Origin of the sequence: Rhodococcus pseudokoreensis (assembly GCF_017068395.1) — a bacterium.
Taxonomy (GTDB): Bacteria; Actinomycetota; Actinomycetes; order Mycobacteriales; family Mycobacteriaceae; genus Rhodococcus_F; species Rhodococcus_F pseudokoreensis.
In genome coordinates this window covers 3,096,908-3,154,578 of sequence record NZ_CP070619.1, presented here as the reverse complement: position 1 = coordinate 3,154,578, position 57,671 = coordinate 3,096,908, and the positions used below count along the sequence as shown (strand labels likewise).

The 57,671-nt window shown below is 66.2% G+C and carries 51 protein-coding genes and 2 pseudogenes (2 of these 53 running past the window's edge); 15 read left to right on the top strand and 38 right to left on the bottom strand.

Going from position 1 to position 57,671, the window contains the following annotated elements; genetic code table 11:
* The 9 genes from JWS13_RS19535 to JWS13_RS19495 form a co-directional block, all read right to left on the bottom strand.
* Positions 1-590: the 5' end (the start) of an acetoacetate--CoA ligase gene (locus tag JWS13_RS19535; RefSeq protein WP_206007084.1), read on the bottom strand. 1,417 nt of this gene lie to the left of the window's left edge; 590 of the gene's 2,007 nt are visible here — the first part of the coding sequence; the start codon lies at positions 588-590; its stop codon lies beyond the left edge, outside the window.
* Positions 591-617: 27 nt separating this feature from the next.
* Complete coding sequence (locus tag JWS13_RS19530) at positions 618-1,778, bottom strand: flavin reductase (RefSeq protein ID WP_206007083.1); 1,161 nt, start codon at positions 1,776-1,778, stop codon at positions 618-620.
* Between the two features lie 34 nt (positions 1,779-1,812).
* Positions 1,813-2,952: an LLM class flavin-dependent oxidoreductase gene (locus JWS13_RS19525; protein ID WP_206007082.1), complete on the bottom strand. Its 1,140-nt coding sequence runs from the start codon at positions 2,950-2,952 to the stop codon at positions 1,813-1,815.
* A 111-nt stretch (positions 2,953-3,063) separates the two neighbouring features.
* Positions 3,064-4,026 (bottom strand): alpha/beta hydrolase, encoded by a 963-nt coding sequence (locus JWS13_RS19520; protein WP_206007081.1) that lies wholly within the window; start codon positions 4,024-4,026, stop codon positions 3,064-3,066.
* Between the two features lie 43 nt (positions 4,027-4,069).
* The gene (locus JWS13_RS19515) at positions 4,070-4,513 is read right to left on the bottom strand and encodes a nuclear transport factor 2 family protein (protein ID WP_206007080.1); all 444 of its coding nucleotides are present in this window, start codon (positions 4,511-4,513) and stop codon (positions 4,070-4,072) included.
* Positions 4,510-4,728: a ferredoxin gene (locus JWS13_RS19510; protein WP_206007079.1), complete on the bottom strand. Its 219-nt coding sequence runs from the start codon at positions 4,726-4,728 to the stop codon at positions 4,510-4,512. The genes JWS13_RS19515 and JWS13_RS19510 overlap by 4 nt, the downstream gene beginning before the upstream one ends.
* Before the next feature lie 20 nt (positions 4,729-4,748).
* Positions 4,749-5,981, bottom strand: coding sequence for a cytochrome P450 (locus tag JWS13_RS19505; protein ID WP_206007078.1), 1,233 nt, complete (start codon positions 5,979-5,981; stop codon positions 4,749-4,751).
* 37 nt (positions 5,982-6,018) lie between these two features.
* On the bottom strand, positions 6,019-6,762 hold the full coding sequence (locus JWS13_RS19500) for an ABC transporter permease (RefSeq protein ID WP_206007077.1): 744 nt from the start codon (positions 6,760-6,762) through the stop codon (positions 6,019-6,021).
* A gap of 113 nt (positions 6,763-6,875) precedes the next feature.
* Positions 6,876-7,859, bottom strand: a complete 984-nt coding sequence (locus tag JWS13_RS19495) for an ABC transporter ATP-binding protein (protein WP_420855051.1) — start codon at positions 7,857-7,859, stop codon at positions 6,876-6,878.
* A gap of 510 nt (positions 7,860-8,369) precedes the next feature.
* Between JWS13_RS19495 and JWS13_RS19490 the strand changes: the two genes are divergently transcribed.
* The 4 genes from JWS13_RS19490 (at position 8,370) to JWS13_RS19475 (ending at position 12,274) form a co-directional block, all read left to right on the top strand.
* Entirely contained in the window at positions 8,370-9,422 is a 1,053-nt protein-coding gene (locus tag JWS13_RS19490) for an ABC transporter substrate-binding protein (protein ID WP_206007075.1), read from the top strand.
* Complete coding sequence (locus tag JWS13_RS19485) at positions 9,419-10,516, top strand: alpha-hydroxy acid oxidase (RefSeq protein WP_338050666.1); 1,098 nt, start codon at positions 9,419-9,421, stop codon at positions 10,514-10,516. The genes JWS13_RS19490 and JWS13_RS19485 overlap by 4 nt, the downstream gene beginning before the upstream one ends.
* A gap of 137 nt (positions 10,517-10,653) precedes the next feature.
* Entirely contained in the window at positions 10,654-11,313 is a 660-nt protein-coding gene (locus tag JWS13_RS19480) for a TetR/AcrR family transcriptional regulator (RefSeq protein WP_206007073.1), read from the top strand.
* The gene (locus JWS13_RS19475) at positions 11,306-12,274 is read left to right on the top strand and encodes an AraC-like ligand-binding domain-containing protein (RefSeq protein WP_206007072.1); all 969 of its coding nucleotides are present in this window, start codon (positions 11,306-11,308) and stop codon (positions 12,272-12,274) included. Before JWS13_RS19480 ends, JWS13_RS19475 begins: the two co-directional genes overlap by 8 nt.
* 5 nt (positions 12,275-12,279) lie before the next feature.
* Here JWS13_RS19475 and JWS13_RS19470 read toward each other — a convergent pair whose 3' ends face one another.
* From JWS13_RS19470 to JWS13_RS19450, 5 genes are all read right to left on the bottom strand, one after another.
* Positions 12,280-13,500 (bottom strand): MFS transporter, encoded by a 1,221-nt coding sequence (locus JWS13_RS19470; RefSeq protein WP_206007071.1) that lies wholly within the window; start codon positions 13,498-13,500, stop codon positions 12,280-12,282.
* Positions 13,501-13,534: 34 nt separating this feature from the next.
* Complete coding sequence (locus JWS13_RS19465; protein ID WP_206007070.1) at positions 13,535-13,957, bottom strand: ester cyclase; 423 nt, start codon at positions 13,955-13,957, stop codon at positions 13,535-13,537.
* A gap of 47 nt (positions 13,958-14,004) precedes the next feature.
* Positions 14,005-15,603 (bottom strand): amidohydrolase, encoded by a 1,599-nt coding sequence (locus JWS13_RS19460; protein WP_241032245.1) that lies wholly within the window; start codon positions 15,601-15,603, stop codon positions 14,005-14,007.
* A 121-nt stretch (positions 15,604-15,724) separates the two neighbouring features.
* On the bottom strand, positions 15,725-16,501 hold the full coding sequence (locus tag JWS13_RS19455) for an SDR family NAD(P)-dependent oxidoreductase (RefSeq protein WP_241032244.1): 777 nt from the start codon (positions 16,499-16,501) through the stop codon (positions 15,725-15,727).
* Positions 16,502-16,534: 33 nt separating this feature from the next.
* Positions 16,535-17,392 (bottom strand): SDR family NAD(P)-dependent oxidoreductase, encoded by an 858-nt coding sequence (locus JWS13_RS19450; RefSeq protein WP_206007069.1) that lies wholly within the window; start codon positions 17,390-17,392, stop codon positions 16,535-16,537.
* Positions 17,393-17,596: 204 nt separating this feature from the next.
* Here JWS13_RS19450 and JWS13_RS19445 point away from each other — a divergent pair, with 204 nt between their 5' ends.
* From JWS13_RS19445 to JWS13_RS19425, 5 genes are all read left to right on the top strand, one after another.
* Positions 17,597-18,139 (top strand): TetR/AcrR family transcriptional regulator, encoded by a 543-nt coding sequence (locus JWS13_RS19445; protein ID WP_241032243.1) that lies wholly within the window; start codon positions 17,597-17,599, stop codon positions 18,137-18,139.
* A 227-nt stretch (positions 18,140-18,366) separates the two neighbouring features.
* The gene (locus JWS13_RS19440) at positions 18,367-19,815 is read left to right on the top strand and encodes an aldehyde dehydrogenase family protein (RefSeq protein ID WP_206007067.1); all 1,449 of its coding nucleotides are present in this window, start codon (positions 18,367-18,369) and stop codon (positions 19,813-19,815) included.
* A gap of 56 nt (positions 19,816-19,871) precedes the next feature.
* A complete protein-coding gene (locus JWS13_RS19435; protein WP_206007066.1) occupies positions 19,872-20,699 on the top strand; it encodes a MoaF C-terminal domain-containing protein in 828 nt (275 codons plus the stop codon).
* 86 nt (positions 20,700-20,785) lie between these two features.
* Positions 20,786-22,246, top strand: a complete 1,461-nt coding sequence (locus tag JWS13_RS19430) for an APC family permease (RefSeq protein WP_206007065.1) — start codon at positions 20,786-20,788, stop codon at positions 22,244-22,246.
* Between the two features lie 80 nt (positions 22,247-22,326).
* Entirely contained in the window at positions 22,327-23,016 is a 690-nt protein-coding gene (locus tag JWS13_RS19425) for a winged helix-turn-helix transcriptional regulator (RefSeq protein ID WP_206007064.1), read from the top strand.
* Between the two features lies 1 nt (position 23,017).
* Here JWS13_RS19425 and JWS13_RS19420 read toward each other — a convergent pair whose 3' ends face one another.
* The 13 genes from JWS13_RS19420 to JWS13_RS19360 form a co-directional block, all read right to left on the bottom strand.
* Positions 23,018-24,268, bottom strand: a complete 1,251-nt coding sequence (locus JWS13_RS19420; protein WP_206007063.1) for an MFS transporter — start codon at positions 24,266-24,268, stop codon at positions 23,018-23,020.
* Positions 24,269-24,409: 141 nt separating this feature from the next.
* Positions 24,410-25,987 carry a class I adenylate-forming enzyme family protein gene (locus tag JWS13_RS19415; protein WP_206007062.1) on the bottom strand — a complete coding sequence of 526 codons (1,578 nt, stop codon included), beginning with the start codon at positions 25,985-25,987 and terminating at the stop codon, positions 24,410-24,412.
* A complete protein-coding gene (locus JWS13_RS19410) occupies positions 25,984-27,108 on the bottom strand; it encodes an NAD(P)-dependent alcohol dehydrogenase (RefSeq protein WP_206007061.1) in 1,125 nt (374 codons plus the stop codon). Before JWS13_RS19410 ends, JWS13_RS19415 begins: the two co-directional genes overlap by 4 nt.
* A 55-nt stretch (positions 27,109-27,163) precedes the next feature.
* Positions 27,164-28,624 (bottom strand): aldehyde dehydrogenase family protein, encoded by a 1,461-nt coding sequence (locus tag JWS13_RS19405; protein WP_206007060.1) that lies wholly within the window; start codon positions 28,622-28,624, stop codon positions 27,164-27,166.
* 62 nt (positions 28,625-28,686) lie between these two features.
* Positions 28,687-30,321: a sigma-54-dependent Fis family transcriptional regulator gene (locus JWS13_RS19400; RefSeq protein WP_206007059.1), complete on the bottom strand. Its 1,635-nt coding sequence runs from the start codon at positions 30,319-30,321 to the stop codon at positions 28,687-28,689.
* 138 nt (positions 30,322-30,459) lie between these two features.
* The gene (locus JWS13_RS19395; protein WP_206007058.1) at positions 30,460-30,984 is read right to left on the bottom strand and encodes a DUF5134 domain-containing protein; all 525 of its coding nucleotides are present in this window, start codon (positions 30,982-30,984) and stop codon (positions 30,460-30,462) included.
* Complete coding sequence (locus JWS13_RS19390) at positions 30,981-31,496, bottom strand: SCO family protein (protein WP_206007057.1); 516 nt, start codon at positions 31,494-31,496, stop codon at positions 30,981-30,983. The genes JWS13_RS19395 and JWS13_RS19390 overlap by 4 nt, the downstream gene beginning before the upstream one ends.
* Complete coding sequence (locus JWS13_RS19385; RefSeq protein WP_241032588.1) at positions 31,489-33,090, bottom strand: linalool dehydratase/isomerase domain-containing protein; 1,602 nt, start codon at positions 33,088-33,090, stop codon at positions 31,489-31,491. The genes JWS13_RS19390 and JWS13_RS19385 overlap by 8 nt, the downstream gene beginning before the upstream one ends.
* A gap of 158 nt (positions 33,091-33,248) precedes the next feature.
* The gene (locus JWS13_RS19380; RefSeq protein WP_206007055.1) at positions 33,249-34,229 is read right to left on the bottom strand and encodes an AraC-like ligand-binding domain-containing protein; all 981 of its coding nucleotides are present in this window, start codon (positions 34,227-34,229) and stop codon (positions 33,249-33,251) included.
* A 128-nt stretch (positions 34,230-34,357) separates the two neighbouring features.
* Positions 34,358-35,422 carry a carbon-nitrogen hydrolase family protein gene (locus tag JWS13_RS19375; protein WP_206007054.1) on the bottom strand — a complete coding sequence of 355 codons (1,065 nt, stop codon included), beginning with the start codon at positions 35,420-35,422 and terminating at the stop codon, positions 34,358-34,360.
* 377 nt (positions 35,423-35,799) lie between these two features.
* Positions 35,800-36,399 (bottom strand): alpha/beta hydrolase, encoded by a 600-nt coding sequence (locus tag JWS13_RS19370; protein WP_241032242.1) that lies wholly within the window; start codon positions 36,397-36,399, stop codon positions 35,800-35,802.
* 195 nt (positions 36,400-36,594) lie between these two features.
* Complete coding sequence (locus JWS13_RS46180) at positions 36,595-36,924, bottom strand: nucleotidyl transferase AbiEii/AbiGii toxin family protein (protein ID WP_338050665.1); 330 nt, start codon at positions 36,922-36,924, stop codon at positions 36,595-36,597.
* A 273-nt stretch (positions 36,925-37,197) separates the two neighbouring features.
* The gene (locus JWS13_RS19360) at positions 37,198-37,848 is read right to left on the bottom strand and encodes a type IV toxin-antitoxin system AbiEi family antitoxin domain-containing protein (RefSeq protein WP_206007053.1); all 651 of its coding nucleotides are present in this window, start codon (positions 37,846-37,848) and stop codon (positions 37,198-37,200) included.
* Between the two features lie 105 nt (positions 37,849-37,953).
* On the opposite strand from JWS13_RS19360, the gene JWS13_RS19355 reads away from it, so the two are divergent.
* The 3 genes from JWS13_RS19355 (at position 37,954) to JWS13_RS19340 (ending at position 42,268) form a co-directional block, all read left to right on the top strand.
* Entirely contained in the window at positions 37,954-38,739 is a 786-nt protein-coding gene (locus JWS13_RS19355; protein ID WP_206007052.1) for an alpha/beta fold hydrolase, read from the top strand.
* Between the two features lie 89 nt (positions 38,740-38,828).
* Positions 38,829-39,236 (top strand): YciI family protein, encoded by a 408-nt coding sequence (locus tag JWS13_RS19350; protein ID WP_206011658.1) that lies wholly within the window; start codon positions 38,829-38,831, stop codon positions 39,234-39,236.
* A 704-nt stretch (positions 39,237-39,940) separates the two neighbouring features.
* Entirely contained in the window at positions 39,941-42,268 is a 2,328-nt protein-coding gene (locus tag JWS13_RS19340; protein ID WP_206007051.1) for an ATP-binding protein, read from the top strand.
* A 9-nt stretch (positions 42,269-42,277) separates the two neighbouring features.
* On the opposite strand, the gene JWS13_RS19335 is transcribed toward JWS13_RS19340, so the two are convergent.
* Both JWS13_RS19335 and pruA read right to left on the bottom strand, forming a co-directional pair.
* Positions 42,278-43,243, bottom strand: coding sequence for a proline dehydrogenase family protein (locus JWS13_RS19335; protein WP_206007050.1), 966 nt, complete (start codon positions 43,241-43,243; stop codon positions 42,278-42,280).
* Positions 43,243-44,897, bottom strand: a pseudogene (gene pruA / locus JWS13_RS19330) (L-glutamate gamma-semialdehyde dehydrogenase). Before pruA ends, JWS13_RS19335 begins: the two are co-directional and overlap by 1 nt.
* Before the next feature lie 161 nt (positions 44,898-45,058).
* Here pruA and JWS13_RS19325 point away from each other — a divergent pair.
* Both JWS13_RS19325 and JWS13_RS19320 read left to right on the top strand, forming a co-directional pair.
* Positions 45,059-46,774, top strand: coding sequence for a PucR family transcriptional regulator (locus tag JWS13_RS19325; RefSeq protein ID WP_206007049.1), 1,716 nt, complete (start codon positions 45,059-45,061; stop codon positions 46,772-46,774).
* A 51-nt stretch (positions 46,775-46,825) separates the two neighbouring features.
* Positions 46,826-47,446, top strand: coding sequence for a superoxide dismutase family protein (locus JWS13_RS19320; protein ID WP_206007048.1), 621 nt, complete (start codon positions 46,826-46,828; stop codon positions 47,444-47,446).
* 12 nt (positions 47,447-47,458) lie between these two features.
* On the opposite strand, the gene JWS13_RS19315 is transcribed toward JWS13_RS19320, so the two are convergent.
* From JWS13_RS19315 to JWS13_RS19280, 8 genes are all read right to left on the bottom strand, one after another.
* Complete coding sequence (locus tag JWS13_RS19315; RefSeq protein WP_206007047.1) at positions 47,459-47,971, bottom strand: helicase associated domain-containing protein; 513 nt, start codon at positions 47,969-47,971, stop codon at positions 47,459-47,461.
* A 140-nt stretch (positions 47,972-48,111) separates the two neighbouring features.
* Complete coding sequence (locus JWS13_RS19310) at positions 48,112-48,930, bottom strand: ACT domain-containing protein (RefSeq protein ID WP_206007046.1); 819 nt, start codon at positions 48,928-48,930, stop codon at positions 48,112-48,114.
* 213 nt (positions 48,931-49,143) lie between these two features.
* Positions 49,144-50,484, bottom strand: coding sequence for an MFS transporter (locus JWS13_RS19305; protein WP_206007045.1), 1,341 nt, complete (start codon positions 50,482-50,484; stop codon positions 49,144-49,146).
* Between the two features lie 126 nt (positions 50,485-50,610).
* Complete coding sequence (locus JWS13_RS19300; RefSeq protein ID WP_206007044.1) at positions 50,611-51,000, bottom strand: RidA family protein; 390 nt, start codon at positions 50,998-51,000, stop codon at positions 50,611-50,613.
* A complete protein-coding gene (locus JWS13_RS19295) occupies positions 50,997-51,728 on the bottom strand; it encodes a hypothetical protein (protein ID WP_206007043.1) in 732 nt (243 codons plus the stop codon). Before JWS13_RS19295 ends, JWS13_RS19300 begins: the two co-directional genes overlap by 4 nt.
* Positions 51,725-52,729: a membrane dipeptidase gene (locus tag JWS13_RS19290; protein WP_206007042.1), complete on the bottom strand. Its 1,005-nt coding sequence runs from the start codon at positions 52,727-52,729 to the stop codon at positions 51,725-51,727. The genes JWS13_RS19295 and JWS13_RS19290 overlap by 4 nt, the downstream gene beginning before the upstream one ends.
* Positions 52,729-54,447 carry a hypothetical protein gene (locus JWS13_RS19285; RefSeq protein ID WP_206007041.1) on the bottom strand — a complete coding sequence of 573 codons (1,719 nt, stop codon included), beginning with the start codon at positions 54,445-54,447 and terminating at the stop codon, positions 52,729-52,731. The genes JWS13_RS19290 and JWS13_RS19285 overlap by 1 nt, the downstream gene beginning before the upstream one ends.
* Positions 54,444-55,925, bottom strand: a complete 1,482-nt coding sequence (locus JWS13_RS19280) for an aldehyde dehydrogenase family protein (RefSeq protein ID WP_206007040.1) — start codon at positions 55,923-55,925, stop codon at positions 54,444-54,446. Before JWS13_RS19280 ends, JWS13_RS19285 begins: the two co-directional genes overlap by 4 nt.
* 110 nt (positions 55,926-56,035) lie before the next feature.
* Here JWS13_RS19280 and JWS13_RS19275 point away from each other — a divergent pair, with 110 nt between their 5' ends.
* Entirely contained in the window at positions 56,036-56,935 is a 900-nt protein-coding gene (locus JWS13_RS19275; RefSeq protein ID WP_206007039.1) for a LysR family transcriptional regulator, read from the top strand.
* A 26-nt stretch (positions 56,936-56,961) separates the two neighbouring features.
* Here the strand turns inward: JWS13_RS19275 and JWS13_RS19270 are convergent.
* Positions 56,962-57,671, bottom strand: a pseudogene (locus JWS13_RS19270) (neutral/alkaline ceramidase) (it continues 1,318 nt past the right edge of the window).

Sequence of the window (57,671 nt, the reverse complement as noted above, 5' to 3'; positions counted from 1 at the left end):
TGGCCCAGTCGATCTGCCGCCCCGTTCGCCGCGAAATCCTGACCACAGACAGCCCACGTGGCACCCACCGCAGCAGCAGCAAGGAAGGCGACGGCCGCCTGCGGAATGTTCGGCAGGTACCCGACAACCCGATCACCCTCGCGGACACCGACATCCCGGAGCGACCGTGCCAGTGCGGCGACCTGACGATGCAGCTCACTCCACGACATCTCGCTGCGGTCGCCTGATTCTGCGACGTGGACGATTGCCGATCCCTCCGAGGCGCGATGCCGGAGAACTTGGTCGGCGTAGTTCAGACGGCCACCCGGAAACCACTGAGCGCCGGGCATCGTCTCGGTGGCGAGCACACACGTGTAGTCGGACGAGAACTGAATGTCGTAGAACTCGGCGAGAGTCGACCAGTATCCGGCAAGGTCTTCGACCGACCAACGCCACAACGCCTGGTAGTCGTCCAAGGCGAGGGTGTGACGGTTGTTCACGTAATTCCGGAACCGCTCGATCTGCGAATTGCGCGCAGTGTCGGGGTTGGGCGACCAGATCACGTCCGCCGTCGCTGCGGGACCCGGGCGGTCGGCAGTGCCCTCGGTCATGTGGTGTCTCCTTCTGCTCGTGGTGCCCTACGGGCGATTGGTCAGCTGCTGCTCGTCGGACTGGGATTCGGTCAGCTGCCGCGCCCGTGCCTTGGCGAGGTCGGTGTATTCCCGCACAGCTTCGGACGCGCCGCCGACGTCCCGGCGCTGCAGTGCCTCCAGAAGGCGGCGTTGCACCTCGATGAAGGCGCGCGACGACTGCGTGGTCACGCCCTGGAGGCGTGCCATGATCTGAGTGAGATGCAGCCGTTCGAAGCCGGCGGTGAGAGCGGAGTTCTGGGCCAGTGCCACGATCGCCCGGTGGAAGGCGAAGTTGGCCTCCATGAACGCTTTCGCGTCCGTGAAGGTGTCGTTGACCATGAATGCGGCCATGGCGTCGAATGGTTCGGCCAGCCGGTCGATCTCGCGCTGGTCCGCATGCTCGAGACAGGTGTGGATGATGCCGAGTTCGGTGGTCGACCTGGCATCGAATGCCTCCTCGGCCATACGGACGTCGCATTCGGTGATGCAATAGCCTTCACCCGGCCTCCATTCGACGATGCCCTCGATGCCGAGTCTGGTCAGGGCATAGAACGTGGCGGACCCGTCGATACCCATTTCGCCCGCGAGTTCATCACCCTGGAAGCATCTCCGCACCCACCCGCCGCTCAGAATGCGAGAGCGAATTGCGTCATACGCCCTTTCGTCGTCGACGTGTTGGAAACGCCCGAAGCCACCGCGATAGTAGGCCAGAGGCTGCCCCTCGCTTGCCCGCGCGCGCACAACCCGTCCGATGATGATTCGGTGGGTCGCCACATCGATGGTGTCGGCTACCTCGCATTCGATCTGTGCGTGGGCGTCGGCGAGGAGAGGTATTCCCTCGGGCGCGGTGGCGAGTGCGACGCCGCGAAACTTGTCCTCGCTGGGTACCGCGAACTGACTTGCCAGACCCTCCTGCCCCGATCCGAGAATGTTGATCCCGAATTTGCCGGCACTCTGTACGGCGTCAGCTGTCGGCGCCCGACGATTCAAGCAGGCCAGCATGGTTGGAGGGTCGAGCGATAGCGAGGTGACGGAACTCGCCGTCATCCCATGGGCTTGGCCCCCGACACTGGTGGTGATCACGGTGACCCCACTGGCCAGATGCCCGGCGATGTTCCGGAAGGTGACGCTGTCTTTCCCGTCGCAGTCCACTGTTGTTCTCGACATGCGTGATGGTCCCATCCTCGATTCGGCCCGGTTCTCAGCTGACGGCTTCGCTCACGTCGGCGGCCAGTTCCGGTACCTGCTTCGCCAGTTCCGCGTTGACGATGGGAAGTACCTCGTTCGCAATCAACTCCATCGATCGGCGGCCGAGACGATCGTCGACCCAATCCATACCGGCATACACGATCTCGCCGAACCCGCCGACCTGTCGGTTGAGGTCGAGGATCTGCTCTGCCACTGATTGAGGCGTTCCGGCGATGACGAGGGAGTCGAGGGTGCTGTCGAGGGTGACGTCGCTGTCCGGTTGGTCCTGGCGGGACTTGAACAGGTTGAGGCGTCCACCCATCGCCATCTTCCGCAGCATCTTCTCGTAGTAGTGCCGGTAGGGGCTTGCGGGATCTTCGCGCCCGTATGAACGGGCAGTCGCCTCGTCGTCGGCGACGAAAATCGTACGTGCCACCCGCCAGTCGGCCCGGTCGGCCGTTCTACCCACCGATTCCGTTCCCTCGGCGTAGTTGGGCCAATGCGTGGCGACCCATTGCGGGAGCAGGAAGTTCGCGGAGAGGGGGTGGAAGTCTCTGGCGCCCATGGCGAGGACACCCTTCGAGTAGGGCGCGACCACAGTGCCGACGATCTCGGGGCGGGGTTGCTGGAGTGGCTTGTGTACAGCGCCGAGCCCGAGTTCCGGCGCGTGGGTGCGCTGGGTGGTGACGTGGAATCGATCACCTGGTGCGCCGATGTCGTACGGAGCGTCGCGTTGCCACAGTTCGGTGATCACGTCGATCGAGTCGGCGAACATGGCATTGCGGTCTGCGTCCAGGATGCCGAGCAGTTCGGCGTCGGACGGAAGGGCGCCGGGGCTGACTCCCAGGATGAACCGGCCGTTGGAGAGATGGTCGAACATTGCGGCATTGACGGCGATCAAAGCTGGATGGGTGTGGGAAAGATTGCTGGTGCCGGTGCCGAGCCGAATCTGGGTCGTGTCGTGAATGAGGGTGGCCAGGAACAGCATCGAGTTCGTAACGCTTTCCGAACGATCGGTGAGATGCTCGCCGATGAAAGCGTCGTAGAACCCGAGGTGATCGGCCAGGATGATGGCCTGGCGATCTTCCTCGAGCGTCTCGCGCCAATCTCGATGCTCAGGGTGAAAGGGCATGGCGAAATAACCCAGTCTCATTTCATATCTCCTCGCGTTGGCGCTTGGTGGTGTGGCTGTCGGCTGGACGTCGATGGACTGCCTGGGCGGGGCGGTTTCGCGTCTCGGACAGGTTCGAAAGTCGATCGAGGATCAGAATCCAGGGGACAGGATCGGTAATCCGGGTGAGTCGAAGAGCAGCGTGCCTTCCCCGATGAGATGTCCCGAGGCACTCCGGGTTCGAGACCACATCTCTTCGGGGAGAGTCCTGCGCACGGCGGCCTGTCGCTCTTCCCTTTCCAGCAACATTCGCCGGATGAACTGATCGGCGGCGATCTGAAGTTCCACGCCGTAGGACTCGGTCAGGTCGAAGGCGTGGGGACCTTCTCCGATGATGTGGAGGTCGACCGGAACCTGCGCGTCGCGCAACGTCCGGTACATCGCGAAACTTCCCTCGGCCGGTGTGTATCCGTCGTCGCCGCCGAGCCAGAACATCGTCGGCGGGTAGTCCGGACCAGCGTATGCCAGCGGGCTGATCTGCCGGACCGCTGCTTCGTCGGGTTGACCGTCGAGCAGGAAGTAGGCCGGCATGCTGCCATCGACGGCAGGCAGCGGATAGGTCATCCGAGGCTGGCTGGGGTCCTGCAGGTAGAACTGACAGATCGGGTAGACCGCGACGACCGCGGCGACTGCGGTAGACACGTCGGGGTTTCCGCTGTCTCCTTCCCACTCGCTTTCGTCCTGTGTGCCCGCGCACATGAGAGCGAGTTGGCCGCCCGCACTGTGCCCCTGGATCACGATGCGATCGTGGTCGACGCCGAAGTTCGCCGCGTTGCTGCGTGTCCACCGGATGGCAGCCTTGACGTCGTGCAAGCTGGCCGGCCATGGAGCCTCGTCGAGGAACCGGTACTCAGGTGCGACAACTGTGTAACCGAGCGAACTCATGTGTTCACACATGTGCCGCAGCATCTTCCGGCTTCCCCGTCGCCAGGCACCGCCGTGAACCTGCACCACGGCTATGCCGAGATCGCGGCTGGGATCTGGCCGGTAGACATCGGCCAGCAGGTCGCGTCCGGCGTAGCCGTAGGGCACATCTTCCATCACAGTTGTCTGCATGTTCATCCTTCTGCTTCGTGTGGCCGGCTCGTGAGCGGTGGCATCAGGTCGGTTGGTCGATCGGTGTGAGCATGTGCCGGAATCGGCGCCGATGGATGCGCCATCCCTCGTCGGTGAGTCGGTACTCGTCGGTGAACGTCGCGAATCGAATGGGCGCTCTTTCGGTGCCGAAGATCTCGGCGATCAGGACGCGTCCGCGCCCGGTAACCGTTGTCTCGTCGAGAACATCCAGGATCAAATCCGAGGACATGTGAACCATGCCCCTGTCCGTTCGGCCGGCAGCGAGGACAGCGCGTAGCTGCGCCCTCCCGTCGACCACTTTGCCTGCCAGGTCGTACCGGCAGTCTTCGGTGAACAAGGCCAGCAGGCCTTCGTTGTCCTGTTCGTCCGCCCGGTGGTTGAACTCGTGCACCAGACGCAGGCAGGACCGTTCGATTGTGGCGATGGTCGACTCCGGCAAGGTGGTTGCCCGTGCGTTCCCGCTCATGCCGTCTCCTCCTGGTCGATCTCGATCTCGATCGCTGCGGTCGGGCAGCACGCGACCGCCTGTTCGACGGCGGCGCGGTTCTCCGGCGTCAGGGTCGGATCGAGCAACTTCACCACCCCCGCATCGTCATCGAGGTCGAAGACTTCGGGCGCAAGGGCGAAGCACATCCCGTTGCCACAACACACGTCTCGGTCTACTCGGATGGTTGCCAACATGGTTCCTCCAGTGTCTTGTCTCATGCCGGATCCAGCGCGATCACGCAACGCTGAACCCGCGTGGCGATGGGGCCGAATGACACGGTGGCGGGCTCGGCGAGCTCGGCGTTGGGGAACGCCACGGGGAAGCGGCTGATCAGCTCCTGTAGTTCTGTGCGGGCGAGGTGCTGACCGAGGCAGGTGTGTGCGCCCGCGCCGAATGTCAGCGGGCCGCGGCCCTTGGGACGGTCCGGAACGAATGCGTCGGGGTTCTCGAACACCCTCGGATCACGGTTGGCCGAGCGAAGGTGAAGGAAGATCGGCTGACCGGCAGGGAACACCATGCCCTTGTATTCGAAGGATTCCTTCGGGAACCGCAGGATTGCGCCCGCGATTGCGGCGAGTCGAAGCACTTCGTCGGCGGCCAGCGCCGGTGTGGATGCGCCCGACGTGACAGCAGCGAGCAGCTTCCGCTCGTCCAGCAGCTGGGCCAGACCGAAGGTCAGCTGGTGCGCAGTGTTGTCGATGCTGGCGTCGAGGAGCATGCCGGCCTGGTCGTACAGGTCTTGCTCGGTCAGCTGGCCGGTGCGTTGCATTTCGATGAGGTCAGAGAGGACGTCGTCGCCCGGTGCACGTCGACGCTCGGCGATGAGCTCCGCCAGAAGGTCGTGCAGCTCGTGGAACGCCGCCACATGTTCCGCGGCACGATCGGAGCCGCGATCGATGATCGGCCCGATCATGCTGTCGGAGATTCGTGCCACCTGCCCGGCGAGCTCCGGCGGAGCCGCGATGAGATGACAGAACATCTCCGCGGGTATGGGTTCGCAGAGTTCGGGAAGGGCGTCGATGGTGGGACGTCCGGCCACCCGGGCGAGCGCGCGATCCACGATGGATGCTGTCGCCTGGCGCAGGGACTCGACCCGACGGGGCGCGAAGAATGCAGAGAGCGGTAGGCGGAGTCGTGCATGCGGGTCGCCGTCCTGGGTCAGGATGGAACGTGCGTGGTACTCGCGTACCGGTCCCTCCGTGATACCCATTTCATCCATACGATTCATGACCCGTTGCGGCTGCTTCTGCAGGTTGCGGTCGCGGAGCATCTTGGAGACGTCCTCGTACCGCAGTACCTCGAGTCCGCGATCGCTGCTCGCGATCCATGTCTGTTCCCGAAGCTCGTTGAGAACGGGGTTCGGATCCTCGAACGCGTTGGCCACCCAGTCCCACTCGAGTCGGGGCAGCGCGTCCGGGTTCAGTTCGGTGGCGGTGGTTGAATCCACGATTTCTCCTTGGTTCGGTTCGATGTCGGTCGGGTGGTCATTCCCAGCGGATGACAGCGCTGCGCAGCTTGAGGGCCAGCCAGTACAGGACCAACCCCACGACCGCGAGGATGACGACGACGGCGAACATCAAGTCTGCGTTGACGTTGACTGTCGCGTTCTGGAGCAACGTGCCGATGCCGGGAATGCCGGTGAGGAGTTCAGTGAAGACGGCGGAAAGGAGGCCGAAGCTGATGGCATTGGGTACGACTGCGAAGGTCCAGATCGCGACCATGGGTAGCCGGATGGTTCGCATGACTTCCGTCTTGCCGGCCCCGAGCAGTTTTGCGTTGTCGATCATGGCCTGCTGGATGGTCAAACCACCCTCGTAGGCGTTGAAGAAGCCCAGGAAGAACACCGTCATCGCGACCGAGATCACCGCGGCACCCAACGAGGGCCCGACGACGATGACGATGATGGGGATGAGGGCGACTCGCGGTACCGAATTGAGCAGAACGATGAACGGTTGCAGGACGTCGTTGACCTTGGGGCTGTTGCTCAGCACCAGACCCGCAGCCGCGCCGAGCACCAATCCGATGGTCGCGCCGACGACGGTGCTGAACAATGTCGAGTACAGGTACGACCACAGTGAAGCGCCGGGAATGTTGCCGGCGCCGAGATCCCACACCGTCTGCGCTACGGCCGTCGGTGAGCTGATGAAAAAGGGATCCAGCCACTTCGCGGTTCCGGAGATTCCATCGATCTGCGGGATGAACTCCCAGGCGAGCAAGAAGGCGATCACACACGCCACTTGAATGAGGTGCTGGGTCACCGACCACGGAATGCCCGTTCGTCGCGGAGACTGAGGTGCGGGTTCTGTGAGGATCGCGTTCTCTGCGAGTTGCGTCGACATCGTCACACCCCTGCCTTCGTGGACTGCCGGCGAAAGTCGTTCCAGATGTCGCCGTACATCTCGAGGAAGCGCGGATCGGACCGAACTTCGAGGAGGTCCCGTTCGGCGCCGAAGGGTGTGTGGAACTCCTTGACGATGGTCGAGGGGCTCGAGCTGAGCAGGAGAATCCGATCGGACAAGCTGACCGCCTCACCCAGATCGTGCGTGACGAGTACCGCGGTGATGTTGAATGTGCGGATGAGCTGGTAAACGTCCTGGTGAACGGCAATTCGGGAGGGTTCGTCCAGCGCGGAGAACGGCTCGTCCAGCAGCAACAGCGACGGTAGCGGAGCGACAGCGGTGAGGACCGCAACGCGCCGGCGCATTCCCCCGGACAACTGGGAGGGATAGGAGTCGGCGAACTTCTCCAGGCCGACCATGGACAGCAACTCCATGATTCTGTCGCGCCTCTTCGAGGCTCGCTCACCCTGGAAGCGGTAGAACAGTCTGACGTTCTCGGCGACCTTCAGCCAGGGCAGCAAGGTGTCTTCCTGGAACACCATCGAGCACGTGTGGCGGCCGGCTTCGGGTTCACGTCGTTCCAGTACGCCACCGGTCGGCTCGCGCAAGCCCGCGAGAATGCGAAGCAGAGTCGATTTTCCGCAACCGCTGGGGCCGACGATGCTCACGATCTCGCCGGGCTTGATCCCGGTGGTGAAGTTGCCGACGGCCTGCAGACCTGTGGGGTAGCGGTAGCTCAATCCCTCAGCTTTCAGTACATCGCCCGGCGATATTTCCCGCCGGTCCGGCTGTGTCGAGCCCGCGGGCGGGCTGCCTTTGAGTTTGGCCAACAAAGTGGTTCTCCTTTCGGAACAGACGCGACGACGCCCGCGCCTGTGCTGCTGTGGTGCTGTGGATCGGCAGTCAGAGGTGACTTGTCCGCCGCAGCCGGGTCGTGAACCTCGGATCGCCAGGGAAGTCTTCGGTCGGTTCCCTGTTTGGAACATCGACGAGGGTGCGACCTGGCAGGCGAGGTCGGTCATCGCGCCGGCCGTCCATTTGAACGACGTGCATGTTCATGCGACCTGGGCTGGGTGAGCCGAACATGTCGTGTCGTCCTCCGTCGGTATGCGTTCCTCGCGCTGCTATACGACTGTGACATGTGCCACTAGCGGGGGCTATCACATAAGACGGCAACTTTCCGGCCCCCAACTCGCGGTAACCGTGAGGGTCGGCGGTTGAGGGGTTTGCCGGGGGAAGGCTCGACCTTTCGGCGACAACATGCGTCGAACTGCGGCACTCGACCGCTTCACGGTTGGTGTGAGGCCGGCCTCTCGAAGATGTCGCATCCCGTGATACCAAGTGACCGGCATCACATGCAAGGTTGGCCGGAGTGGGGGATCACATCATTCGAGGAAGGCCTACGCAACATGCTCCGAAGTAACGCTGAACGAGGTACCGATCCAGGGGTCACCTCGGCTGAAGTTTCCACCAGCAGCCGGGGCCGGAGGTCCGGCTTGCGGATAGGCCTGACCTCGGTCGCAGCAGGCCTTGCCGTTGCCCTTTTTGCCGCCGGATGCAGCTCGTCCGCGGAGTCGGACGAGGCCGGTTCGTCCTCGCAGCCGACCTTGAAGGTGGTTACGGGGTCGCCCGCTGTGGGGCACGGCCTGTATTACGTCGCGAAGAACGAGGGCCTGTTCGAGAAGAACGGGCTCAACGTCGAGCAGGTTTCGGGCGGCGCCAGCAACGCCTCGGCTCTGCTGGTGTCGGGCCGGGCGGATGTGTGGGTAGGCGCGACACCTGTTGCCCTGCCGCTGGCGGCGCAGGGAAAGCACGTCTCCGTGGTCTTCGGCAGCAGCACGGCCGGCCTGACCGGAAGTACCTTGATCGGGGCGAATGGGATGACGCTCGACGCGTTGAAAGACAAAGGCTCGGATTGTCGGATTGCAACGACTTCGCCGGGAACGACTCTCTACGGTTGGCTCGTCGAAGTGACCAAATCTGTTGGCCTCAAATGTGATTACGCCGTCATGGACAATCTGCCGGCACTCACGGCTTCGGTCACCAACGGCTCGGCGGATGCCGCTGTTACTCTCGCCGACCAGGCATGGATGGTGACCGAGAAGGGTCAGGCCGTCATGCTGATCAACCCTCTCGCCATGACAGCCGAGGAGCGCGACGATCTTGTTCCGATGAAGCCTTTCCCGCTGGGCGCCATGCTGGGAATAAGGGAAGATCTCAGTGGGAAGTCCGAGGCGGTTGCCCGCTATACGAAAGCTCTGCGCGACGCAGCCGAAATCGTGCACAACTCAACCCCTGAGCAACTGGCCGAGATCCTCAAGCGTGATCCGGACTTCGCGAGCGGCGATGCCGAGAGCATGGCTGTCGCATGGGCGGATCTGAAGACCCGTACGCCGTCGGGCCCGGCGGCCGGTCAGATCACGGAAGCAGACTGGCAGGAGGCTGTCGAAGGCATCAAGGGCTGGGGTCTGACGGGGTTCTCATCCGACGATCCGAAGCTTGCCTACTCCGAAGTGGTCGACATGACATATCTCAACGGTGCTTCATGAGTTCGCGCTCGACCACGTTTGAAATGGATTATGTGCCATACGAATCTGGACGGGTAGCGGAATTCACGGACCTCGAGGACATGCGCACGGCCGCCCTGTCTGCTTGGTCCGACGATGTGAGTGCCGTAATCGAAGACGGTGCGGGCGCCGGTCGGGCCATAGCGGCAAATCGGGCAGCCCATGAGCGGTGGGCACTGCGCTCTCGGGTGCTCGTCGACGTCAGCGAAATCGATACCACAACAGAAATTCTCGGTAGATCGGTGTCGTCGCCTGTGCTCGTAGCCCCCTCGGGTGGGCACACCCTGGTCCACCCGGGCGGCGAGGTGGCTACTGCTCGAGGGGTTCGTGACGCCGACAGCATCATGGTGCTGAGTTCGGCCACTGGGAGGACTCTGCCCGATGTTCGGGCAGTCGGAGGAAGGACCTGGTTTCAGCTGTATTTCGGCACGGATCGTGACCTTGTACAGCGGGTCGTATCCCTTGCCGCCGAACAGGGTTGCGAGGCACTGTGCCTGACCGCGGACATGCCGGTGCCTCCACTGCACCACGATGGTATGCGGCGCGGTATGGCGAGTATCGCCGGTCGTGATCGCCTCTACCTTCCGCAACCGGGCGGGTCCGACCTTCCGCACGACCCGCGGCTCACCTGGTCCGATCTGGACTGGCTCCGCGAGGTGAGCGACCTGCCGCTCGTGCTCAAGGGGATCATGCATCCCGACGACGCGATCCGTGCGGCCGAGTGTGGTGTCGACGCCATCGTGGTGTCCAACCACGGTGGTCGGGCTCTGGACACCGCGTGGGGCACGCTCGACGCTCTGCCGGAGATCGTCGACGCGCTGTCCGGATATCCCACCGAGGTCTACGTGGACGGGGGATTCCGGCACGGCCGCGAGGTGGCGGTGGCGCTCTCCCTCGGTGCCCGGGCAGTGTTTGTGGGTCGCCCCGCGCTCTGGGCGCTCACGCTCGACGGCGCGCACGGGGTCACCGATCTCCTCGAATTGCTCCGTCGTCAATTGGCTCGAACCATGGCGATGATCGGCGCAACTTCGATCGCCGATCTGGACACCAGTCGAATTCGCCGTATAGCGGACTGAGTCTTTGCTGGGTCGGAACCCCATGGTCACGCCATGGGGTTCCGGTTCGAATCGGTAACTGTCCATCTGGACAGTGAGCCGACCGGCGTCTACACTTCTGGAGAAACTGGCCAAGTGGACAGCGAGGAGTTACCGCGATGACCATCTCCGAAGAGGGCTCGGCCCGGCAGGCGCCCCGCTACGGGGAGGGGCGCACCGCCCTCCTGGCTGCGGCGGTGCGTGTGGTTGCCGAGCAGGGCCTGCGGAAATTGACGTATCGGGCGGTGGCGCGTGAGGCCGGTGTCGCGCACGGGCTGGTGGCGCATCACTTCGGGTCCCGCGATGCGTTGCTCGAGGCGGCGCTGCAGTTCTCCGTAAACAACAGTGTGACCTCGATCAGCACCCGTCCGGGAAGTGGTGACCTCGACGCCGTCTTCGCCGGATTGGCGACGATGGTGGAAAGTAATCCCGAAGACCTCGCCTTCCAATATGAGCTGATCCTCGAATCTCGGCGCCGGCCGGAGTTGCGCCCCTACGTCGAGGCGATCTACCGGGCGTACGTCGACCGGCTGCAGTTCGAACTCGAGTGCGCCGGGATGGACCCCGACCCGGCGTTGAGTCACCTCATCTACGTGGCCGCAGACGGTCTGGTGTTCCATCAGATCACCCTCGGTCCCCCCGAGCTGACCGAGAGCGCCCTCGCCCATCTGCGGGAATTGCTCCGGCAGAACAGTTCCGGACGAAACGTGTCGCCCTCCTCGTCGGAACCGGCGACGCAGTTGTGCGCCGGCATCGAGGACCGAGTCAGCTATGGGTGAGATTGTCGAACGCCGGGATCAATCACTCGATCTCGACACGTTCCGGGAGTCGGTGACCGACAGTTTCGTCCCCTTGGAGACGTCGATCGCTCCCGATACCGATTTCGAGGGCTATATCCATGGCACCTCCCTCGGTCAGGTCCAGGTTGCCGAGGTTGTCGCCTCGGCGCACACGGTGCGCCGCACCCCGAGGACGATCCGCGCGAGCGATCCGGGTTTCTACAAGGTGGGTTTGCAGGTCCGCGGCTACTGCGTGCTGACGCAGGACGACCGCGAGGCGGCGTTGACCCCGGGTGACTTCGCGATCTACGACACAACGAGGCCCTACCAACTCTCGTTCGATGATCGGTTCCGGATGCTGGTCATGATGTTCCCGCGCGAGCTGCTGCGGATTCCCCCTGCCGGGATAGCGGAGCTCACGGCGCGGCGGATCTCCGGCCGTCAGGGCATTGGTGCCCTGGTCGCGCCGTTCGTCAAGGACCTGGGGGAGCGGGTCTTCGATACCGAGCCCGCGGTGGCGGTGCATCTCAACAACGCGGTCCTCGACGTGCTGGCCGCGGCGTTCGCCGAGCAACTGCAGATCACGGACAGTCTGTCGCTCGAATCGCGGCAAACGGCCCTCCGCGTCCGGGTCGGCACGTTCATCGAGGAGCATCTGACGGATCCGGGTCTCGATACGGCGATGGTCGCTGCCGCGCATCATATTTCGGTGCGGCATCTGCAGAAGATCTTCGAGGCGGACGGCACTCCTGTCGGCGGGTGGATCCGGGAGCGACGGCTCGAACAGTGCCGGCGCGACCTCGTCGATCCGCGAAACTGCCATGTCCCGGTGGCCGCCGTCGGAGCGCGCTGGGGGTTCTCCGACCCGGCGCACTTCTCGCGGTTGTTCAAGACCCGCTTCGGAGTAACCGCCGGCCGCTATCGGACTGCCGGCGGTACTCTCGATCGACCTGTCGACTGAAAGCTCTACTCGGCCATCTGCGGAACCGGGGTGGTGACGACGGGGGCGACGTTCCGCCGGGGTTGGGCAGCCATGATCAGTGCCAGCGACAGGACCAGTCCCGCGGCGCTGACCGCGATCAACGTTCCGTATCCGCCTGCGCTCTCGACGAGGCGTCCTCCCATGAACGGGCCGATCGCGAAGCCGCCGCCGATTGCGATGTTGGCCAGGTTCACCAGCCGTCCCGACCGGTCCAGTCCGGACAGGGTGGACATGATGTACGGGAGAATGAACGTCCAGGTTAACTTGAAAAGTAGTGCTGCAATGGTGAATCGGAGCAGTCCCGGCATTCCGGCGAGCAGACCGACCGACAGGGTCATCGCCACATACCCGACGAGGAGGTTGGTTCTCGTGCTCGGCCGGGCGCCCAGGACGGTGGCCAGTGCAGAACCGGCGATACCCAGGACGGTGGCGATCGACAGGATCGCACTCGAGGTTTCGGTGCCGATGGTGGATGCAGCGGCGACACCGCCGACGAACGTCCAGATTCCGCTGAGGCTCACGTAGAAGGCGAGCACCGCGACGAGCCCGAATGCGGCGCGCAACACGTAGTTGCGTGTCGGCCCGGTCTCTTGTCCGCCGGCATGGCCGGCCGTGACGTTACGCTCCGGCAGGAATCGTGTGAGCGGCAGAACGAGGATCATCAGCACGGCGAGGGTCCAGTACACGATGCCGATTCCGAAGTTGTCGAAGAAGTGCGGAAGCACCGCCAATCCGATCGCCCCGAAGGACAATTGCCCCATCACCCATAGTCCGTACACGCGGTTGCGATCTCGGGTCTGGGCGGCGAGCGACATGCACAGGACCATCAGTGACCCGCCCGCGAGGGAGGTCAGAAAGCGCACGGCGAGCAGGGTGCCGTAGTCGTCGATGTACGCGGAGCTGATGTTGCCGGCGATGAAGATCACGCCGAAAATCGTGGACATCGTCCTGATGTTGAATTTCTTCATCCACCACAGTGCGGGGATCGAGGCGAAGCTCATCGCACCGAGTTCGGCCGAGAACAAGTCACCCGTCTGTGAGGGATTCAGTCCCAGCTGAAGTTGGAGCTGACTGGCCACGGCGGGGGCCATCAGCAGGAGCATGCCGACAACGGAGGAGAAGAGAACGATCAGTGCCACGCGTCCTGTGGAGTTGGGATCGGTGCTGTCGAATGGAGTGCGTCGACCGTCGAGAGTGTGGGGCATCGGGTGGTCCTTCGTGAGTGGGGAAAGTCCAGGCTTAGTGCAGTCCGAGCTGGGTGAGGACGGTGAGCTGGTCCCAGTACCGCCGGGTCGACGAGATCCGGCCGTTCTCGACCCGGTGGATGTCGCAGAAGGGAACCGACAGTGTGCGACCGGTGGGGCGGATGTCCTCTCCGTCCGGGGTCGTGAGGGGGCCGGTGTGGGTGCCGACCGCAACGAACTCGGTGACGACCAGCCCGTCACCCCCGGCGAAGGTGAGCTTCTCGCACGTTCCGTCGCGGAACGGCCCGTCCCAGTGCCGGTAGTTGTCCGCCATCCCGTCGTGACCGGCGTGGACCTCTCCGGTGGGCAGATTCGTCCAGGTCGCATCGGGGGTGAACGAATCGACCCAGGCTGCGATGTCTCGGGTGTTCCACGCCTCGTACAAGGCTGCGACGGTGTCGAAATCAGGGTTGGACACGGTGAGTCCTCCAGGGTTGGTCAACAGTCGGAAGGGGTGTACTGCGCTCAGGGCCGATGCAGATCGGCGGCGGTCGATGCGTCCGCGTCGAAGACGGTGCGCCCCTCGAAGAGGGTCCGCAGCACCTGCGTGGATCCGACCTGCTCGGGCGGGACCTCGAAGATGTTGCGGTCGAGCACGATCAGGTCGGCGGACTTCCCGGCGGTGATCGTGCCCTGCACGTGATCACGGCCGACGACCTTTGCACCGCCGAGGGTCATCAGATGCACGGCGGTGGTGAGACCGACGGTCTCGTCACCGCGTTGCAGCATGCCCTGCAGGGCCGGGAACAGATTCGGATTCGGGGTGATGATCCAGTCCGAGCCGACGGTCATCGTGGCACCCGAGTCGAGGATGGTGCGGAACTTGAACGCATCGTCGTGCCCGGGAATATCGAGATGCCAGATTGCGGGCGACATCTCGGCGATCACGTCGAGTTGACCGAATCGCTTGTAGTCGTCGTCGTGGATGAACGGGCAGTGCGCGATCTCGTGGGCCGGGCCGCGTGTGCCGTTGGTCCGGCGAACGTTCTCGAAGGCGTCGAGTGCGGCGCGCACGGAACCCGCACCGGCGCAGTGGATTTTCACCGACAACCCGGCCGCGTCGAATCCGCGCAGCACCTCGGTGAGTTGATCTTCGTCGACGAGAATGTTGGTGGGGTCGACGCTGCCGTGCGCGTCGAGGTCCGCCTGGGTCATGTGCGGCGGTAAGGGTGACCCGTCGAGCCAGATCTTGATGCGTCCGGTGTCCAGGTGTTCACTGGCGAATGCCGCTCGTTCGGCGATGGTGCGGTCGAGTTCGGCGGTATCGGCCATCCCGAAACCCTCCTCCTTCCAGACCAGGTGCGCGGCGACGTGCAGGTTCAGTGCGCCGTCCCGGTCGAGGTCCCGGTAGGCCGCGAGCGCCTGCGGGGACGCGGAGGCCTCCTGCACGGACGTGATGCCGTACTGATGGCACACCGACGCTGCCCAGCCGACGGCGTCACGGTAGATGCCGGCACGGTAATCGGACATGGCGCGCATCACGGGCCAGCGGGCCTGCTCGACGAGTTCCCCGGTCAGCTCGTTCGTCCCTTCCCGGCGGACCAGCCGGCCACCGGGTGGGTCCACCGAGTCGGCGGAGAGCCCGGCGAGGTCAAGTGCGGTGGTGTTGGCCAGGGCGTGGTGAATGGTGTAGTCGTACAGGAAGACCGGCTGATCGGGGAACGCCTCATCGAGGAATTTGCGGTCCAGTTCTCCCGCGGCGAAGTCGGCGGGCACGAACTCGCCGCCGACGATCCAGGGCTGCACGTCCTCGTCGACGAGTTCAGCGCATCTGCAGTGACTGAGGTCGTGCACGATCTCCTGCGGGGAGCCGCCCGGTGTCAGACGGGCCTCGTAGCGAAACTTCAACCCGCTGAACAGCAGATGGGTGTGGGCATCGTGCAGTCCGGGCATCGCCATGCGACCGTCGAGGTCGACGAACTCGGTACCCTCCGGGGCCGCGGCACGGACGTCGTCGTCGGACCCGACGACCGTGAAGATGCCGTCGTCGATCAGAACGGCCTGCACCCAGGGTGCGGCCGGGTCGACGGTGTAGATGCGGCCATTGAGCAACGCGGTTGGCATCGGTTCTTCCTTCCGTTCTGGAGTGGTGTCGTGGGCGATGAGGCGGGACACTTGCACCACGCGGCGTCACGTAAGCGATTCCGGCTGAGCGTGGGTGCGAGCGACCATTCGGTTCTTGCCGTCACGGGGCGGCGCTGGTGAAGTCGAGCGTTCCGACCGCCGAACGGGCGAGATAGCCGAAGTCCGAGACCAGAGTGGTCCCGTTGATCGGGGCGCTGACCGGGGACGCGAGGAACATTGCGTGTAGAGCGATCTGATGCGCCGACACGACTGGCAGGTTCGTTCCAGCGAAGCCTTCCGAGTGGCCAAGGTCGGCCCGGGACATCGGGGTGTCGACGATGCCCGGGCACAAGGCGTTGACTCGCACCGACGGATGGTCGACAGATAGTGATCTGGTCAGCATCAGCACGGCTCCCTTGGAGGTGCTGTATGGCGTCATGCCCTCAAAGGCGGCTAACGCGGCATCGGAGGCCAGGAACACAACGGTGCCGATGTCGCTGTTCTGCAAGTGCGGGATCGCGTGTTTTGCGATGAGAAAATTTCCGCGGACATTGACGGCCATCACCCGATCCCACTCCTCGATGCTCACTTCGGTGGCTCGCGTTCCGACGGGACCGGATATGCCGGCGCAGCCGAGGACCGCATCGAGGCGCCCGAATTTGTCGAGTACGTAGTCGACCGCTCGTTCGACGTCGGATTCGTTGGTGATGTCAGCATGGCCGAAGTCGGCCGTGGCGCCGTGGTTTCGATGCGTGTCGGCGACCACTTGTCCGTCCGGGGATCGGTCGACGATGAGCACGTGGGCACCCTCGGCTGTCAGCGCGTCCACACAGGCTCGGCCGATGCCGGATGCGCCTCCGGTCACCAACACCACTCGTTCGCGCAGTTGCAAGTTCATCGGGATGTTCCTTCTCCGGGGGTGTACGGACCGTCAGATCGTGGTCATGGCGAGGGAGAATCGTGGGTCGAGGGCGACGGTGCCTACGTCGACCGCGCTGTGCCCGCCGTCCACGGGCAGCACCGCGGCGTTGACGTAGGAGGCGGCGGGGGAGAGCAGCCAGGCGATGGTGGCGGCGACTTCGGCAGCGTGCGCGGGCCGCGGCAGCGGGACGAGTGCGGAGGCGAGGCGATAGGCCTGCTCCGCGTCGAGGCCGCGTTCGCCGCCGAGTTCGGCCATTTCCTCGTCGGCCATCTCGGTGCGGGTCCAACCGGGGCAGACGACGTTGGCGCGTACTCCTCGCGGCCCGTAGTCGACGGCGACCGACTGCAGCAGCATGTTCAGTCCCGCCTTCGTGGCGTTGTAGCCGGGGGTTCCGCCCGAGGCACGCAGCCCGCTGACCGAGGACACCCCGACCACCGCCCCGCCGTTCCGGACCAGGTGCGGCAGGGCGGTGTGCAGCAGACGGTAGGGCGCGGTGAGGTTCGTCTCGACCATCGCCGCCCAATCGCTGTCGGACAATTCGCCGACCGGGCCGGGCCGGACGGTTCCGGCGTTGAGGACCAGTCCGTCCATGCGCCCGAAGCGGGTGACGGTGCTCTCGACGAGGCGGGCTACCGCGGCCGCGTCGGTGGTGTCGGCGACGATCGGATGTGCCCCGGTGGCGTCGGCCACCCGCGCGAGCGCGTCCGCACGCCGTCCGCAGATCACCACCGACCAGCCGGCGGCAGTGAGCGCCTGCGCGGTGGCTGCACCGATCCCGCTCCCGCCGCCGGTGACTATGGCGACTGCGCCGGACGCATCCCGGTCAGCGAGCGTGGCCTGCGGTTCGTTATCCGCTGTATTCGTCATGGTGAGGGTCCTTCTGCGTGCCGACGGCATTGGTGCGGTCGAAGTGGACCGCGAGCGAAGAGAAGCCAAATATCCAGATGGATAGTTGTGATCGGTGGCACAAATATGCCCCGGTGCTGTACAACTAGTCAAGTGGATAGATGAAAACAATCCTGGAGGACACCGATGACCGCTGTTGCGTCCACACCGGGTCGGAGTTCGCCAATGTATGGCGAGGGCCGGCAGGCGCTGCTCGCCGCCGCCGTCCACGTCGTCGCCGACCAGGGCCTGCGAAAACTGACCTACCGCGCCGTCGCTCGCGAGGCGAACGTCACGCACGGCCTGGTCGCCCACCACTTCGGGAGCAGGGACGCCCTGCTCGAGGCCGCCTTGCAGTACTCCGTCGAAAACAGCGTCACCTCGATCAGCACCCGGCCGGGCACCGGGGACCTCGACGCGCTCTTCGCCGGACTGATCGGGATGGTCGTCGCCAACCCCGACGAGCAGGCCTTCCAGTACGAACTGATCCTCGAATCGCGGCGGCGTCCCGAACTGCGTCCGCACGTCGAGTCGCTGTACGGCACCTATCGGCAGGCCCTGCGCGAAGAGTTGGCGCACGGCGGAATCGACTGCGACGAGGCGATGGCCCAACTGTTCATCGCGGCCGCCGACGGACTGATCTTTCAGCAGGTCACTCTCGACCGCCCCGAACTCAACGAGGCCGCGCTCGCGCATCTTCGCCGGTTTCTGCGCTCACTTGCCGAGTGAGGTGGGCGACGCGTGAACTCCCAAATATACTTTGCTGAAACGGAATTCGACTTTCGTGCCGCGCGACCCGTCGGCCGCGACCGCTGTCGATTGACTCGGCGCCACCGAAGGTATGCGGGATTAGTCAATGTTTGTACGGTTTCGGGCAATGCGGTTCCGCGAATCCCGGAGCAGAGTGAGACTCACGTCACGTGGCCTGGTCACGAGTATTTCGAGGAGTTCTCACAATGGATGTGCGCGAGCAGTTGCTGATCGACGGCCGTTGGGTTCCGGCCCGGTCCGGTGCCGAGTTCAAGACCTACGATCCGGCGACGGGTGAGCCGCTGGGCACTGTCGCGGACGCCGGCGTCGCCGACGTCGACGCCGCGGTCGCGGCGGCGCGGCAGGCGCTGACCGATCCGGCATGGAAGGCACTGGTGCCCGCCGCCCGCGCACGGCTGCTGTGGAAGGTCGCCGACCTGATCGAGCAGCACGCCGACGAACTCGCCGAACTCGAAACCCGCGACCAGGGGCAGCCGCTCGGGGTCGCGAAGACCGTCAGCCTCACCATGGCCGCCGAGGTCTTCCGCTACTACGCCGGTTGGTGCACCAAGATCGAGGGCAAGAACTCGGCGGTGTCGATCCCCAACACGATGCACTACACCCGCCGCGAACCGGTCGGCGTGTGCGCCCTGATCACCCCGTGGAACTTCCCGCTGATGATCGCCGCCTGGAAGCTGGCCCCGGCGCTGGCCTGCGGCAACACCGTGATCCTCAAGCCCGCCGAGCAGACGCCGCTGAGCACCGTGTTCCTCGCGAAGCTGTGCGTGGAGGCCGGGTTCCCGCCCGGAGTCGTGAACTGCCTGACCGGCGGTCCCGAGGCGGGCAAGGCCCTCACCGAGCACGCCGACGTCGACAAGGTGTCGTTCACCGGGTCGACCGCGGTCGGGAAGCAAATCGTCGTCGCCGCCTCGGGCAACCTCAAGCGGGTCACCCTCGAACTCGGCGGCAAGGCGCCGAGTGTCATTGCGCGGGATGCGGATATCGACGCCGCGGTCGCGGGGAACCTGCAGGGCGCCCTGCTCAACAGCGGTCAGGTCTGTGCGTCCTACACGCGATTCTTCGTCGACTCGAAGCGGGTGGACGAGTTCACCGAGAAGATCGCCGCCGCGGCGAGCGCGCTGCCGATCGGTCCCGGCATGTCGCCCGAGACGGTGATCGGCCCGCTGGCCTCGCCCGAGCACGCCGACCACGTCGAGCGGCTCGTCAACGCCGGGGTCGCCGAGGGCGCGCAGTTGGTGACCGGCGGCAGCCGCGTCGGCGGAGAGCTGTCCGGCGGGAACTTCTTCGCCCCCACCGTGTTCTCGGGTGTGCGCGACGACATGACCATCGCCCGGGAGGAGATCTTCGGGCCGGTGCTGTCGATCCTGTCGTACGACGACGCCGACGAGCTCGCGGCCCGCGCCAACGACACCGATTACGGTCTGGCCGCATGTATTTGGACCAAGGACCTCGAGCTGGCGCACAACCTCGCCGCGTCGATCCACGCCGGCAGCGTCTTCGTCAACATGCTGCCGTTCCTCGATCCCGCTGCCCCGTGGGGCGGATTCGGTTCCAGCGGATGGGGCCGGGAAATGAGCTCCAATGCCATCGACGAATTCACCGAGACCAAGGGCGTCTGGGTCAACCTCGGCTGACCCGCCCGCGAACGACCCACCAGAAATCCTCCACCGATCCAAGGACACCTGACATCATGAGCACCTCCACTACCTCGGCCTTCAGCTGGAACAAGGACGACTGGGCCTCGCTGAGCGAGATGGCCGACGGCTTCGACGAATACCGGCCCGCCTACAGCCGCGCCCTCGACGGCCGGGAACTCACCCTGAACGCCCGCTTCGTGGATTCGGGTGACAAGTTCACCCTCACCCACGCATTCTCCGAAGCAGAACTGAGCTGGCGCACCGGCGAGCAGGCCGGCACCGAGACCTACGAGCTGTTCGAGATGCAGCCCGGACTGTTCTACCTCCACTACCGGCGCAGCGGCGAGGACCACCCGGTGGTCGTCAGCGCCGCCCTCGATCTGACGACCGGTCAGGTCACCGGCGCGGTCGGCGAACTCGGACTCGGCCCCAACCCCCATCTTGCCCGCCAGCGGTGGTTCCAGGGCCAGATCGCAGGAAGCGCCGCCACCGCGGCCGACGCCCACGAGCCGACCGGCGAGCTGATCGGGCGCCGGGTGCGCTACGCCTACAGCGGCGACGACGTGTACGACCACGTCTACCTCAACGAGAACCTCTTCACCTGGCTGTGCATCGGCGGCGCCGAGCTGGGTGTGGGCGACACCGACAGCTGCACCTACTGGAAGCTGCGGGAGAACACGTACCTGTTCTCCTGGCTGGAGAAGAACGTCGGCGTCGAGGGCATGGTCCTGGTCGACCTGAATGCCCTCCGCACCGTCGGCATCCAATTCGGCATCGACCAGCAGAGCGGTGACCTGGTCAACATCACCATGGGCTCGTACGCGCGCGAATTCGAACGCACCCCGTCCGTCGACGACGCCCGCCCCGGACCGAAAGCCTGACGCGAATCCGTCCGCCGACTGTCACCCACGAACACGCCGCATCACCAACCCGCACCACCCCGCGAATTCCTTCTTCGGAGGCTCCAATGTCCACACCTCCCCACCAGGCCGTCCCGCCACAGAACACCGGTCACAACGAGCCCCCCGGGGAGGGGAGGGCGGGGCTGCGGGCAGGCAGGCTCGGGGTCGCGGCGATCGTGTTCTTCGTCGTCGCCGCAGTCGCACCGATGGCCGCGATCGTCGGCGCCTCACCCGTCGTCTTCTCCGTCAACGGTGTCGCCGCCCCCGCGACGTATCTGCTGGCGGCCCTGTTGTTCGTCGTCTTCTCCGTGGGGTATGTGACGATGAGCAGGCACATCACCAATGCCGGCGGCTTCGTCGCGTACATCGCGCAGGGATTCGGGCCACGACTGGCCACTGCCGCCGCCGGGTTGGCCATCCTGGCCTACACGGCCCTGCAGGCTGCCCTGTGGTCCCAGTACTCGGTGTTCGCGCAACAGTTGATCACCGACAAACTCGGTGTCGACGTGCCGGCGTGGGTGCTGCTGTTCGTCACCCTGGCCCTTGTCACCGCACTCACCGTCCGCGGCGTCGACGTCAGCTTGAAGGTGCTGGGACTGCTCGTGCTGCTCGAGATCGCCGCCTTCGTCGTGCTGGACGTCGCGATCATCGTCGGGGGCGGCGTCTCGGGGAACTCGCTTGCGGCCTTCGATCCCTCCGCGCTGGTCGGTCCGGGGCTCGGTGTGGCGTTCCTGTTCTGCATCACCTGCTTCACCGGTTTCGAGGCCACCGTCGTCTTCTCCGAGGAAGCTAAGGACCCGCACCGCACCATTCCCCGCGCCGTATACACCTCGATCGCGTTCATCGGCGTCTTCTACGCCCTGACCACCTGGGCGCTGGGCAACTCCGTCGGCGCGGACGCCGTCCAGGCCGCCGCCACCGACGACCCGGCCGGATTCGTGTTCGCCATCGCCGAGGCCGAAGTCGGTCCCTGGTTGAGCACGGTGATGGAAATCCTGGTCGTCACGAGCTTCATCGCCATGCTCATCGGCTTCCAGAACATGTTCTCCCGCTACCTCTATGCGCTGGGACGGGCAAAGGTGCTGCCGCACCGCCTCGGTGAAGCCAACGCCAAGACCGGCACCCCCGCGGCGGCCGCCTTGGTAGTCGGCGTTGCGCTCGCGATCATCCTCGCCGCCTTCGAACTCGCCGGCGCGGACCCGATCACCGTCACCTTCAGCTGGTTGCTGTCACTAGGCACCGTCTCGCTCATCGTGATCCTCGCCCTGACCTCGGCGTCGATCATCGCCTTCTTCGCCCGCACCCGCCTGGAGACGAGCATCTGGAAGACCAAGGTGGCACCCGCCGGGGCACTCCTCGGGTTCGCGGTGGTCGTATGGCTCGCCGTGCAGAACTACGGCGTCCTGCTCGGCGGGCAGGGCGGCGTCGCACGATGGCTCCTCCTGCTGATCCCGCTTTGCGCGGCACTGGGATTCGGCTGGGCGGCACTACGTCCGAACATCGACTACCAAGCCGAACTCGTCTGACACCCACCCACTCCGCCGCCCACACAGTCGCGGCGGCCGTGCCCCAGCCGGGTACCCACGAACCCCCTCGGACATTGCGAATGACCACACCGTTCACTCCGGCCTCGACACCGACGATCATCCTCGTCCTCCCGCCGAACGGCGAGACGTCGTTCATCACCCGGCACTCGGCCAACACCGACTTCCGGGTGATCCACGGAACAACCGTGCACTCCGTGCCCGAGCGACCCGATGTGGTCGTCATCGACGACCGAGTGCCGGGCTTCGACGGCCTCGCCGTCGTAGGGGCGGTCAGAAATGCAGAACCGGCCATCGGCATCGTGGTGATCACCGGACCGCAACCAAACGACTCCGACAGCGTGTGCGAGTTCCTCGGGGCCGGCGCCGACGACGTCCTGATCGCCCCGGTCATCGGCGATGAAGCCGTCGCCCGGCTACGCGCCCTGCTTCGGCGTCTCGCACCCCCGGCGCTGAATCCGTCACACCCCGCGTACATCACCCTGGACGCCGCGCGCGGGACAGCCGAAATTCACGACGCCCGAATTCGTTTGACCAGAACCGAATTCGAACTGATGGGCATCCTCACCGAGAACGCGGGCCGTGTCGTCAGCCGACGACAACTCCTCCGTACCGTCTGGGGCTATCCCGGCGAAGCCCGCACCAACGTCCTCAACATGTGCGTCAGCTCGTTGCGCCGCAAGCTTGCATCGAGCGGCATCCCGCCCCTCATCCGCACCGTCCGCGGGATCGGGTTCACTCTGCACGCGTGATCTACCCCGGGAACCACCGCGGCGAGTTCGGCGCGTTCGTCCGGGTGCTGTCCGACGAGCGCGCGTGGCCACCAGCTGATTGGGACGCAACATCAGCCAGGTCTGCCCGAGAGGTCGTCCGCCACCCAGTTGTGTCCGTAGAGCCGGGCCGTGACCAGAACCAGTGGCTGCCTGTTGCGAGAAGAACGAGCACGATGCTGACGGCGAATGTCATTGCAAAGATTGTCGAATATCCGTTGACGGTGAAGGGTGCCGTCACAGACGTTGCCAGCGAACTCCCCAGGAATAGGCAGCAGACGAAGATGGACACTGCCGTCGCCCGGGCATGCGGGGCGATGTCCGTGACCCATCCTTGAAGAGAGGAATGCAGAAGCGCGTTTGATATGCCGAGGAACAGCGACGTCATGGCCAACGCGGCGGGTCCCTGCGATGCCGTCGCGGCGGCGAATGCAGCGATGAGTACCCCGACCCCTGTGCCGATTATCGCTGTTCTCCCGATCCTGGATACCAGGCGTTTAGTCAGTGCTGCTCCACCAATGATCCCGAGCCCATATGCCGACCCGATCAGGCCCGCGAGACCGAGGGAGAGCCCGGCATATTCGAGCGCAGGCACGATGTAGGTCAAGATGCCCTGAAGGATTCCCCCCTCCAGAAGTGCCAGCATGTAGAGCCAGATCGGCCACTTCGAAAAGGCACTCCGTGTACTCCGCTCCGGCGAACTCGACTGTGTCCCCGCACGGTGCGGAATCATTTGTACAACTAGCCATGCGGCCCCGACTCCGGTTATCGCGAAGACAACCCTCCAATCCGTCCATGTTGCAGGGACGCCCGCGATGAGAGTTGCGAATGTTGCGCCGAGGGCAGTGAAGACTTGTAGGCTCGAGATTTCTCGTGCTCGTGTCGATGCGGTGTACGAGTCTCCGAGGATTGTCAGCAATGTTGGGAATAGCGATCCGACGAAAAGCCCGGCGACCGCTCGGGCAAGAATCAACATGGGTAGGTTGACGGCCATGACGCTGGCGGCGGTGGCGGCAATGGTGCCGACCAGGGCGACACGCAGGACGGGAACTCGACCGTACCGATCACTGATGAGACCCCAAAGCGGTTGTCCGAGGGCATACAACAACGCATATGCGGAAACAATTCGGATCGCGTCCGTGAGGGAGACGTTCATCTGAGTAGCGAGAACGACGAGCATCGGAGCTGCGGCGAGTCGGTCGTAGAAGGAAAGGAACCCTATTGCTCGCATCATTGAACCTGGCACACGACCTCTTTGGTATTCGACGCAGAACGGATCTCGAGTTGATGATAACTGCCGAATCACCCGCCGTTGCCCTCGGCCTGGCGGGCGGGTGATTCGGCAACGGCGAATCGTGTGGTCGATCTGTCTGAGCTACCGCGAGATGGCGTGATCGAGCTCGGTGAGCTTGCGGCGCATCAGTTTACCCGAGGACGTCGTCGGCAGGGCGTCGACGAAGACGACGTCGCGGGGGCGCTTGTAAGCGGCGAGGCGTTCTCGGCAGAACTCCAGGACGGCCGCGGCGTCGAGGTCGCTGCCGGCTGCCGTGACGACGTAGGCCACTGCTACCTCTCCTTTCACCTCGTCCGGCCGCTTGCCTACCGCGACCATCGTCACCTGGGGATGCGAGCTGATCACCCGCTCGATTTCGGCCGGGTACACGTTGTAGCCGGCGGTGAGGATCATGTCCTTGAGCCGGTCGACGACGAAGAAGTGACCGGTGTCGTCGACGTACGCGACGTCACCGGTGCGGAGCCACCCGTCGGCGCCGAGCACCTCAGCGGTCGCGTCCGGCCGGCCGTGATACCCGAGCATCACCAGCGGTCCGCGCACGACGAGTTCGCCGGGTGTGCCGACGGGAACCTCACCGGCGCCGCCGTCGATGGGGGCGATCTTGATCTCGGTCCCGGGCAGGGAGACCCCGATCGACCCGAGGACGGGCGGTGCGAAGACGGAATGGGTGGTGCCGAGACCGGCGATTTCGGTCATCCCCCACAGTTCCAGTACCGGACCGGCCACCCGGGCCTGCCAGCGCTCGGCGAGGCTCGGGCTGAACGTCTGCCCGCCGATGGTGCTCTTGCGCAGACTCGTCACGTCGGCCGTCTCGAAGGCGGGGTCGGCCAGCATCATCGAGTACATGGCGGGAACACCCTCGAACAGGGTGGCGTGCTCGGTGGCGATCAGGTGCAGTGCGTGAGCGGCGTCGAATCGTTCCATCAGCACAACCGTCCCGCCGGCGAGGAAGGTGCTGTTGATGGCGACGTTCCCGTAGACGTGTGCGGCGGGCAGGGCGGTGACCACGATCTCGTCCACGCCGCGACCGTGCATGGTGGCGGTCAGGGCGCAATTCAACAGGACCGACTGGTGTGATTGCATGGCCCCCTTGGGGTGCCCCGTCGTTCCCGAGGTGTATCCGATGCAGCACAGGTCTTTCGGTGCCACGTCGGGTGCCGATACTGCCGTGCTCCCGGCAGCCGACGCCAGGAAGTCGTCCCACGGGACGGCGCCCTCGGGTGCGGACGCGTCGGATCGGCCGAAGACGCAGAACAGGTCCACCGATGCAACGCTGTCGAGTGCCCCCGACACCGTGCCTGCCTGGTCGGGTCCGGCGAACACCGCCTTCGCGCCGCAGTCGCCCAGGACGTACGCGAGTTCGGGGCCGGTGAGCATCACGTTGACCGGGTTCACCACGGCGCCGGCCTTGAGGGCGCCGTGGTAGCTGACGATCCATTGCCAGCTGTTCTGGCCGTACAGCGAGACGACGTCGCCGGTCCCGATGCCGCCGGCCCGCAGGGATGCGGCGACGTTGTCGGAGAGGCGGTCGAGTTCGCGGTAGGTCAGCCGGCTGTCGCCGACCACCAACCCGATCTTGTCGGGATGGCGGGTGGCGGCGAAGGGAAGAATCTGACCGGGGCCGACCGAGGGTGCCGCTGCGGTGCGGAGGTCACTCATTGCTCGTCGCTTTCGGGTGGGGTGCCGAACGTCAGGACTGCCTTGGTGACATCTCCTCGGTGGACCGCGTCGAGGGCGTCGTTGATCCGTTCGAACGGGAAGGTGTCGATCAGTTCGTCGAAGGGGAACCGGCCCGCCTGATACAGCTCGATCATGCGGATCACGAAATCGGCGGGGACGGCGTCGCCTTCGATGACCCCGACCAGGGTGCGGCCGAACAGGAGGTGTCCCTGATCGAGTGTGATCTCGTTGGACATGCCCTGGAAGCCGACGGTGGCACACACGCCGGGCGACTGCAGGCACTCGAGGGCGCTCCGCAGGACTGCCGGCAGAGCGATGCAGTCGACGCAGTACTGGGCTCCGCGACCGCCCGTGATCTCGAGAACACGGGCGACGACGTCCTCGGTGGCCGAGTTGATCGTGTGAGTCGCCCCGAGCTTGGTCGCCTTCTGCAGCCGGGACTGCTGGATGTCGACGGCGATGATCGTGCTGCACTCTGCGGCAACCGCGCCGAGTAGTGCGGCCAGGCCCACCGAGCCCACCCCGAAGATGACGATCGAGGACCCGGGTTCGGGATGCAGGGTGTTCAGGACGGCGCCCGCACCAGTCTGGATTCCGCACCCGAGTGGTCCGAGCAGTTCGAGGGGCAGATCGTGAGAAACCTTGACGCAGTTCTGCTCGTTGGCGACCGCGTGGGCCGCCCACGACGACTGACCGAAGAAATGTCCACGGACCGGTTCGTCTCCGGCACTCAGAGCCGTGGTGCCATCGAGACGGGCCCCGACGAGGTTGAGCCCGACGAAGTGCCGGCAGTGCATCGGCAGACCGCGGGAGCAGTTGTCGCAGTCGTCGCAGAAATTGTAGGAGAGCACCACGTGGTCCCCGGGTGCGACGGTGGTGACCTCGGCTCCCACGGCGTCGACGACTCCGGATCCCTCATGACCCAGGACGATTGGTGATTGTCCTGCTTCCTGTCCGGCGATGACGCCGAGGTCGGTATGGCAGATCCCGGAGCCGACGATCCGCACCAGCACCTCGTGCGGGCGCAGATCGTCGATGTGCAGTGTCTCGAGTGTGAGCGGGCTGTCGGCAGAGCGCAGAACAGCGGCGGTTGTGTCCATCGAACAAATCCTTCTAGGTCGGGCGGGCACCTGGTGAACAGCGCGAACGGTGCTGTCAGGAAACGGCGTTCGGCACCTTGTTGAGGGTGATGGTCTGGTGGTTGGTGTACTCGGCGAGTCCGTGCAAGGAGTTCTCGGCACCGATGCCGGACTGCTTGTGGCCACCGAAGACCTGATGGGGGGAGTACTGGTGGACCTCGTTCAGCCACACGGTTCCGGCCTCGAGCCGGCGGCCGATCCGCTCGATCGCTTCGAGATCTTCGCCCCAGACCGTCGCGCCGAGGCCCCAGATGGTGTCGTTGGCCCGGGCGATCACATCGTCTTCGTCGGTCCACCGCAGCAACGGAAGGATGGGTCCGAAGGGCTCCTCGGCGACGAGGCGGGAGTCCTCCGGCGGGTTGTCGACGAGGGTGACGGGCACGAACCAGCCGTCCGCGTCCGGGTCGATCCGGCCGCCGAGTGCGAAGGTGTAGCCCTGCGCGGTGCAGTCGTCGAAGTACTCGCCGACCTTCTCGTACTGCTGCAGGTTCTGAATCGGGCCCAGCTGGGTGTCGGAATCGGCACCGTTGCCGACCACGACCGACTGCGCGTACTTCACGAGTTCGTCACGCACGGACTCGTACACGCTGTCGTGAATGTAGATGCGCTTGGCGGCATTGCAGAACTGGGCGTTGTTCTGGAAGGCGGCCCAGAAGATCTGCGGCGCCACCTTGGCCGGATCGACGTCGCCGAGCACGATCGCCGGATCGTTTCCGCCGAGCTCCAGGGTGATGCGTTTGAGAGTGTCTGCGGCCGAGCGCATCACGTGCTTGCCGGTGTCGGTGCTGCCGGTGAACGCGATCTTTGCGATGTCGGGATGGGAGGTGATCCACTTTCCGAGGTCGTCGTCGCCGCTGACCGCGCTGAGTACACCCGGGGGAAGGAGATCCTGAACGAGTTCGACCAGTTTCAGGTCGCACAGCGGCGTGAACGGGGACGGCTTCACGATGATCGTGTTGCCCGCGACCAACGCCGGCGCGATCTTCCACACGGCCAGCAGGATCGGGAAGTTCCACGGGACGATCGCGCCGACCACGCCGAGCGGTGTGTGACGGCTGATGACCCGGCGGTCGGGGTCGTCGACGAGAATCTCCTCGGGCAACGACTGAGTGGCGATCTCCCGGAACCAGGCTACCGATCCGTACACCTCCCACTCCGCCATCGGCCGCGGCTTACCCTGCTCGGCGGTGAGGAGGGCGAGGAATTCCTCCGCGTGCGCCTCGAGCCGGTCGCCGATCGCCGCGACAATCGACTGACGTTCCTCGAGCGAAGTCGCGGACCAGGTCTCGAATGCGTCCTTCGCGGCGGCCACGGCGGTATCGAGGTCGGATCGAGATGCGACCGGAACGCGGGCGATGATTTCTTTGGTCGCCGGGTTGTACACCGGCGCGGTGTCGGAGGTGGTGACGGATTTACCGCCGATGGTCATCGGGAACTCTGCGTCGACGGTGATTCGGGACTGGGCTTCAACGGTCACCAGATTCATCCTTTGTGAGTAGGCCGACTCCCCACTGGAGTGGCCCTACTCACACTTGTCGATCACCGTGTGGTCGAACTGTTCCGATTACGAACACTCGCTTGGGGTGCAGGATCCGAGATGCGGTAGCGACGCAGACGGGCGTAGAGCGTGGTCCGTCCGATCCCGAGTTCGGCGGCCGCCGCTGCCTTGTTTCCGTTCGACGCGCGCAGGGCGGCGACGATTGCGTCCCGTTCGGCGGTCTCCATCAAGGTCAGCGTTCGGGACGAATTCGTGTTCGTCCGAATGGTTTCCGGTAGATCGGTTTCGACGATCACACCGCGATCGCGTCCCCGGGCCGCATACTCGAGAACGGCACGCAGCTCGCGGATGTTGCCGGGCCACGGTTGAGTCGCGAGTACCTGGAGGGCGGAGGGGGCAAGCTCCACCGTGGAATTTGGCAGTAGATCCTCCAAGACGGACTTGACGATCCCCGCCAGTTTGTGCGGATAGGTGCGCAGCGGTTGCAGGTCGTGCCGGGTCAGCGCCAGGGACGCGAGAGCCCGGTGCGGGTTGTCGAGTTCGGACAGCGGTGCGCCGGCGAGCACGACCGGGTTGCGGCTGACGCGTACCGGTGCGGCGAGCTGAGCGGCCAACCGAGGACTCAGGGCGTCGATGTTGTCGATCACGATCGACTTGTCAGCCTCCCTCAACGCCGAGCGCACGGCGAGGAACCAGGTGCTGTCGTCCTCGACGGCGTCGGCCGCGTCGAACACCACGCACTCTGCGCCTGCCAGCGACCGCGCCGTGGAGGTTCTGCCGGTCCCGGGTTCGCCGGTGATCAGTACCGTCCGGGACAGCTTGGTCGGGGACGGCTCGTCGGCCGGTGCGGTGATCGACCGGCGAGGCCCGGACGGCCGGCGCGTGACCAACGACGAATCCTCGGTGATCTCGAACAGCGCACCACCGTGACTGCCCGCCACCGCACGGGCGCGGACGGAGACCTCGGTGCCCGAAGCCAGAGTGAGCGAGCATTCGAAGGGCGCGCGACTGGACAGATCCGCCGCGATTGCCCGCAGCGCGACGTGGTCGGCTCCCTTGATCAGATCGACCGCTGCCGTGTTCGTCAGCACCAGGTTCTCGCCTAGTGCGATCACCGCGTGACGCTTCTGGTTCGCGTGGGCCTGGAACTCGGCGAGGAGTTGCTTCTCGGCTACGCGGGATCCTTCGAGCAGGCGCTCTTCGATGTCGCGGGCCGCCCGCATCAGGAACGGCCCCAGCAGGGTGGTCGCATCGGCCACGGGTCCGGATACGTCGATCACGCCCTCGAGGCGGTGGGTCACCGGGTGGATGATCGGTGCGCCGTAGCAGCAGAAACGTCGCAGGGCTTCGAGGAAGTGCTCCTCGCCGGTGACAGCGATCGGCCGGCGTAGTTCGAACGCGGTAGCGAGCGAGTTCGTGCCGCTCACTTCCTCGAGGTACTGGAATCCGGGAACAGCCAGAACCCGATCGAGGGCACGGCCGATCGCCTGACTGGTGACGCGGCGGTCGACGATGCGTGAGGTGCGGTCGGCGAGCAGGATCGAGAAACGGGTGTCCGACAATTCCTCGACCATCTTGTCCAGGACAGGTCCGGCCGCGACAGTCAGCGTGCTCCGCACGTCGATGTCGCTGATGATCGTTTCGCGGACCTCCATGCCGGGGTCGAGCCCACTCATCGTGGCGCGATGCCACGCGAGTTCGATTTCCGGTCGACGTGGCTGGGCCGACTGGTTCCGGGGTTGATCAGCTGTCACTTCTTGCTCCACCCTTGCGGTGATGTGCACACATCCGGCGCCGCCTCCATCATCTCTCCCTCACGCTGCCATCGGCGCCATTCCGGTGAGCATCAGCGCGGCCGAGGCAGTCGCGATGGTCGTCCGCCTATCGGTCGCGCCGCGGCGTGCGATGTGGGGATACAGCGCGATCGCTGCCCAGCATGCCAGGACGAGGAGACCCAGCCACGTGGAGGTCGTCGCCCCACTGGACAGTCCGTGTCCGTGAAGGGACTCCTGATGCAGGTGGGGTGGAAGTGCGCCGCCGGTATCCGGTGTGTGGGGCGAGACGAACAACAGAATGATCGCCATGGCCGTGAGGTCCACTGCGCAGGAAACGGCTGCAGATCGGTCGACCACATCGGCGGTCACCCACATCGCCAGGGCGATCAGGAGGCATGCCATCCCTGCAGTTGCCCACCCTGCGCTTGCTCCGGGAAGCCACATCGCCGCCATCGCCAGCGTCATCGCGAGGTGCGCCACCTGGATCCTGAGCAGTCGCCCCCGCGGGAGAATCAGGGGAAGCGCGGCGCCGACGACGCCGGCGAGGGTCAGCGCGTGGATCATCGCAGAATCGAGGACAGGCGGGTAACCAATTCGTCTTCGTCCACGGCGTCGGTGAAGTGGGTGCGGTAGTTGCCGTCCGGACCGAGAACGTAGGTGAACGCGGAGTGCGGCATCTGATAGCTGTCCGGATCATCGGGATCGGCGACGGTGGTCGAATACACGCGGAACGATTTCTTGGCCTTCTCGACCTGTGCCGGAGTTCCGGTGAGCCCGGTGAACCGGGGATAGTCGGCGGCGAGGAATTCCTTCATCACTTCCGGTGAATCCCGCTCCGGGTCGACCGTGACGTACAGCGGCTGGGTGCGATCGGCGAGGGGCCCCAATCTGTCGAGCACCGTCGACAAGCGGTGCAGCGCACGCGGACACACCATCTTGCAGTGGGTGAAACCGAAGAAGACGACCGCGTACTTGCCGTGATAGGTCCGGTCGGTCACCTCACGCCCGTCGTGGTCGACGAGGTCGAAGGCGCCGCCGACGTATCGGCCAGCGACGTTCCCGGTGGTCTCAGGCATCGCTGCCTCCGCTCGGCGGGGACACTTCGAGGTGGAAGGTCCGTGGTTCTCCGGCGGGCACCTTGATCCGGATTCCGTTCTCGCCGTATGTGATCTCGATGGACGGTCGTCCAGGAACGGTCGGTGCATCTGCTCCACCCGTCGCGACGACGGCACCGTTCTCCGTCAACGACCACCGCTCGCGGTCGGCGACGTTGCCGAGGACGATCGATCCGTCACCGCCCCGGTCGCCGTGGCGTTGGATGCGGAATGTCAACGTGCCGGATTCCGGGGTGAACCGTGCCTGGCTCACCGCGATGTCGCCGGCAACCTCGGTGAGGGCGGGTTCCGTGAAATGCGCCGGGCCCCAGGGCTCGTTGTACAGCTTCCACATGCCGTCCGGCACGTTCAGTCGCGCATAGCCGAGGAGGGTGTTACCGGTGAGTGGCTCGACGACGGTGCGGTTGCCCCGGTCGTCGGACATGGTGTCGTTCCGCGGGTAGTACAGACCGCCGTCCCGCCAGGTCGGGTTCATGAAGCGGTCGGCGTGCGCGAGCAATCCCTCCAGTGTGGTGGTGTCGCCCATCTCGGATGCCCACGCGACGGCCCATCCGAAGTCGCAGGTGTCGTTGATGACGTTCTGCCCCATTATTTCCCGGGTGGGAGCGGAGCTGACGGACAGCGTTCCGTCCGGTCCGTGGACCAGCAGATCTGCGATCTGCTCCGGGTAGTGAGCCCGCACGAAGTCTCTGTTCCACATGTTCATCAGCGTTCCGCACCAGGCGTCGGGCCACGCGGAGGTCGGTTCGTTGGGGAAGACCGTATGAGAATCCTGGGCGAACATCATGTTGTAGTGCCCGGACGGATCGAGCCGTCCCAGCTGCGCCCACGCCTGTTCGTAACTCCGGGTCACCTCCGCGGCCACATTTTCGCCCGTCACCAGGTCGTGCATGCGGAACCCGAGGATTGCCGGCTGGTTGCAGATCTGGAAGACACAGTTGGGCTCACAGGCGACGCCGAGATAGCCGCTCTCGACCATCTGCCAGTAGAGATTCTCGTTGAGGGAGTTCTCGTCGTATTCGAACCGTTTGGGTTCCCCGCCCCAGAAGAACGACCAGTGCTCGAACGTGAGGGCGCCGGGTTTCGTGTACCTGTCGTCCCCGAAGAGGTAGTGGTACAGCAAGGCCATGGACTGGACGTAGGCGCTGTACATGATGTTGTCGCGGCCGACTGGATTCCACTCTTCGTGGTAGTTGTCCGTCAGATGAGCGTTGAACACCGAACCACCGCGGCTGACGTCGCGCCAGTACAACCAGACCTCGGGCATGACCATCTTCTCGATGAGCCGCTCGAAAACGGGTTTGAACACTCCCGGTGCATTGGGCAGGCGGTGGGCATGGGTCAACGCGAGTGCGTACGTCATGTAGGCGAGCTGGAACCGGAGACCGCCGAAATCATCCTGTCCGACTCCCTTACCCTGCATCGACGACCAGTCGTTCGGCAGCTGCCGCGACAGGTTGTCGAAATGCCGGAGGTGTCCGAGCTGTTCGGGCGTCAGTGCAAGATCGACATCAGCGACGCTTCCATCCTGAACCGAGCCTTGTCCGGCCTTCATCGACGTCACTGGAGATTTCCTTCCTCTCGAAGCTCGCCCCTCCCAGGACGGCCCCGTTGTGGTGATGTGCTTCACAATGCCCCGTTTTCTCGGGTGCGAGTGTTCCGATCACGAACACTCCGGATCGAACTGATGTCACCGAGGCTGTTGGTGGCCGGCTATTCTATTGCGGCGGTGCGGTATTCGCGAGGGCTGCATCCGAACCGGGCGCGGAAGGCGCGACTGAAGTGTGCGGGGTCGGAGAACCCCCAAGCGAAAGCCACGTCGGAGATCGAACTGTTCGACAGTGTCGGGTCGACGAGTTCACGCTTCGCACCCTCGAGCCGTTGCGTCCAGATCCACTCGCTGGCGGACAATGGCTCGGACGCGAAAGCGCGATGGAGTGTGCTGGGGGACAGATGGAGAGCCGCCGCGACCGAGGCGATGGAGAGGTCGGGATCGCGGAGGCGGGCCCGGATCTCCTGTTTGATCGCGGCGAGCCGCCGGGCGGCGAGTTCCGGCGGCGGCGCGTCGAGTCCGGAGAGTCCGGCGAGACCCGCGACCAGGATGTACTCCACACTCTGGGCCACGGCCTCCGTCGATTGGGGGCTCATCGTGGCGTCGTCGAGGAGTGTCCGCACCATCGTCAGGAGCAGCTTCCCGGCACCCTGCGCGCCGGGGACGGTGCGCGCGGTGAGGTCGTCGGTGTTGCGCACGAGAGTGCGCAGCGTCGCGCCCGGCAACCGGAGGACGTACTGCTCGAAGTCGTCGGTGAAGTGCAGTTCGTACGGCCGCGTGGTGTCGTAGAGCACGAAGTCGCCCGGGTCGAATCGGGCGATCCGATCGTCCTGCACGACGAAGCCGCTCCCGCGGTTCTGCACACTGACGAGGAAGTAGTCTTCGCACGCCCGGGCGATTCCCGCGGGGGTGCGCAGCACCGACTGCGCGGTCGACGTGACCTTGGACAGCCCGAGCGTGGCCAGGTCGGCCACCTCGATCGAACCGCCGATCGAACCGGAGGGCTCGGGCACGTCGCATTGGAGGTCCACATATGTCCGGCTGATCGCGCGGGTCCAGAACTCCCGCCGGTCGGTGCGTGCCACGGAGTCGGTACTGATCGTGGTTTTCGCCGTCGGTGCGGTGGCGTCTTCGTGAATCATCAGTTCACCTTCGAACTACTGCCTCCCGAACACCCGGAACCGGGAATCAGAGTCGATCATCGACTTCGACGCCGGCATCCAGGTTGTGTCGTGGTACTCAAGATACTCGCTGAACTGCGGACTCGAGGTCAGGCAGGTTCCTGCGCTGTGGGGTCCAGAAGCGTGAAGTCGGCGAGGTCGGTGTCGGTGAGGAACTCGGAGCGGTCGATCGAACGGGCCCGGCCGGCGCCGGCGGGGGTTGCCGTGATGACGCGGTCGCCCGGTGTCTTGTCGATCCAGAGTCGGGTCACGTCGAGGCGGGCGTAGTGGCCGGCCGGATCCGCTGCGGCCTTGGCGACGGAGATGACGCTGGTGTCGATGTCGGCGTAGACGATGCCCTCGGTCGAGGGATCGAGCGGTTCGTGCAGCATCCGGCCGTCGGGGCCGAAGATCCGGGCGTGGCCGCCGCCCGCGGGCAGGATCTGCCGTTTCATGTCGTCGGTGCACAGCAACTCGACCATCTCCGTCGAGACGGTGGCGCACGGCGCGATCACGAAGGTGCCGCCCTCGACGGCGTAGACGCGGCTGGCGGAGGTGTTCACCTCGGCGCCGAGCGCGTAGGACTCGTCGGAGTCGGAGGAGAAGCTGGGCCAGGCGGCGATGTGGATCTGCTCGTTCTGTGCGTACATTGCGTACTTCGACAGCGGCTGGAGGTGCTCCCAACAGCACAGTGCGCCGAGCCGGCCGAGGTCGGTGTCGTGGACCGCGAGGTCCGATCCGTCGCCCTCCCCGAACACGGTGCGTTCGACGTGGGTGGGCTTGAGCTTGCGCCGGGTGGCGATGGTGCGGCCGTCCGCATCGATGATCCACTGCGCGATGTACAGGCTGGCCTGGTATCGCTCGCTCAGGCCCATCACCACCATGATGTGGTTGTCGCGGGCGGCGGCGGCGAGGCGGTCGGCCTCGGGTGTGCCGTATTCGAGGGAGTTGTCGAAGTACCGGCCGGTGAACTGGAACGCCCAGGCGGGTGCGCCGAGCCAGATGTGCCACGGATAGCCGGGCAGGAAGGTCTCCGGGAAGGCGACCAGTTCGGCGCCGGCGTTGGCGGCTTCCTCGACCAGTGCGATCGCCTTGTCGATCGAGGCGTCGAGATCGAGGAAGACGGGGGCGGCCTGAACCGCTGCCGCGCGGAAAGAATGATGCTGTAGTGCCACGGGAATCTCCTAGCCCTCGGGAATGCGATCAAATCTAGGCCCGGATCCTGGCCGTGTATGGACTCAGCGACGCAACGTTCTTGACCAACCGGCGCAAGGGCTGACGGCCGTTGACGAGGCCCCCTCGCCGACCCCGCTCGCAGGCGTTCCGCTCCTGATTCTGACCGCCCCGGATCGGTGTGGGCACATGCGTGGACCGTTTCACCGAGGCACGCAGCGTCCCGCTGTATCCCTGCGCGCCGCCGGAATGCGTCACCGATCATATTGAACTGCAATGCCTTCGGAATCCTCGGCAAAGGCGGGCTGATCGAACGCTACTCGAGCACGTTCGCGCAGCATCGGCGGCCGACTCGTAGCCGGCCGCAAATACCGTTACGTCAAGCCGGTGTCGCACCGTCCCGTCGGAGGTGGCGGGCGAAGAACCGGGCCGAGCTGTCGCGCTCGTATTCGGGCACCTGGTTGTACCCACCCGGGTGGGCGTGCAGTGTCTTCTCCCTCGAACCGAAGGCGTCGAACAGTGCGAGGCCGGCTCGGCGGTCGATGTATTCGTCGTCCCACCGAATCCGGTACTCGACCGGAACGGTGATCTTTCGTGCCGTCTCGATCAGAGCGTCGTCGACGAAGACCGCACCGATGCTCAGGGCGGCGATTCGGGGTTCGACCGTCGCCAGCATCAGCCCGGTCACGACACCCAACGTCATGCCGCCGTAGCCGATCAGCGCTTCGGTGCCGATCTCGGGCAGCGCCTGCAGGGCGTCGAGCGTGGCCTGCCATTCCGGTACCGCACGCTCCGCCAGCGAGGTGTTGTAGTCGATGACGATCGGGGCGATCGGTTCCCCGGCCGCCCGGGCCCGGTGGATCGCGTCGCCCCACCGTTGATCCTGAGGGTTCCGCGGCCGGTCACCGTGTCCGGGCGCGTCGATTGCATGGTGTTGCCTTTCGGGATTGCCGTGTTGTCGAGGCGCTCCCGGCGACATCTACGTCGATCGCCCGGCCGTGAAGAGAGGGAGCACCCACCTGCGTACTGCGGTCATGGGTCTCACCTCCTCATTCGAAGTCACGGTCGTCCGAACGCTAGCAGTGCGGGCGTCGTGCCCGCCAACCATTTTCCGGCCGCCCGTCGGGTCTCACGACCGCGGATCGGCGACTTGGCCCGCCAGCCGACAGTCGGTTCATATTCCGGCACGCGTCGCAGTGCTGTCCGGGAAGAGGTGCGACCAGGCGGTGCGGACGGTGTGGAGGGCGTCGTTTGCGGTGACGATCAGACGGGTCTGGCCGGCGAGCTGTGATTGCCACTCGTGGTCGCTCGGTGGTTTCGCAAACGCGTATTCGCCGGGGTTCCTGCCGGTGGGTCCGTACTTGCGGAACAGTGTGGCGGCGTCAGGGTCGATCGCGCCGATGTTGTTCAGCGCCCATAGGTCCCAGAGATCGCGGGCGGCCGCGCGGTCGCACCAGGTCGCGGTTTTGGACGCGGCGAACGCGGCGAGCGTCGGTACGAGCAATCGGGCAGGCGGGGCGTCGCTGTAGCGCTGGATGATGTGTCGAGGTCGGCGGCCAGCGCGCTGCGTCGTGGGTCGAGTGAGATGAGATCGATGTCCTCGCTGAGCCGCCCGTCGGGAGGTGTGTGCGGGCGAGTGCGGTGCCACCGATGAAGTGCAGTCGATCGGCGAAATGTTCACTGAGGTAAGCCAGGAGTAATGAGATGAGGTGGTCTCGCTCGACCTGCTCGGACGCGACCCCGAATTGATTTGCGACACTGTCGCGTTCGTCGAGGTTCACGACCGTGTCCTCGACCAGGCTTCAGCTCGGGTGAGGGCGGCGGTCATACCGTGTTGTTCGGTGGCGAGGGCGGCTAGACGCGTGGGGTCGCTGCGTTGGTGGAGGGCCGCGATCGCGGTGGGGATTTCGATCTCGGCGTCACCGAGTTGCGGCCACCGTGCCAGATCGAGGATGGTTTGCTCGGGGGTGGTCACCAGTGTGGCCCCGAGTGGGGTATCGATGCGTTCGGCGTCGAGTTCAGTAGTGTCGCGGCGGAGGAAGGCAATGGTGGCGGGCCGGTCGGTGAGGGTGATCGGTCGGTGTCGACGGGGGACGGCGACGACGGCGGTGGCCAACGCTCGGGGTATCGCGTGGTGCAGGCGTGCCGCGCTGATACCCATCACGATGGCCTCGTCGGGTCCGTAGATGGTGGTGGCGATCCCGGCAGCGGTGGCTTCGAGACCCGGGATCCAGGGACGGCCGGCTTGTTCGGGGGGCGTGACGATGTAGTAGCCGGGGGCGGCGCGATGCAGGACGCCACGGGCGACCAGGCGAGCGAGTTCGGGCCGTGGATGGGTGTAGACGCCTGTGGCGTCCTGGGGGCGGAAGGTTCGCAGCGGTCGCCGGGCAAGGGGCGCCGGTACGGCGGTGGTGTGTGCTCGTGTCACAGAACTCCCACCCTTCCAATGCGCATTTCGTAGGGTCTAAGCCTACGAAATGTTCTTATGGCTCGCAAACGACTGAGGGACGCCGCGGATCGTTAGGGTGTTGCCATGGAGCGCCGGATCGAGGATGCCGTGGTCCATTACGTCGAGCACGGCAGTGGCGTGCCGATTGTCGCCCTGCACGGTGCCGGCGTGGATCATCGTGAGATCGAGGCGGCGATCGAGGCCGTCGTTCCGGGCACGGGGTACCGGCGGATCTACCCGGACCTGCCGGGGATGGGCCTGTCGACAGCGGACGGACTGACCGGCAACGACGATGTGGTGACGTTGCTCGCCGCCTTCATCGACGGCCTGGGGGCGGGCCCGGTGATGCTGGTCGGACATTCGTACGGCGCCTATCTGGCTCGTGGTGTGGCCGCGCAGCGACCAGATGTGGTGCTCGGCCTGGCGTTGCTGTGCCCGGTCGCCGAGCGGTCGCGGAACGTGCCCGAGCGCAGCGTGGTTCGTCAGGACGCCGATGCCTACGACGAGCTCGAGCGTGCGCTGTGGGCGGGGTTCGACGAGTACTTCGTCGTGCGCACCCGGGCCACCGCGCGCCGCTACCGCGACCATGTGGTGCCGGGGACGACGCTCGTCGACGAGGATGCGCTCGGACGAATCTTCGCCCGGTGGGCGGTCGACGTCGGATCGAGTGCGTTCGCGGGGCCGGCCTTGATCGTGGCGGGCCGGCGCGATTCGGTCGCCGGGTACGCCGACGCGTGCGAATTGGCCGAGCGCTACCCGCACGCCACCCTGGCCGTCCTCGAGGACGCCGGCCATGCGCTCATGCACGAGCGGCCCGAACTGCTCGCCGTGCTGCTCGGTGACTGGCTCAATCGCCTCGGCCGGAAATAGTTCGGGGGCGATGTCGAGAACCGGTGATCGGCTCCGTCCCTGGGGTGAATGTGACCAGAATGGGTCGCACCCGTACCGAGGAGAACATGATGGCCAAGTACTTGCTGCTCAAGCATTACCGCGGCGCGCCGGCGGCGGTGAACGACGTGCCGATGGCGGAGTGGACGCCGGAGGAGATCTCGGCGCACGTGCAGTACATGCAGGATTTCGCGGCCAAGCTGGAGGGGACCGGGGAGTTCGTCGACGGTCAGGCACTTGCTCCGGAGGGGACGTTCGTCCGTTATGACGGGGAGGGACGCCCGCCGGTCACGGACGGCCCGTTCGCGGAGACGAAGGACCTGATCGCAGGCTGGATGGTGATCGACGTCGAGACCTACGAGCGGGCGCTCGAGCTGGCTGGGGACCTGTCCGCGGCGCCGGGTGCGGGTGGGAAGCCGATCCACGAGTGGCTCGAGCTGCGTCCGTTCCTGACCGAGCCGCCGACGATCGTGGACTGACACTCCGGATCAGGCCTCGAGACCGAGCGCGTTCCGGCCGGCGGTGAGCCGGGAGATGTCGGTGTCGGTGATCGTGTACGACGCGTCATGGACGGCGGTGGCAGGTGCGTCCAGCACCGCGTGGCGCAGATCGGCCGCGACCTCACCGCGGTCGGTGGTCTTCCCGTCGGCAAGCAGGAAACCCGGGAAGCGGCCGCCGAACCGGGCAGGTCGGCGACCCCGACGGCGTCGACGCGGTCCGGGGCCCGGGTGAGTTGCTCGAGGAAGTCGCGGACGGCGCGCAATGGGGGCCGTGCCGAGGCGGGATCGGCCGGGTCGATCTCGCCTCGGCCGGCGATGCGGGTGGCGCTTCGCGTCGTCACGTCATTGTCCCAGGGGAACGGATCGGCGTGCCCGCCGTTTCGGCGCGGCGCACGGGCTGATGTCGGTATCGCTCCCGTCCGGCCGGTTCGGGCGCCGGCATCCGACGGGTAGGCGGTGCGGCTCAGTGTGCGGTCCGAAATGAGCTGCGGCCGAATTCGTCCGGGATTCGAGGGCAGGACGCGAGCCGTCTCCGGACTCGAAGCTCGTTGTACGGCAACACCGAATGGGGCACACACCGCCTTCTCCTCCGGTCGTATCCGGTGGTGGTCGCGAACCTCCAGACCGCGGCCCATCGGCGGAGGTACCGTGGTCAGCGGGGGTACGTGAGAAGGTGACGGTTCATGCCGCTCGGTGGCAGGGCGAACGTGGGGAATCTTCCCCACGAGCTGACGAGTTTCGTCGGCCGTCGCCGTGAGATCGTCGAGGTTCGCCGGCTGCTGTCGGTGTCGCGGCTCGTGACGTTGTCGGGTATCGGGGGCGTGGGGAAGACCAGGCTCGCGTTGCGGGTCGCCGCGGACTCCCTGCGCGCGTTCGACGACGGCGTGTGGTTGGTCGAGTTGGGGGAAGTGCAGGAGCCGGGCGCGGTCGTCGACGCGGTCCTGTCGGGGTTGGGGCTTCGCGAGGGCGGGGGCGCCGCACCCGAGGCATTGCTCGTCGAGTACCTCGTGGCACGGAAACTGCTGCTCGTACTGGACAACTGTGAGCATCTTGTCGAACCGGCCGCCGACCTCGCCGGTTCCCTTCTGCGCGCGTGCCCGGAACTTCGGATTCTCGCGACCAGCCGGGAACCGCTCGGAATCGGGGGAGAAGCGGTGTACCGGGTGCCGCCCCTGACCATGCCGGACCCGGACCGCCCGTCCCCGGCCGGCGGGGACATCGACCACTACGAGGCGATGAGCCTTTTCGCCGAACGCGCGGCGATGGTGGTCCCGGGCTTCGCCGTCACCGGGAACAATCAGGATGTGGTGGCGAGGATCTGTCGTCGACTGGACGGTCTGCCGCTCGCGATCGAGTTGGCGGCCGTGCGGCTGCGGGCGATGTCGGAGGATCAGATCCTGCAACGGCTGACGGACCGGTACGGGCTGCTGACGACGGGCGGTCGTGGTGCACCGGTTCGGCAGCAGACTTTGGCATGGTGCATCGACTGGAGTCACGAGTTGTGTTCGCCGGCCGAGCGGGAGTTGTGGGGCCGGTTGGCGGTGTTCTCGGGCGGCTTCGCGCTCGACGCGGTCGAAGGCATCTGCGGCCATGTCAGGGGTGCGGATCAGGTGGTCGATGTGGTGGGGTCGTTGATCGACAAGTCGATCCTGATCCGGGAAGAGGCGGGCGGGGTGGTGCGGTATCGGCTGCTCGAGACGTTGCGTGACTACGGTACGGAACGGTTGCAGGAGACCGGGGAGTTCGCATCGCTGTTGCGTCGGCACCGGGACTGGCACGAACACCTGGTGTTGCGGGCGGAGTCGGAGTGGATCAGCTCGCGGCAGGTGGCCTGGCTCGCGCGTCTCGACGCCGAACTACCGAACATCCGTGCTGCCCTTCAGTTCTGCCTGACCGGTCCGAGTGAGGCAGATGCCGGACTGCGGATGGCGGCGGCCCTGTACCCGTACTGGCGGGTGCGGGGCCGGCTGCGCGAGGGCATGCGGTGGCTCGCGCAGCTTCTGGCGGTTCAGGGCGGCACGCCCGGTGTGGAGCAGATCAAGGCGCTGTATGTGCTCAGTGCGCTGTCGGGGCTCAATGGCGACCCGGATGCGTCGGCGCTCTATGCCGAGCGGGGAGCGGCGATGGCGGCGCAGGTCGGTGATCGTCTCGGCGCGGCGCTGATGGCCGATGCAGCCGGTTGGCATGCGCTGTTCATCGGGGAGTCCGCGGCGGCGTGCGCGTACTTCGAATCCTCCCTTCCGGTGCTCCGGGAGGACGGCAACCTGCTGTATCTGATGTGGTCGCTGCTCGGTCTCGTGCTGGCCGGAGACGCAGCCGGAGACCGCACCCGGAGTGAGGACTGTCAGCGGGAGATCCTGCAGGTCACCGAGTCACGCGGCGAATCCGTGTACCGCGGATGGTCGCTGTGGGGTGCCGCGATGGGCGCCTGGCGGCGCGGCGAGGGCTCCCGTGCGAAGGATCTGGTCGCGCGAGGGCTGCAGCTCGCACGGCTGGTGGACGACCGCATCAGCGCTTTGGGATGTATGGAGCTCCTCTCGTGGATCGCGGTGGATCAGGAGGCGCCGAGCCGCGCGGCCAGGTTGATGGGTGCCACCGAGGCGCTTGTTCACACGGTGGGGAGTCCGAGCACCATTTTCCCGAGCACACACCTCGAACATGCCAGGTTCGAGCAACAGGCACGCCTGGCGATCGGTGACCGCGCGTTCGAGGCGGAATTCCGGCAGGGCCTCGAAATGCGGTTCGACGACGCCGCAGCGTACGCCCTCGACGAGACGGGGCCTTCCGATACCGCAATCGAGCCGGGACCCACGAGCCTCACGCGGCGCGAACAACAGGTAGCCGAACTCGTCGCCGAGGGCCTGACGAACAAGGCGATCGCCGGCAGACTCGTCATCTCGCAACGCACCGCGCAGGGCCATGTGGAACACATCCTGTCCAAGCTGGGTTTCACCTCCCGCGCGCAGATCGCGGCGTGGAGCATCGCGCAGCGGCAGGGCGAGAATTTGTAATCGTGGGGCCTACTTCGTCGAGGTCAGCGAGCGCAGGAAGAACACCAGGTTGGCGGGGCGTTCGGCGAGGCGGCGCATGAAGTAGCCGTACCACTGCTCGCCGTAGGGCAGATAGACCCGCAGGTGCTGCTGCTCGTCGATGAGCCGCAGCTGTTCGGCATCGCGGATGCCGTAGAGCATCTGGAGTTCGTAGTCGTCAGCGCCGCGGCCGTTCGCCTGTGCGTATTGCAGGGCCGCATCGATCATGGCCGGGTCGTGCGAGGCCACCATCGGGTAGCCCTGCCCGCTCATCAGGATCTGCAGGCAGCGTAGGTAGGCGTCGTCGACTGCGACCTTGCCCTGGTGAGCGACCGAGGCCGGTTCCTTGTAGGCGCCCTTGCACAGCCGGATTCGTGATCCGGGCCCGGACAGGTCCCGGCAGTCGGCCTCGGTGCGCTCGAGGTACGCCTGCAGCACGGTACCCAGCGACGGGAAGTCCTGTCGCAGTTCCCGCACGATCGACAGGGTCGAGTCGGTGGTGGTGTGGTCCTCGGCGTCGACGGTGACCCATGCCCCCGCCTCCTCGGCGGCGGTACAGATCTTGTGTGCGTTTTCGAGCGCCACCTTGTGCCCGTCCCGGGGCAGGAACTGCCCGAGCGCGGACAGCTTCAGGGAGACCTCGATGCTGCGCGGCTCACCGGTGTTCGCGGCGGCGGGTGCGAGTTGCGCCAGCGACGACAGCAACGTGAGGTAGTGCGCCACGGTGCCGTTGGCCTGCGCCAGGTCGGTGGTGTCCTCGCCGAGGTGGTCGATGGTGATGAAGCGGCCGGAGCCGAGGATGCCGGTGGCCGCGGTGACGGCCTGGTCCTCGCTTTCGCCGGCGACGAACCGGTCGACGAGGTTGCGGGTCACCGGGATCTTGGTGACGGTGCGTTCCATGCGCGGGGAGCGGGCGGCGGCGAGCAGCGCCGGCCGCAGCAGATCGGAGGCGGCCATCAGATGTCCTCGGTGATGTCGGCGGTCTGGTGCGGGTAGCGGTGGTCGGTGGCGGGGACGAACGTTTCCTTGATGGTGCGGGCGGACGCCCAGCGCAGCAGGTTCTGCGGGGAGCCTGCCTTGTCGTTGGTGCCCGACGCGCGGGCGCCGCCGAACGGTTGCTGCCCGACGACGGCACCGGTGGGCTTGTCGTTGATGTAGAAGTTGCCGGCCGCGAACCGCAGGTCCTCGGTGGCCTTCGCGACGGCGATGCGGTCGTCGGCGATGATCGCCCCGGTCAGCGCGTACTTCGAGCCCTTGTCGACCAGGTCGAGCACGGTGTCGAAGGATCCAGCGGCCGCGTCGTCGTAGACGTGCACCGCCAGGATCGGCCCGAAGTATTCGGTGCGGAACGCGTCGTCGGTGGGGTCGTCGCCGAGCAGCACGGTGGGGTCGACGAAGTAGCCGACGGAGTCGTCGACGTGGCCGCCGGCAGCGATGGTCAGGCTGGGGTGGCCTTGGCGCGGGCGAGGGCGGCGGCGTTGCGGTCGAAGGCCCGCTTGTCGATGACGGCGCCGCCGAAGTTCGAGAAGTCGGTGACGTCACCGTATTTCAGGTCGGACACCTTCTCGATGAAGTCGTTGCCCATCTTCGCCCACACCGATTTCGGGACGAAGGCGCGGGAGGCGGCGGAGCATTTCTGGCCCTGGAAGTCGAAGGCGCCGCGGATCAGGGCGGTGGTGAGGGTGTCCGGGTTCGCGGAGCTGTGGGCGAGGACGAAATCCTTGCCGCCGGTCTCGCCGACCAAGCGGGGGTAGGAGTCGTAGTTCGCGATGTTGTTGCCGACCTGACGCCACAGGTGCTGGAACGTCGCGGTGGAGCCGGTGAAGTGGATCCCGGCCAGCCGGCGGTCGGCGAGAACCACGTCGGAGACGGCGGCGCCGGGGCCGTTGACGAGGTTGATCACGCCGGGCGGCAGGCCGGCGGCCTCGAGCAGTTTCATCGTCCAGTACGCGGCCACGGCTTGCGTCTCGGAGGGCTTCCAGATCACCGTGTTGCCCATCAGTGCGGGGGCGGTGGGCAGGTTGCCTGCGATGGCGGTGAAGTTGAACGGGGTGATGGCGTAGACGAAGCCCTCGAGGGGGCGGTATTCGACCTTGTTCCACACGCCGGGGGAGGAGATCGGCTGGTCGGCGAGGATCTGCCGGGCGAAGTGGACGTTGAACCGCCAGAAGTCGATCAGTTCGCACGGGGTGTCGATCTCGGCCTGGTATGCGGTCTTCGACTGGCCGAGCATCGTTGCGGCGGCGAGGGTTTCGCGCCAGGGTCCGGACAGGAGGTCGGCGGCGCGCAGGAACACCGCGGCGCGGTCCTCGAACGACAGCGCCCGCCAGGCCGGTGCCGCGGCGGCCGCGGCGGTGACGGCGTCCTGGATGTCCCGGGTGTCGGCGTTGATGAAGGTGCCCAGCACCGCGGCGTGCCGGTGCGGCTGCACCACGTCGATCGTGGGGCCGTTGCCGCGTCGGTGCTGCCCGCCGATCACGTGGTGGATCTCGGTGGGGTTCGATCCGAGTTCGGCGAGCTTGGCCTGCAGGCGGGCGCGCTCGGCGCTGCCGGGTGCGAAACTGCCGACCGGCTCGTTGACCGGCTGCGGGGTGGTGGTGACGGCGTCCATGAAACCTCCTACGAGATGTGGCGGCGAGCACCGCCGCAACGAACTAGTCACAGTGAACACCCGAAAAGCCCCTGATTGATCAGTCGGTTGAACAAACTATGTTGCATCGAGTTGTACGCTTGGCCAAACTGATTTTCGATATCCGAACTGGAGACATCCCCATGAGCCGCCGCGATCGACCCGTATCTCCGGTTCCCGAGAATACGCCGGACAACGGCGAGATCATCACTCTGCGTGAGCTTCTCAGTGCTCTCGACACCGCGGTGGTCGAGCTGGTCGAGGCACCCGCCGGTGACGACGTCGTCCTCGCGTCGGTCGCGCTCGTCGACGGCACCGATCTGGCCGCCGAGATCGAATCGCAATCTCCCATGCCGGACCTGCTGCTGCACGTCGGGGTCGGCAAGGCCGAGGCGGTGCGCTGGTTCGATCGCGTCGCGCAGCGGCCACCGGGGCATCGACCGCGCGCGGTGATGTCAAAAACGGCAGTCGACCCACGCGCACTTCGGACCGCGGCCCAACGCGCGGGTGTCGCGCTGGTGGCCGTGCACCCGAGGGCCCGGTGGGACCACGTGTTCCCCCTGGTCCAGCGGATGCTGGACCGTTCCCGTCGACTGCAGACCGCTCTGGGAGATCAGGAACTGCTGGCCACCGACACCGACCTGTTCGGACTCGCCCAGATCGTGGCCCAGAATTCGGGCGGCATGGTGTCGATCGAGGACGCGCAGTCGCGCGTGCTTGCGTATTCGTCGTCCGACGAATCGGCGGACGAGTTGCGGATGCTGTCGATTCTCGGCCGCGAGGGACCGCGGGACTATCTGCGCGTGCTGCAGAAATGGGGCGTGTTCGACCGGCTCCGCAAGAGCGACGAGGTCGTCGACGTCCCGGCACACCCGAAACTCGGTACGAAGAGGCGGTTGGTGGTCAGCATCCGGGAAACCACTGAAGGGGCGAGTGCGTCCCGGTTGCTCGGGTCGATCTGGGTGCAGCAGGGCGACGCACCGCTGACGCCGGATGCGGCCGACGTGCTGCGGGGCGCGTCGGCGATTGCCGCGCGGATCATCTCGCGCACCCTCAACGCGCCGTCCACGGAGGCTCTGCTGATTCAGCGACTATTCGGTGCGCGCGGGGGCGGGGTGGACGTCCCGTCTGTGGCCGGTGCGCTGAATCTGCCGGTGACCGGCCCGGCCGCCGTCGTCGGTTTCGCTCCGACCGCCACGGACACGGCAGCGCCGATCGGCGACTTCGCGGAATCGGGGAGCATGCTGCGCCTGCACGCCAGTTCCTTCAGCCGCGACTCGGTGGCCACCGTCATCGGCGATCGCGCGTATGTGTTGCTGCCGCGCTACAAATCCGCGAGTACGGTCGCCGCCTGGACCCGGCAATTCGTCGACCAGTTCGAAACGAAACGGTCGATCGTCCTCCGGGCGGCGATCGCCGTCCCCGTCACGGATCTCGCACATGTGGCCGGTGCGCGGGCCGAGGTCGACCGGGTCCTCGACGGCACCGCCGCCACCTTCCCGGAGGGGCGGGTTACCACCCTCGCCGAATCGCGCACCGCGGTGCTGCTCGGCGAGATCCTCGATCTCGTCGAGCAGCACCCCGAACTTCACGATCCGCGATTGGATGCCCTGTTCGAGTACGACACCACCCACTCGTCGAACCTGAGCGAGAGCGCCGAGAGCTACCTCGCGCACTACGGCGACGTCCGCAGCGCCGCAGCGGCCGTGCAGGTGCATCCGAACACCCTGCGGTACCGGATCCGCCGCGTCGAAGAGATCGTCGGCGTGGACCTCCAGGACGCTTCCGATCGCCTGCTCCTCGAGCTGCAACTCACCCTGCGCCGACGCCGGAGGCGCTCCGCGCCTGTGCGTGGTTGACGAGTCCAGAGACTCGCTAACCACTCACGGGCCCGAAGGGCCTACTGGTACGTGCCGTGTCGGCACCTGACCGCGCTCGTGGCGGCCGGGTGCGGCAGCGACGACGCGTCGACGGATGCCACCGTCGAGACACCTCCGGTTTCCGCCGGAACGACGACCAGCGTGCCTGTCCCGCTTCCGGGCACGACCGGCGACGGCTTCCAACTTCCGGTGGAGGGTGCGAGTGAGGACAACGCGTTTACCTATGACGAGGTGGCTGTCCCGGTGGGTTCGTCCGTCCACCTCGAATCCGAGGGACAGGACGGCCGCACGACGGTGACGTTCACCGCGACCGGGCTCGCGCCCAACCGCGATTTCGGCGTGCACGCGCACACGCGCCCGTGCGGGCCGAAACCGTCGGATTCGGGACCGCACTATCAGAACAATGTCGATCCCGCGGCGACCCCGGAATCACCGTCTTCGGATCCCGCATACGCGAACCCTCAGAACGAGATCTGGCTCGACGTCACCACCGACGCGAGCGGCAACGCGCAGTCGTCGACGACGGTCGACTGGGAGTTTCGCGAAGGGGAGGCCAATTCGGTGGTGCTCCACGCGCAGCACACCATGACCGGTCCCGGTCAGGCTGGGATGGCCGGTGATCGTCTGGCCTGCATCAACGAGAACTTCTGACGGCTCTGGCCGTCAGTGGCGACCGGCGGACTGCCTTCCGACGTGCGACGCGGAGGTCCGCGGCCCGCGTGGGCGCGGACCGGGGGAGACACCGAGCACGACGAGCGGGCGACGTTCTTCGTCCGGCAGGGCGTCGGCCCGCCACTTCTTCACCGCTCGATAGAGCCACTGGCCCACCTGTTCTCCGTCGGCGGTGACGTAGTTCGCGGGAACGAGTGCGTTGCCGTGCTCTTCGCGGTAGGCGGCGATGGCGGTGAGCATTCGTCGCCGCTTGCTGTCGGCCGCTGACACGGCCGGGAGCGGGACGGCGTCATCGCTCCACAGGAAGCCGATCGCGTCGAGTTGCTGGATGCGTTGCGGCGGCAGGGTGCCCAGCATCCGGGCCACGCGCTGGCGGTCCTGCCAGCGTCCGAGACGGAAACCGTTGTCGGTGACGTAGTCGGAGGGCATCACGCTGCGGGGATGCTGATGCCGAAAGGCGCAGTAGAGTTGCAAGGCGGAGGCTGCGGACTGGTTATCTCGCATCGAGATCGCATCCTTGTGAGAGCCGTGAAACATTGTCCGGGTAGTCATTAGTTCAAGTATGTCAAACGGATTGACGATCTGTCACGGAAGTCGGCTCGTGTTGGGGTGCAATTGTGTGCGAATGACCGTCCCTGCGGGCCTTACATCGCCATCTCTCGTGCCTTCCGCGCCAATTCGCCGAGGCGGCGGGCCCGGGCGATCTCGGCCGGCGTGAACGGCTCGTCCGCCGACCGGACGAAGACGAGCAGCTCGTCACCCGACGGAATCTCGACACTCGTCGCCGCAGTGGGAACGTCGCTTACGCGCACATCGACGTACTGGGCCCCGAGGAGTTCCGCGATCGACAGCGGAAGTTCGGACGGATCGGCGACCACCCGCGACGCCAACGTCAAGGCCTTGGTCTGGCCGTCGATCAGGGCGAGCGCCGACGCGGGCCAGATCCCGACATCATGACCGCCGCCGGCGCGAACGGCATTCGACAGCGCGTCGGACGAGGTGTCCCGGCATGCCCCGACGATCAATTCGTCGAGTGAACCGCCCTCCAGGTGATGAACGTGCACGGTCAGGATGTTGGCGCCTTGCTCCGCGAGGTGGCGGGCCAGCGATTCCAGCTGACCCGGGCGATCGCTCACCCGGACGCGGATGCGCCAGAGCGACTGTCCGGTAGCGAGGTGGCCGTGCTTACCGTCCGCGGGACCGTGCAGCCAGCCGCCGAGGAGCCGCATCGCCGACGGCTCGACCACCCAGATCACCAACACGGTCGTGGTGACGGTGAGAACCGTGACGGTCATCAGATAGGAGGCGTGGAAATGAATGACCAAGGCGTGGAGCAACAGCTCGACGGGAAACACGGCGCACAGCTTCGCCAGCGCCAGGCGGACGCGGCGGGGATGCGGAAGGCGGCCGCACGCCTCGCACGCGTTGACGTGAACTCCGGGTTCTCGCACGGAATCGTTCATGCACCTACTGTCGTCCCGCCGTGTTGCGAAGCGGTTTCCCCGCACGGTCGGTGGTGTTGCACTTGATCGTGAAATGCGTTGGCGTGCAATCTTGATGTGGTGCAGCAGACATGTGGTGCGGAAGGCATCGCGCGGCAGGTGTGAGCGGGGACATGGAAGCGCCGCTGTTGCCGGGGACGGGCTCCCGGCAGCAGCGGCGTGTTCGGGGAGAGCTCAGCGCAGAGACGCCGCGTCGCTCAGATCCGTTCCCCGAGTCTCCGGGGCCATGAGGAAGCTGACGAGTGCGCCCACGCCGGCGATGCCCGCCGCGATGTACATCGTTGCGGAGAGTCCGAGATTGGACAGCGCCCACGGGGTGGCGAACGTGCCGATGGCCGCACCGATCCGGCTGATCCCGGTGCAGAGGCCGACGGCGGTGGCCCGCACCTCGGTGGGAAACAGTTCGTTGGGGTAGATCCATTCGAGGATGGACGGTCCGCCGTTGAAGAGCGCGTAGATGGCGAACGCGAATGCGATCACCCACAGGCCCGCGTCCGGTTTGATCGCGAGGAACAGCAGTCCGAGACCGGAGAGCACGAAACCCCAGATCAGGATCGGCCGTCGCCCGAGCCGGTCGACGAGGAGCAGTGCGACGACATTGCCGATCAGGAAGAACAGGTTGATGAGGCCGTACCCGATGTGGGCGAGATTGCCGGAGCCGAGGTTGAAGAGTTCGAGGATCTGCGGGCCGAAAGCGTAGATGGCGAACAGCGTCACGATCGTGCACGTCCAGAAGATCGAGATGAACACGACCCGCTTCAGGTAACCGCCGCGCATCAACCCGCGGATGGACGTGCTTCCCTCTTCGTCCGGCAGATCGTCCAGAGTGGTGTCCGCCCCGATCGTCTTTCGCAGCACGGTCAGTGCCTCGTCGGACCGCCCCTTGCTCAGCAGCCACCGGGGAGACTCGGGGATGCTCGTGCGTGCGACGACGATCAGGGTGGCGGGAACCGCGGAGGAGAGCAGCATCCACTTCCAGCCGTCGGGGTTGCTGAGCAGCAGGTATCCGACGAACGCGGCCGCTGTTGCACCCACGAACCACATCGCGTTCAGGCCGCCGACGAGTTTGGCGCGCCACGCCTTCGGTGCGAATTCCGTCACCAGCGCGGTGGCGATCGGATAGTCGGCGCCGACCGCGATGCCGATGATCAAGCGCAATATGAACAACTGCATCTCGTCCGCCGCGAAGAACTGCAGTACCGAGCAGACGATGATCACGATCAGGTCGATGGTGTACATCAGCTTCCGGCCGATCCGATCGGTCACCGCACCGAACACGGCACCACCGAGGAAGACCCCGATGAGAGCGGAGGAACCGATGAGGCCGGCCCACAGTGCGCTCATGTCCCACTGTGCCTGGATCTGCACCATCGCGATGCCGATGATGCTGAGAATGTAGCCGTCGAGGAAGGGGCCGCCCGAGGAGAAGAGGGCGAGTTTGGCGTGAAAGCCGTTGAGCCTGGCGTTGTCCAGTGTGACGCCCGATCGGGCGGTGACGGGGGTGTCGAGGTTCATCTGAGGAATCCCATCGGGGGTGTGGGCTTGAGGATGTGTCCCCACGTGATGTGGTTGCTGCCACAGTAAGAAGAGAATTAGCGGCGCGGAATTACCAATCGCCTACCAATTCATGCTCTGTGCTTATCAATTCGCCGGGTCGACGGCCGCGATTCCGTCGATCTCGATTCGCTTGTCGCCGCGGAATCGAGCCACCTCGACAGTCGTCCGCGGCGGCAGGGGAATGCCGTCCAGCCGAGCCAGATATGCGGTGTTGTATTCGTCGAATTCAGAGAGGTCGGCCAGGTACACCGTGGCCTTCAGGAGGGTGTGCAGGCCACCGCGCGCAGCCTGGAGCGTGGCTTCCAGGTTGTCGAGCGCGACCCGGACCTGGTCGCCGATCGCGGTCGGGGTCCGCCCGTCCGCGGTGATGGGGATCTGCCCGCAAGCCCAGATGGTGCCGGCGAACACCGCAGCCCTCGCGTACGGTCGCTCGGTGCCGGCGGGATGAGAGACGAGTTCACGCTGATCGGTCACGAGTGTGCCTCCGGGACGAGGAAACGCCTGCCGAGTTCGTAGGCGCGCGACCACATCGCGGCGTCGACGAACACGCCGTAGGAGACGGCGTGGCGGTAACGCGTCTCGCGTTCGGCGGCGGTGTGGACGGGACGGGACAGGGGTGCAGCAGGCGACGCGGCCTGGAGGAGCGTTCCCGCGCCGTACGGTACGCCAGTGGTGAGCGCCGCGACGGGGACGTCGCGGTACATGTCGCCCGCCCCCGTCACGACGGTCGCGTCGGCCGGGTGCCCATCGTCGTCGAACGTGACCAGGCGCAGCGCGGCACCGGGTGTGACGGCGTGCAGGGCGTACCAGGCGACGACGTCGTGATCGAGCATCCGGGGCAGGAGGACCGGACGGGACTGCGACAGGGCCAGATCGACGGCCGGCGGACCCGTGAGCAGGGCGCTCCGCGGCGACCGGTCGACGATGTCGACGTCCGGGCCTCTCGTCAGCGTGACGCCGGCGGGGCCGGTCGGCGACTCGAGTTCGGCGATCGTCGTCAAGAGCGTGTCGATGCCGCTGCGGGCGTGGAGTTGCATGGCCGTCACGATGTCGGCCGCGCCACCGGCCTCGCCCGCGCTGACGCCCGCGGCGTACAGGGCGCGGAACGCCGTCTCGCGAACCTCTCGTACCGCCAGCCTGATTCGGTTTCCCGGCGGGAGAGCGGTGTCGTCTTCGATTGTGTGGGTGAGCATGTCGGTCATCGGCGTTCCTGTGATTCGGGCAGTCCGGGGAAGACGTCGTCGAAGATCCGCAACCAGTTCTCGCCGAGGATTTTCGCGATGGTTCCGTCGTCGAGGCCGACCTTCTGCAGGCACTCGGTGAGAACCGGGAAGTCCGACGGGCCCGAGAACCAGTTCGGCCACATCGGCCACTCGGGTTCGACGGGGTTCTGGCTGGGCGGTCGCCAGCGACCGTTGCGCAGCCACGCGACGTAGTCCTCCGACCAGTTGCGGGTGCAGTCACTGCCGATCGCGACGTGGTCGGGACCGATCTGGTCGACGAGCCGTGCGACCATGACCGCGAAATCCGCGCTGGACGTGGATTCCCCTCCCAGGACGTTCGGGTAGAGGCAGCAGCCGATCACGCCACCGCGCGCGGCCAGCGCGTCGATCACCTCGTCCGGTTTGTTGCGGGGGCTGTCGACGAACCAGGTCGGGTTCGAATGCGTGATCGCGACGGGCGTGCGGGACGCGTCGATCGCGTCCAGGCAGGTGCGGTTCCCGACGTGGGAGAGGTCGACGAGCATGCCGACGCGATTCATCTCGGCGATCATGATGCGCCCGAACGCAGTGAGTCCCGAATCGTGCTCGTCGTAGCAGGCGCCGCCCGCCAGGTTCTGAATGTTGTAGGTGAGCTGGGCGACGCGCACGCCCAGTCGGTGGAAGATCTCCACCATGCGATAGTCGTCCCCGAACGGCGACGAATTCTGGAACCCGAGCAGCACGGCGATCCGGTTGTCCCGCTTCGCGTTGCGAATGTCCGCGGAAGTTTCCGCGAGGGTGACGATGTCGTCGTTGTCGGCGGCCAGCTGATACCACTGTGCGACGGCGCCGAGCGTGTCGGCCGGACCGTCCCACACCGCGCAGGTGGCGTTCACCCCGGTGACACCACCGGCGCGCAGTTCCTCGAGGACTTTCCGGTCCCAGTTGTTGATTTGAAGTCCGTCTACCACCAGCAGGTCGGAGTGTGTGAGCGTGTGCACTAGGCGTCCTTTCGCGGCTTGCGGGTGAAGATCCAGTCGTCGTCCACCCCGGCGGCGACGTCCTCGGCCCGTGGGGCTCCCGAGTAGAGGGTCACCCGCAGCCAGTCGGTCGATTGCGGCATGTAGTTGTCCATCCCGTACATCGCCAGCTGGAAGCGCTGCAGATTCAGGGGCAGGAAGTTCCGGGCGAGCAGGTTGTCGCGGGCCTCGGCGTACGGGACGTCGGTGAGCGTCTGGACGCGCGCGACGGTGCCGCGGTGCCGCGGATGTTCGACGAGAAACGCGGCGACAGCGGCGTCGTCGCGAGCGGATTCCAGATCGCGTTCCAGGGCGGCCACGGATCGGGCGACGTCGATCGGATGCTCGACGTGCTCGCCCGGATCCACGCCGCGGCGTCCCCGGCGCGGCTCCTCGTTGTTCTCGGACGAGAACCAGAAATGGGTCTGCTCGTCGGGATCGTCGAAGTCGAAACGCTGCACCCATGCGTAACGGTCCCGGAGGACGGCGCGGAGCTGGGCGCAGGTCTGCGCAGGTCGGACGACCTGCCGCTGATCGCAGTACAGCAATTCCTCGACCTCGGTGTCGAGTTCCGGATGCACCTCGACGATCACGGAGTCCATCACTCCGCGGGCCTCCGCGCCGATCGACGCGGCGCGGTCGTGCAGTGCCTGCCAGGCGTGGTCGGTCGGCCTGCCGTCGATGGTCCCGGAGCCGATGTACTCGGACAGCACGCCCCGGAGCACGTCGAGTTGGGAGGAGAGTTCGCCACAGGTAACGAAGGGTGCCGTCGGCATCTCTGCGCGCTCGGCGAAGTAGAGCGTGGCGCGGTCGAGCAGGTCGCGGGCGAGGTGGACGCACGGGTCACCGGGTGCGGTCGTCTGCGCCAGCGCATGTGCGAGGGGCAGTTCGCGGGTGGCGCACCAGGCGTCGAGCACCTGCGGATGATTGACGACGTAGGGCACCATGCCGAGACCGGTCGCGTTGCCGAGTCCGAGGTAGCGTCGCCAGTCTCCGGACAGCCGCGCGGCCCGCGGGTTCCGGGCCCGGGCACAGTGCTCGACCAGGTCGTAGCTGAATTCACGCAGCAACCAGGCGGTCAGCATGTGCGCACGGTAGGGCAGTCGCAGGGGATGGTCGGCACCGAGCCGATCGAAATCTGCGAGCCCGAATTTTCCGTTGCTGTAGAACGCGGTGCTCCGCAGGATGTAGGCGGCGTCGCCCATCGTCGCGATGTCCGGTTGACTGCCCGCGGACAGCCGGTCGGCGACGTAGTCGAAGAACCGTGCACTGCGGTTCGCGCGGGTCCAGATGAGGGTGCCGTCGTCCGCCCGGCCTTCTTCCTGCCGTGGCACCTGCACTCGCAGTGCACTCGAACGACTCTCGGTGAGCGGCCCTTCTATCAGGGCCGCAGTGACGTCCCAGGCCTTGGCGATGACGCGGTCGGTGCGATCACTCTCGGCGAGGGTCGTCGAGAACACGACGAATCTCACCTCCCGCCCGCCGATCCCGACGCGGTACACGACCTCGCCGCGGCCGTCGGCGTCGACGTCCCACCGCTCGCGCTCGACCCGCCAGTTCTCGGCGGCCGCGGTTCTCAGGAAGGATCGGGCGAAGCTGTGTCGGGTGTAGCGGGCGGCGCCCATGTCGGCCGGGTCCAGAACCTGCTCGGGCGACCGTGCGGATGTCTGTGTCCGCCGGAGCAGTTCGGTCGGTCTCATGCCTCGCTCCTCGGTGTTCCGGTGCGGGAGTAGGCGATTTTGCTCCACGTGAAGAACTCGGCGCTCGTGGCCGCATTCTGCTCGCGGGGTGCCGGGAACGACGAATCCTTGAGTCCGCCGAAGGGAGCGTGCAGTTCGGACCCGGTGTTGGGTGCGTTGACCTTGATCAGGCCGGCGTCGAGGTCGCGAATGCAGCGGCGGGCGGCCCGCTCGTCGCACGTGAAGACCGCGGCGGTGAGACCGAACGACGTTGCGTTCGCGAGGTCGATGGCCTCGTCGAGGTCGCGCGCACGCAGGACGAGGGTGACCGGTCCGAACACCTCTTCCCGGCTGATGGTCAGCGCGGTGGTGCCGGCGAGCAGCGTCGGGGCCACGAAGGCCGCACCCGACGGGGGGAGTGGTGCAGACCCGAGCAGTTCGGCGCCCTCGGACAGCGCCTGGTCGATCGCGGCCGTCACTTCCTTTGCCGCGCGGGCGGAGACGAGCGGGCCGATCTGCGATTCGGGGGCCAGCCCGTCGCCGACGACCAGTTGCTCGACCCGGGCGACGAGTCCGGGCACGAGGTCGTCGTAAGCGTCGCCGACGGCGATGATCCTCCGTGTCGCCGTGCATTTCTGGCCGCTGCTTCCCATGGCACCGGCGATCAGGACAGCCGCTGCTTCCCGCGGATCGACGTCAGGGAGCACGATCGCCGCGTTGTGCCCGCCGAGTTCCATCTGAACCTTCGCGCCGCGCGGAACCGCGGCAGCCTGAATCGACCTGCCCACCGGCACCGAGCCGGTGAACGTGACTCCCGAGATCTCCTCCCGCGACACCAGTTCGGCGCCGATCGTCCCCGGGCCCAGGACCATGTTGAGGACTCCGGCCGGAACACCGGCTGCGGCAAGGACTTCGGCGAAGGCAGCGGCCACCGCCACCGTATCGCTGGCCGGTTTCCAGACCACCGTGTTGCCCCACAACAGTGCCGGCGCCAACTTCCACGCCGGAATCTGCAGCGGGAAATTCCACGGGGTGATCGCGGCGACCACACCGAGCGGGCGGCGGACCGTGCGGATCACCTCGTCGGGATGCGACGAGGGGAAGGTAGCGCCGTCGGCGTTGCGTGCCTGCGCCGCGTGGTAGTGCAGGGTCTCGACGGTGGCTCCCACCTCGGCCCGCGACTCGGGGAGCGTCTTGCCCTGCTCACGGGTCATGAGTTCCGCGACCGCGTCGGCACGGTCGGCGAGGATCTCGGCCGCCCGGCGGAGGACGAGTCCGCGCGCGATGATTCCGCGGTCGTCCCACTCGCGGCGTGCCGACACCGCGGCAGCCACCGCCGCGTCGAGGAGGCGACTGTCGGCCGGATGGTATTCCGCGACGACCGTCTCGTCGGCGGGGTTCGTCGTCGCTGCGACCGGACCGTCGCCGTCCACCCACTCACCGCCGATCAGGTGGCGGAGACGGTTGTCCGTGTCTGGTGCGGTGAGGTGGTGCTCCACTGCTGACTCCTCGAAGGCCTGGTAATTCGGTGCCCTCAACGCTAGGCCCGGCGCCCACGGTGCAGAAGTACCTATTGTCAACCGACTGATAAGTTGCAAGTATCAATCGGGTGGAACTGCGGCAGCTTCGATACTTCGTCACGGTGGCCGAGGAGATGAACTTCAGGCGCGCCGCGGAACGCCTGCACATAGCGCAGCCGGCGCTGAGCCAGCAGATCAGCAAGTTCGAGAAAGAACTGCGCACCACCCTGTTCGAGCGGACGACGCGTCGCGTCGAGCTCACCGACGCGGGACGGGTCCTCCTGGACGAGGGCAGGCGCGTCCTCGCCGAAGCCGATCATGCGCTCGCCGCGGTGGAACAGGTCGCGCACGGGGAGGTGGGGCTGCTCCGCATCGGTTTCGTCAGTTCCGCGGCACTGCGGATCGTCCCCGCGACCATGCTCGCCCTGCAGAAGGAGTGGCCCGGAGTTCAGGTGCAACTGTCCGAGTCGACGACCGACCGCCAGCTGTCGGCGATCGCGGACGGCATCCTCGACATCGGGCTGGTCCGCGAAGTCGACCGGGCGGACGGCATCGTGGTCCGGCCGCTGACCCGCGAGCCACTGCTGGTGGCGATGCACTCGTCGCATCCCTTCGCCGCCCGGGAGTCGGTGCGGCTCGTGGAATTGCGCGACGAACGGTTCCTCACGTTTCCGCGCGGTCAGGTGTCGCGGCTGTACGACCACATCGCCGCCCTGTGTCATCACGCCGGTTTCCGGCTGGAGGCCGCGCAGGAGGCCGTCCAGTTTCCCACCCTCCTCGGACTGGTCGCGGCCAACACCGGAGTCACCATCGTTCCCGCCAGTCTCCGTGCCCTGCACCTCCCGGACCTGCGGTACGTCGCACTCTCCGACGCGCAGGCGGTGTCGACGGTCTCGGTCGCGTATCGCGCCGACAGGCAACAGATCCCGGCGATCCGGCATTTCCTCGACGTCGCGACCGCGCTCGATCTGTCGGAGGGGCAGGGGTAATCGGGGGTCCGGGGTAATCGGGCCGGCTACTCGACGTCGAAGTCGTTCGACGTTCCGGTGAACGACGTGATCGTCCCGGTTGGGTCCCGGCTGTCGCCGTAGTGCTGCACCCGGTATCGGCCGGCGGGCGTTCCGGGCGGTACGTCCCACGTGATGCGTGCGACCGATCGGTGGGGTTCGGTGCGGGTCCAGTGTTACCTGGTCGACCAGTCGCCGTCGTCGGCGTGCCGTATCCAGCGGTTGCCGCTCAGGCGCTGGATCTCGAGGAACGTTCCCCCGCGGTGCGGGTTGTTGCGCGGGTGTCCGGTGACGAACTCGACGGTGACCTGTTGGCCCGGAGCAGTTTTCGGGACCGGCTGGGTGAGGGCATCGCCGAAGGCGTGGCCGGCGGGTGGCTCGTCGTGCTCGACACGAGGACCGAAATACGGCTGGAACTGCGACAGGTCGCGGGGTGCCGGGCCACGCGGGACGTCGCTGCCGGTGCGCAAAGCATCGGCGAGCGCCGCGAATCCCTGCTGGTACGCGGGCAGCGTGTACCGGCCGAATAGTGTTGACCCGCCCTCGTACTGCTGCGCGTCGTACTCCTGCGGGGTGGTGCAGTAACTCGCATACGAATTGGCGTAACCCTGGAAGATCACGTTCTCCAACGGCACGCCGAGTCGGTCGGCGACGGTGCGGCGGATCCGCAGCCCGGCCACGATCGTGAACTCCGCGGGACCGCCCACGACATACAACC

Excerpts from the sequence above, each read along its gene's own strand:
- JWS13_RS19410 (WP_206007061.1), bottom strand. The coding sequence starts at position 27,108 with ATGGACACAACCGCCGCTGTTCTGCGCTCTGCCGACAGCCCGCTCACA.
- JWS13_RS19285 (WP_206007041.1), bottom strand. The coding sequence starts at position 54,447 with ATGAGACCGACCGAACTGCTCCGGCGGACACAGACATCCGCACGGTCG.
- JWS13_RS19325 (WP_206007049.1), top strand. The coding sequence starts at position 45,059 with ATGAGCCGCCGCGATCGACCCGTATCTCCGGTTCCCGAGAATACGCCG.
- JWS13_RS19305 (WP_206007045.1), bottom strand. The coding sequence starts at position 50,484 with ATGAACCTCGACACCCCCGTCACCGCCCGATCGGGCGTCACACTGGAC.
- JWS13_RS19420 (WP_206007063.1), bottom strand. The coding sequence starts at position 24,268 with ATGATGCGAGCAATAGGGTTCCTTTCCTTCTACGACCGACTCGCCGCA.
- JWS13_RS19495 (WP_420855051.1), bottom strand. The coding sequence starts at position 7,859 with ATGTTCCAAACAGGGAACCGACCGAAGACTTCCCTGGCGATCCGAGGT.
- JWS13_RS19295 (WP_206007043.1), bottom strand. The coding sequence starts at position 51,728 with ATGACCGACATGCTCACCCACACAATCGAAGACGACACCGCTCTCCCG.
- JWS13_RS19310 (WP_206007046.1), bottom strand. The coding sequence starts at position 48,930 with ATGAACGATTCCGTGCGAGAACCCGGAGTTCACGTCAACGCGTGCGAG.
- JWS13_RS19355 (WP_206007052.1), top strand. The coding sequence starts at position 37,954 with ATGGAGCGCCGGATCGAGGATGCCGTGGTCCATTACGTCGAGCACGGC.
- JWS13_RS19455 (WP_241032244.1), bottom strand. The coding sequence starts at position 16,501 with ATGAACTTGCAACTGCGCGAACGAGTGGTGTTGGTGACCGGAGGCGCA.
- JWS13_RS19530 (WP_206007083.1), bottom strand. The coding sequence starts at position 1,778 with ATGTCGAGAACAACAGTGGACTGCGACGGGAAAGACAGCGTCACCTTC.
- JWS13_RS19515 (WP_206007080.1), bottom strand. The coding sequence starts at position 4,513 with ATGAGCGGGAACGCACGGGCAACCACCTTGCCGGAGTCGACCATCGCC.
- JWS13_RS19520 (WP_206007081.1), bottom strand. The coding sequence starts at position 4,026 with ATGCAGACAACTGTGATGGAAGATGTGCCCTACGGCTACGCCGGACGC.
- JWS13_RS19425 (WP_206007064.1), top strand. The coding sequence starts at position 22,327 with ATGACCACACCGTTCACTCCGGCCTCGACACCGACGATCATCCTCGTC.
- JWS13_RS19335 (WP_206007050.1), bottom strand. The coding sequence starts at position 43,243 with ATGGCCGCCTCCGATCTGCTGCGGCCGGCGCTGCTCGCCGCCGCCCGC.
- JWS13_RS19395 (WP_206007058.1), bottom strand. The coding sequence starts at position 30,984 with ATGATCCACGCGCTGACCCTCGCCGGCGTCGTCGGCGCCGCGCTTCCC.
- JWS13_RS19350 (WP_206011658.1), top strand. The coding sequence starts at position 38,829 with ATGGCCAAGTACTTGCTGCTCAAGCATTACCGCGGCGCGCCGGCGGCG.
- JWS13_RS19380 (WP_206007055.1), bottom strand. The coding sequence starts at position 34,229 with ATGATTCACGAAGACGCCACCGCACCGACGGCGAAAACCACGATCAGT.
- JWS13_RS19370 (WP_241032242.1), bottom strand. The coding sequence starts at position 36,399 with ATGTCGCCGGGAGCGCCTCGACAACACGGCAATCCCGAAAGGCAACAC.
- JWS13_RS19435 (WP_206007066.1), top strand. The coding sequence starts at position 19,872 with ATGAGCACCTCCACTACCTCGGCCTTCAGCTGGAACAAGGACGACTGG.
- JWS13_RS19470 (WP_206007071.1), bottom strand. The coding sequence starts at position 13,500 with ATGCCCCACACTCTCGACGGTCGACGCACTCCATTCGACAGCACCGAT.
- JWS13_RS19485 (WP_338050666.1), top strand. The coding sequence starts at position 9,419 with ATGAGTTCGCGCTCGACCACGTTTGAAATGGATTATGTGCCATACGAA.
- JWS13_RS19415 (WP_206007062.1), bottom strand. The coding sequence starts at position 25,987 with ATGAGTGACCTCCGCACCGCAGCGGCACCCTCGGTCGGCCCCGGTCAG.
- JWS13_RS19510 (WP_206007079.1), bottom strand. The coding sequence starts at position 4,728 with ATGTTGGCAACCATCCGAGTAGACCGAGACGTGTGTTGTGGCAACGGG.
- JWS13_RS19315 (WP_206007047.1), bottom strand. The coding sequence starts at position 47,971 with ATGCGAGATAACCAGTCCGCAGCCTCCGCCTTGCAACTCTACTGCGCC.
- JWS13_RS19400 (WP_206007059.1), bottom strand. The coding sequence starts at position 30,321 with ATGAGTGGGCTCGACCCCGGCATGGAGGTCCGCGAAACGATCATCAGC.
- JWS13_RS19450 (WP_206007069.1), bottom strand. The coding sequence starts at position 17,392 with ATGACGAATACAGCGGATAACGAACCGCAGGCCACGCTCGCTGACCGG.
- JWS13_RS19440 (WP_206007067.1), top strand. The coding sequence starts at position 18,367 with ATGGATGTGCGCGAGCAGTTGCTGATCGACGGCCGTTGGGTTCCGGCC.
- JWS13_RS19460 (WP_241032245.1), bottom strand. The coding sequence starts at position 15,603 with ATGCCAACCGCGTTGCTCAATGGCCGCATCTACACCGTCGACCCGGCC.
- JWS13_RS19475 (WP_206007072.1), top strand. The coding sequence starts at position 11,306 with ATGGGTGAGATTGTCGAACGCCGGGATCAATCACTCGATCTCGACACG.
- JWS13_RS19390 (WP_206007057.1), bottom strand. The coding sequence starts at position 31,496 with ATGCCTGAGACCACCGGGAACGTCGCTGGCCGATACGTCGGCGGCGCC.
- JWS13_RS19525 (WP_206007082.1), bottom strand. The coding sequence starts at position 2,952 with ATGAGACTGGGTTATTTCGCCATGCCCTTTCACCCTGAGCATCGAGAT.
- JWS13_RS19385 (WP_241032588.1), bottom strand. The coding sequence starts at position 33,090 with ATGAAGGCCGGACAAGGCTCGGTTCAGGATGGAAGCGTCGCTGATGTC.
- JWS13_RS19430 (WP_206007065.1), top strand. The coding sequence starts at position 20,786 with ATGTCCACACCTCCCCACCAGGCCGTCCCGCCACAGAACACCGGTCAC.
- JWS13_RS19445 (WP_241032243.1), top strand. The coding sequence starts at position 17,597 with ATGTATGGCGAGGGCCGGCAGGCGCTGCTCGCCGCCGCCGTCCACGTC.
- JWS13_RS19480 (WP_206007073.1), top strand. The coding sequence starts at position 10,654 with ATGACCATCTCCGAAGAGGGCTCGGCCCGGCAGGCGCCCCGCTACGGG.
- JWS13_RS19340 (WP_206007051.1), top strand. The coding sequence starts at position 39,941 with ATGCCGCTCGGTGGCAGGGCGAACGTGGGGAATCTTCCCCACGAGCTG.